The sequence below is a fragment of the Microbulbifer variabilis genome (assembly GCF_052467165.1).
The window spans coordinates 1,282,843-1,340,513 of record NZ_CP174301.1 but is presented as its reverse complement, the minus strand read 5'-3'; the positions used below and the strand labels follow the sequence as shown (position 1 = coordinate 1,340,513).

Annotated in this window: 53 protein-coding genes (2 of these 53 only partly in view); 14 read left to right on the top strand and 39 right to left on the bottom strand. The window is 48.7% G+C overall.

Going from position 1 to position 57,671, the window contains the following annotated elements:
• Positions 1-2,080, bottom strand: partial view of a neutral/alkaline ceramidase gene (locus ACJJIP_RS05875; protein WP_444946397.1) — the 5' portion only. It extends 5 nt beyond the left edge of the window; the window shows 2,080 of its 2,085 coding nt (coding positions 1-2,080); the start codon lies at positions 2,078-2,080; the stop codon falls past the left edge of the window.
• A gap of 695 nt (positions 2,081-2,775) precedes the next feature.
• Here ACJJIP_RS05875 and ACJJIP_RS05870 point away from each other — a divergent pair.
• Positions 2,776-5,853, top strand: coding sequence for a cellulose binding domain-containing protein (locus ACJJIP_RS05870; protein ID WP_444946396.1), 3,078 nt, complete (start codon positions 2,776-2,778; stop codon positions 5,851-5,853).
• Positions 5,854-5,963: 110 nt separating this feature from the next.
• On the opposite strand, the gene ACJJIP_RS05865 is transcribed toward ACJJIP_RS05870, so the two are convergent.
• Positions 5,964-6,356, bottom strand: a complete 393-nt coding sequence (locus ACJJIP_RS05865) for a nuclear transport factor 2 family protein (RefSeq protein ID WP_444946395.1) — start codon at positions 6,354-6,356, stop codon at positions 5,964-5,966.
• 49 nt (positions 6,357-6,405) lie between these two features.
• Positions 6,406-7,755 carry a 3-carboxy-cis,cis-muconate cycloisomerase gene (pcaB, locus tag ACJJIP_RS05860; RefSeq protein WP_444946394.1) on the bottom strand — a complete coding sequence of 450 codons (1,350 nt, stop codon included), beginning with the start codon at positions 7,753-7,755 and terminating at the stop codon, positions 6,406-6,408.
• 1,129 nt (positions 7,756-8,884) lie between these two features.
• On the opposite strand from pcaB, the gene ACJJIP_RS05855 reads away from it, so the two are divergent.
• From ACJJIP_RS05855 to ACJJIP_RS05845, 3 genes are read left to right on the top strand one after another with little or no spacing between them, the layout of a single operon-like run.
• Positions 8,885-9,706: an iron-containing redox enzyme family protein gene (locus ACJJIP_RS05855; RefSeq protein ID WP_444946393.1), complete on the top strand. Its 822-nt coding sequence runs from the start codon at positions 8,885-8,887 to the stop codon at positions 9,704-9,706.
• The gene (locus ACJJIP_RS05850; protein WP_444946392.1) at positions 9,684-10,454 is read left to right on the top strand and encodes a class I SAM-dependent methyltransferase; all 771 of its coding nucleotides are present in this window, start codon (positions 9,684-9,686) and stop codon (positions 10,452-10,454) included. Before ACJJIP_RS05855 ends, ACJJIP_RS05850 begins: the two co-directional genes overlap by 23 nt.
• Positions 10,447-11,382, top strand: coding sequence for a TauD/TfdA family dioxygenase (locus ACJJIP_RS05845; RefSeq protein WP_444946391.1), 936 nt, complete (start codon positions 10,447-10,449; stop codon positions 11,380-11,382). Before ACJJIP_RS05850 ends, ACJJIP_RS05845 begins: the two co-directional genes overlap by 8 nt.
• 98 nt (positions 11,383-11,480) lie before the next feature.
• Here the strand turns inward: ACJJIP_RS05845 and ACJJIP_RS05840 are convergent, their stop codons facing one another.
• From ACJJIP_RS05840 to cysM, 11 genes are all read right to left on the bottom strand, one after another.
• On the bottom strand, positions 11,481-11,783 hold the full coding sequence (locus ACJJIP_RS05840; protein WP_444946390.1) for a hypothetical protein: 303 nt from the start codon (positions 11,781-11,783) through the stop codon (positions 11,481-11,483).
• 512 nt (positions 11,784-12,295) lie between these two features.
• Positions 12,296-13,444, bottom strand: coding sequence for a tRNA-queuosine alpha-mannosyltransferase domain-containing protein (locus ACJJIP_RS05835; RefSeq protein ID WP_353376574.1), 1,149 nt, complete (start codon positions 13,442-13,444; stop codon positions 12,296-12,298).
• An 83-nt stretch (positions 13,445-13,527) separates the two neighbouring features.
• Positions 13,528-14,409, bottom strand: a complete 882-nt coding sequence (locus ACJJIP_RS05830; protein ID WP_282952894.1) for an NAD(P)-dependent oxidoreductase — start codon at positions 14,407-14,409, stop codon at positions 13,528-13,530.
• 5 nt (positions 14,410-14,414) lie between these two features.
• Positions 14,415-15,212: an undecaprenyl-diphosphate phosphatase gene (locus ACJJIP_RS05825; protein ID WP_020413446.1), complete on the bottom strand. Its 798-nt coding sequence runs from the start codon at positions 15,210-15,212 to the stop codon at positions 14,415-14,417.
• A 3-nt stretch (positions 15,213-15,215) separates the two neighbouring features.
• Complete coding sequence (tsaB, locus tag ACJJIP_RS05820; protein WP_353376573.1) at positions 15,216-15,920, bottom strand: tRNA (adenosine(37)-N6)-threonylcarbamoyltransferase complex dimerization subunit type 1 TsaB; 705 nt, start codon at positions 15,918-15,920, stop codon at positions 15,216-15,218.
• Between the two features lie 180 nt (positions 15,921-16,100).
• Entirely contained in the window at positions 16,101-16,898 is a 798-nt protein-coding gene (locus tag ACJJIP_RS05815) for a hypothetical protein (protein WP_020413448.1), read from the bottom strand.
• 266 nt (positions 16,899-17,164) lie between these two features.
• Positions 17,165-18,163, bottom strand: a complete 999-nt coding sequence (gene hemH, locus ACJJIP_RS05810; RefSeq protein WP_020413450.1) for a ferrochelatase — start codon at positions 18,161-18,163, stop codon at positions 17,165-17,167.
• 172 nt (positions 18,164-18,335) lie between these two features.
• The gene (adk, locus tag ACJJIP_RS05805) at positions 18,336-18,989 is read right to left on the bottom strand and encodes an adenylate kinase (protein ID WP_020413451.1); all 654 of its coding nucleotides are present in this window, start codon (positions 18,987-18,989) and stop codon (positions 18,336-18,338) included.
• Positions 18,990-19,135: 146 nt separating this feature from the next.
• Positions 19,136-19,963, bottom strand: coding sequence for a nucleoside triphosphate pyrophosphohydrolase (gene mazG / locus ACJJIP_RS05800; protein WP_020413452.1), 828 nt, complete (start codon positions 19,961-19,963; stop codon positions 19,136-19,138).
• A gap of 14 nt (positions 19,964-19,977) precedes the next feature.
• On the bottom strand, positions 19,978-22,224 hold the full coding sequence (gene relA / locus ACJJIP_RS05795; RefSeq protein WP_020413453.1) for a GTP diphosphokinase: 2,247 nt from the start codon (positions 22,222-22,224) through the stop codon (positions 19,978-19,980).
• A 646-nt stretch (positions 22,225-22,870) separates the two neighbouring features.
• Positions 22,871-23,761: a cysteine synthase CysM gene (cysM, locus tag ACJJIP_RS05790; RefSeq protein WP_282952889.1), complete on the bottom strand. Its 891-nt coding sequence runs from the start codon at positions 23,759-23,761 to the stop codon at positions 22,871-22,873.
• Positions 23,762-23,980: 219 nt separating this feature from the next.
• Between cysM and ACJJIP_RS05785 the strand changes: the two genes are divergently transcribed.
• Positions 23,981-26,812: a response regulator gene (locus tag ACJJIP_RS05785; protein WP_444946389.1), complete on the top strand. Its 2,832-nt coding sequence runs from the start codon at positions 23,981-23,983 to the stop codon at positions 26,810-26,812.
• Here ACJJIP_RS05785 and acpS read toward each other — a convergent pair.
• The 8 genes from acpS to ACJJIP_RS05745 form a co-directional block, all read right to left on the bottom strand.
• Positions 26,809-27,195, bottom strand: coding sequence for a holo-ACP synthase (gene acpS, locus ACJJIP_RS05780; RefSeq protein ID WP_020413457.1), 387 nt, complete (start codon positions 27,193-27,195; stop codon positions 26,809-26,811). The genes ACJJIP_RS05785 and acpS overlap by 4 nt on opposite strands.
• A complete protein-coding gene (gene recO / locus ACJJIP_RS05775) occupies positions 27,192-27,941 on the bottom strand; it encodes a DNA repair protein RecO (RefSeq protein WP_020413458.1) in 750 nt (249 codons plus the stop codon). Before recO ends, acpS begins: the two co-directional genes overlap by 4 nt.
• A gap of 26 nt (positions 27,942-27,967) precedes the next feature.
• Positions 27,968-28,867, bottom strand: coding sequence for a GTPase Era (era, locus tag ACJJIP_RS05770; RefSeq protein WP_026305091.1), 900 nt, complete (start codon positions 28,865-28,867; stop codon positions 27,968-27,970).
• 116 nt (positions 28,868-28,983) lie between these two features.
• A complete protein-coding gene (rnc, locus tag ACJJIP_RS05765; RefSeq protein WP_020413460.1) occupies positions 28,984-29,664 on the bottom strand; it encodes a ribonuclease III in 681 nt (226 codons plus the stop codon).
• The gene (locus ACJJIP_RS05760) at positions 29,657-30,097 is read right to left on the bottom strand and encodes a DUF4845 domain-containing protein (RefSeq protein WP_282952884.1); all 441 of its coding nucleotides are present in this window, start codon (positions 30,095-30,097) and stop codon (positions 29,657-29,659) included. Before ACJJIP_RS05760 ends, rnc begins: the two co-directional genes overlap by 8 nt.
• 48 nt (positions 30,098-30,145) lie before the next feature.
• Positions 30,146-30,913 (bottom strand): signal peptidase I, encoded by a 768-nt coding sequence (gene lepB, locus ACJJIP_RS05755; protein WP_020413462.1) that lies wholly within the window; start codon positions 30,911-30,913, stop codon positions 30,146-30,148.
• Between the two features lie 43 nt (positions 30,914-30,956).
• Positions 30,957-32,762 carry a translation elongation factor 4 gene (gene lepA / locus ACJJIP_RS05750; RefSeq protein WP_020413463.1) on the bottom strand — a complete coding sequence of 602 codons (1,806 nt, stop codon included), beginning with the start codon at positions 32,760-32,762 and terminating at the stop codon, positions 30,957-30,959.
• Positions 32,763-32,895: 133 nt separating this feature from the next.
• The gene (locus ACJJIP_RS05745; protein ID WP_020413464.1) at positions 32,896-34,293 is read right to left on the bottom strand and encodes a DegQ family serine endoprotease; all 1,398 of its coding nucleotides are present in this window, start codon (positions 34,291-34,293) and stop codon (positions 32,896-32,898) included.
• A 175-nt stretch (positions 34,294-34,468) separates the two neighbouring features.
• Here ACJJIP_RS05745 and mpaA point away from each other — a divergent pair, with 175 nt between their 5' ends.
• A complete protein-coding gene (gene mpaA / locus ACJJIP_RS05740) occupies positions 34,469-35,173 on the top strand; it encodes a murein tripeptide amidase MpaA (protein WP_020413465.1) in 705 nt (234 codons plus the stop codon).
• Here mpaA and ycjG read toward each other — a convergent pair.
• The 5 genes from ycjG to rpoE form a co-directional block, all read right to left on the bottom strand.
• Positions 35,161-36,108 carry an L-Ala-D/L-Glu epimerase gene (ycjG, locus tag ACJJIP_RS05735; protein ID WP_020413466.1) on the bottom strand — a complete coding sequence of 316 codons (948 nt, stop codon included), beginning with the start codon at positions 36,106-36,108 and terminating at the stop codon, positions 35,161-35,163. The genes mpaA and ycjG overlap by 13 nt on opposite strands.
• Positions 36,109-36,148: 40 nt before the next feature.
• Positions 36,149-36,577 (bottom strand): SoxR reducing system RseC family protein, encoded by a 429-nt coding sequence (locus ACJJIP_RS05730; protein ID WP_020413467.1) that lies wholly within the window; start codon positions 36,575-36,577, stop codon positions 36,149-36,151.
• Between the two features lie 29 nt (positions 36,578-36,606).
• The gene (locus ACJJIP_RS05725; protein WP_020413468.1) at positions 36,607-37,800 is read right to left on the bottom strand and encodes a MucB/RseB family sigma factor regulatory protein; all 1,194 of its coding nucleotides are present in this window, start codon (positions 37,798-37,800) and stop codon (positions 36,607-36,609) included.
• A gap of 1 nt (position 37,801) precedes the next feature.
• Entirely contained in the window at positions 37,802-38,488 is a 687-nt protein-coding gene (locus ACJJIP_RS05720) for a sigma-E factor negative regulatory protein (RefSeq protein ID WP_083922729.1), read from the bottom strand.
• A 117-nt stretch (positions 38,489-38,605) separates the two neighbouring features.
• Entirely contained in the window at positions 38,606-39,220 is a 615-nt protein-coding gene (rpoE, locus tag ACJJIP_RS05715; protein ID WP_020413470.1) for an RNA polymerase sigma factor RpoE, read from the bottom strand.
• A gap of 169 nt (positions 39,221-39,389) precedes the next feature.
• On the opposite strand from rpoE, the gene nadB reads away from it, so the two are divergent.
• Complete coding sequence (nadB, locus tag ACJJIP_RS05710; RefSeq protein WP_444946388.1) at positions 39,390-41,006, top strand: L-aspartate oxidase; 1,617 nt, start codon at positions 39,390-39,392, stop codon at positions 41,004-41,006.
• A 37-nt stretch (positions 41,007-41,043) separates the two neighbouring features.
• Here nadB and ACJJIP_RS05705 read toward each other — a convergent pair whose 3' ends face one another.
• Positions 41,044-41,496: a protein YgfX gene (locus ACJJIP_RS05705; RefSeq protein WP_444946387.1), complete on the bottom strand. Its 453-nt coding sequence runs from the start codon at positions 41,494-41,496 to the stop codon at positions 41,044-41,046.
• Entirely contained in the window at positions 41,471-41,716 is a 246-nt protein-coding gene (locus tag ACJJIP_RS05700) for an FAD assembly factor SdhE (protein WP_020413473.1), read from the bottom strand. The genes ACJJIP_RS05705 and ACJJIP_RS05700 overlap by 26 nt, the downstream gene beginning before the upstream one ends.
• A 114-nt stretch (positions 41,717-41,830) precedes the next feature.
• On the opposite strand from ACJJIP_RS05700, the gene ygfZ reads away from it, so the two are divergent.
• The 3 genes from ygfZ (at position 41,831) to ACJJIP_RS05685 (ending at position 44,289) form a co-directional block, all read left to right on the top strand.
• Positions 41,831-42,871, top strand: coding sequence for a CAF17-like 4Fe-4S cluster assembly/insertion protein YgfZ (gene ygfZ / locus ACJJIP_RS05695; protein ID WP_353376561.1), 1,041 nt, complete (start codon positions 41,831-41,833; stop codon positions 42,869-42,871).
• A 171-nt stretch (positions 42,872-43,042) separates the two neighbouring features.
• Positions 43,043-43,561 (top strand): I78 family peptidase inhibitor, encoded by a 519-nt coding sequence (locus ACJJIP_RS05690; RefSeq protein WP_444946386.1) that lies wholly within the window; start codon positions 43,043-43,045, stop codon positions 43,559-43,561.
• A gap of 128 nt (positions 43,562-43,689) precedes the next feature.
• On the top strand, positions 43,690-44,289 hold the full coding sequence (locus ACJJIP_RS05685) for a class I SAM-dependent DNA methyltransferase (RefSeq protein ID WP_444946385.1): 600 nt from the start codon (positions 43,690-43,692) through the stop codon (positions 44,287-44,289).
• 203 nt (positions 44,290-44,492) lie between these two features.
• On the opposite strand, the gene ACJJIP_RS05680 is transcribed toward ACJJIP_RS05685, so the two are convergent.
• The 8 genes from ACJJIP_RS05680 to ACJJIP_RS05645 form a co-directional block, all read right to left on the bottom strand.
• Entirely contained in the window at positions 44,493-45,302 is an 810-nt protein-coding gene (locus tag ACJJIP_RS05680) for a hypothetical protein (RefSeq protein WP_020413477.1), read from the bottom strand.
• A gap of 530 nt (positions 45,303-45,832) precedes the next feature.
• Entirely contained in the window at positions 45,833-46,555 is a 723-nt protein-coding gene (gene ung, locus ACJJIP_RS05675; protein ID WP_353376557.1) for a uracil-DNA glycosylase, read from the bottom strand.
• A 2-nt stretch (positions 46,556-46,557) separates the two neighbouring features.
• A complete protein-coding gene (locus tag ACJJIP_RS05670) occupies positions 46,558-47,148 on the bottom strand; it encodes a uracil-DNA glycosylase family protein (protein WP_040628784.1) in 591 nt (196 codons plus the stop codon).
• Positions 47,149-47,492: 344 nt separating this feature from the next.
• Positions 47,493-48,431 carry an esterase-like activity of phytase family protein gene (locus ACJJIP_RS05665; RefSeq protein WP_020413480.1) on the bottom strand — a complete coding sequence of 313 codons (939 nt, stop codon included), beginning with the start codon at positions 48,429-48,431 and terminating at the stop codon, positions 47,493-47,495.
• Between the two features lie 55 nt (positions 48,432-48,486).
• Positions 48,487-49,425 (bottom strand): hypothetical protein, encoded by a 939-nt coding sequence (locus ACJJIP_RS05660; RefSeq protein ID WP_353376556.1) that lies wholly within the window; start codon positions 49,423-49,425, stop codon positions 48,487-48,489.
• 383 nt (positions 49,426-49,808) lie between these two features.
• On the bottom strand, positions 49,809-50,738 hold the full coding sequence (locus ACJJIP_RS05655; protein ID WP_444946384.1) for an esterase-like activity of phytase family protein: 930 nt from the start codon (positions 50,736-50,738) through the stop codon (positions 49,809-49,811).
• Positions 50,739-50,755: 17 nt separating this feature from the next.
• Complete coding sequence (locus tag ACJJIP_RS05650) at positions 50,756-51,238, bottom strand: YajQ family cyclic di-GMP-binding protein (protein WP_020413483.1); 483 nt, start codon at positions 51,236-51,238, stop codon at positions 50,756-50,758.
• Between the two features lie 14 nt (positions 51,239-51,252).
• On the bottom strand, positions 51,253-51,789 hold the full coding sequence (locus ACJJIP_RS05645; RefSeq protein ID WP_353376554.1) for a YaeQ family protein: 537 nt from the start codon (positions 51,787-51,789) through the stop codon (positions 51,253-51,255).
• An 86-nt stretch (positions 51,790-51,875) separates the two neighbouring features.
• Here ACJJIP_RS05645 and ACJJIP_RS05640 point away from each other — a divergent pair, with 86 nt between their 5' ends.
• From ACJJIP_RS05640 to ACJJIP_RS05625, 4 genes are all read left to right on the top strand, one after another.
• Positions 51,876-52,490 carry a LemA family protein gene (locus ACJJIP_RS05640; RefSeq protein ID WP_444946383.1) on the top strand — a complete coding sequence of 205 codons (615 nt, stop codon included), beginning with the start codon at positions 51,876-51,878 and terminating at the stop codon, positions 52,488-52,490.
• A 15-nt stretch (positions 52,491-52,505) separates the two neighbouring features.
• The gene (locus ACJJIP_RS05635) at positions 52,506-53,255 is read left to right on the top strand and encodes a TPM domain-containing protein (RefSeq protein ID WP_353376552.1); all 750 of its coding nucleotides are present in this window, start codon (positions 52,506-52,508) and stop codon (positions 53,253-53,255) included.
• Entirely contained in the window at positions 53,255-53,866 is a 612-nt protein-coding gene (locus ACJJIP_RS05630) for a TPM domain-containing protein (protein ID WP_245556691.1), read from the top strand. Before ACJJIP_RS05635 ends, ACJJIP_RS05630 begins: the two co-directional genes overlap by 1 nt.
• A 290-nt stretch (positions 53,867-54,156) precedes the next feature.
• Positions 54,157-55,941, top strand: a complete 1,785-nt coding sequence (locus tag ACJJIP_RS05625; protein WP_444946382.1) for a hypothetical protein — start codon at positions 54,157-54,159, stop codon at positions 55,939-55,941.
• A gap of 105 nt (positions 55,942-56,046) precedes the next feature.
• Here the strand turns inward: ACJJIP_RS05625 and ACJJIP_RS05620 are convergent, their stop codons facing one another.
• Both ACJJIP_RS05620 and ACJJIP_RS05615 read right to left on the bottom strand, forming a co-directional pair.
• Positions 56,047-56,187, bottom strand: coding sequence for a class IIb bacteriocin, lactobin A/cerein 7B family (locus ACJJIP_RS05620; RefSeq protein ID WP_020413489.1), 141 nt, complete (start codon positions 56,185-56,187; stop codon positions 56,047-56,049).
• Between the two features lie 41 nt (positions 56,188-56,228).
• Positions 56,229-57,671, bottom strand: partial view of a peptidase domain-containing ABC transporter gene (locus ACJJIP_RS05615; protein ID WP_020413490.1) — the 3' portion only. The gene runs 702 nt beyond the window's last position; only the last 1,443 of its 2,145 coding nucleotides appear in the window; the start codon falls outside the window, past its right edge; the stop codon is at positions 56,229-56,231.

The window sequence follows — 57,671 nt, the reverse complement described above, 5'->3', positions numbered from 1 at the left end:
TAGCTACAGTAAAGTTGCTTGAGGTGCCACTATAGCTGGAAATTTTTCCTGTCCACCCACTCTTCCAGTTTCCGTAATGCTTAATACGATATGTGCCAGCTGGAGTATTTTCACCAATTGTCCACTGCCCTTCAGCAAAGGAACAAGCCAGACAATCTATAGCGGTATCCCTGGTCCAGATAAAACGGGTATCCAAATCATTATCCGTAAGATAGGTTTCCCAGCTACCATTCACTTTTCGCTGAATCTCAATAAACGTGCCGCCAGTCCTGAAATTATTGCGAGGATGTCCAGAGCGAAAAGAGGCGCTCACCATGTCTCCGGCAGAGTAGCTGTTACCGACATCATTCCAGACTTGCCCAAAAGATTCCCAAAGACGCTTATCATCATAAACCACCCCGATAACATGAATCACCTGGTCATTAGATAAATCTGCAGGTGTTGGGCCTGCATCGACTTCCAGATTATTGTTCATGGCATAGGCCATCTCCGTGTAGATTTGCTGGTAAGCTGCAAGGGTGTTGGGGCCAAAGATAGTATGGCCACCCTCATAGTGCTGCATATCAAATTCTTCGTGTGTAGTCACGTAACCGCTATAGGCATTCGCCAGACCGGCAATCACCACCGTAGAGATTCCATTACCCTGCATAGCTGAGAGCACCTGCTCTTCCAAACGGCGCCCCGCCATAGTAGTCATCTCACTGGGCGCAGCAACCAGGGCAAGGGAGCCGATTCGAAACATCTGAAATGGTAAATAGGGTGTGTACAGCTCTTGCCCCACCACTTTACGCTCTACAAAGGTTGGCTTTGGATATTGGCAGGGATCATCCTGAGTCTCGTTGAAAACAGCCACCACAGAAAAAGCGTTCATCAATCCAAATATCGGGAATCCATCAATTACAGATTCAAACAGGCTTTCGCTGCGATCCCATTCTGTACCCTCATTATCTACAGACATACCTTCGAAGATACCGTCAATTCCACTGGGGCCATCCCAGGTAGAACCCGCTGTAAAGGACCAGCCAACCGCGCCTTCACATATATCCTGCTGTCCTACTCCAGTGTACTGTCCCGCCACTGTGTAGCCTGGGAAGTAGATGATTTGATGACGATAGTCCAGTTCCCCTGTCAACTTGTTAGCTGCTGACTCATATAGTGACTGCGCTTTGGAAAACTGCTTTTCTGCAGCCAGCTCTAAACTCGCATATTCACTAGTACCGCAGCCATCTCTGGGGCCACACACATTAGGAGAGGCATCACCCAGGTTGCTGTTGGCAAAAGCCGCCACGAAACCATCTGAGGTATTGGGCTGGCCAGCAGCCCAGGTTTCAAATAGGTAACTGGCCGCACCTTTATGGTCGCTACTCAACTGGCGTTGTTCGGTTCCGAGGGAAACATTGTGCACAGCAAACCAATTGATAATCCCCATTGCCTCATTATCCGATCCCACCAATTTGAGCTGACTCATGGTTTTATTAGTATCGTATTGGTAATTACTAATATCGGAATTTTGTGCGTAAGGTTCTGGGTTGCGATTAACACTGGTATTGAGCAGGGTACCCTGATCGAGATAAATATCGCCTTCCTTCAGGCTGTTATTCGCTGAGACAATAGACTGGTAAATACCCTCCACAATCGCGCTATAATTATCTCCTGCGTAACCCAATGCACTCATATTCAACATTACATAGTGATCGTAACCACCAGGCCCCACATGAGTATGAGTTGCTGTGAGCATGACATTCTCATCAGTGAACCTATTATTGCCATACTTACTTTTAAGTTTGGCGATTACACCCTGTTTAACGCCCTGGGGAATGCCCTGCAGATCCGCAGAGACAAATACTAGGCGCCGACTATTCTGTGGATTCGCGATAATAAACGCGCGGGACCACAAACGGGTGTGAATTCCCTTTGTTGTTTGCCCTGTCTCACCATAGCCAACCATACCAACATCGGCGGCTGGGCCCGTAATATCGTATTTACCAGTACCCAGCAACCAGTCCGCACCGAATGCAAGAGGGGTAGCGCCTACTAGCCCCAAGAGCACCACACAAATCTTGATTATTATTTTATTCATTTTTTCTCCAAATAATTTGCTATAGCGATGCCTATACATAGCATGAGCCATGGAAAGAAGGCTGACCTTACTTGCAAAAATTATTCTGATAACGCAGTGAAAGAAACTGGCTCGATAGCCAGCTTTACGAAGTACAACTACATGACTGTACTTTTATTATTTCTATTATTTCTTCCTGATAGAGACAAACCTATACAGTGAATAGAGCTTAGACAGGTATGACAATATTCTTCCTTGATTCGCACCTTTTTATTAAGTTAATACTTTGGCACGCGGGTTCCATGATACTTCATTTACGCTATCCACAGGTTTGCAATAACTCCCAACAGACCAAAAGCCAGGGTAATTCGCAATGCCAGATCTGCAATTAGGATTTATTAAATATAGATATCATTCATAGACCGAGGTCGATGTAATTTCCACTTACTTTGAGAGGATCATCGGAGATGACCAGAACGTTTTTAGTTTAGCTTTGATGAATTTATGACTATTCCAACAAAAACGCGCACCAATTTGGAGCGCAATCAGGAACTACCCGAGATGCCTCTAGCTTCCGATAAATTTTGAAGCACTCACGAGCCGACAGAAGATGTGAATCAATAGTCATTTATTCAGCATAACTCCTTTAAACGAAACTTTATCGCCAGGAAGGAGCCTTAGCTGTTGGTACAAATTTAATAATTAGTGGTTTCTTGATGCATATCCGACTCATCAAAGCAAGCATGGTCCCTTTACTTTTATTAGGGCTTTCTGGTCAGGCGCTCGCAGCTACAAGCTGCGACGTGAACCTGGTTGTTCAGAGCCAGTGGAATACCGGTTACATGGCCGCTGTAGTCGTTCGAAATACTGGCAATGAACCCATCAATGGCTGGTCAGTCGACTGGCAGTGGCCCGCAGACCAAGTCATCGATCACTCCTGGAATGCCAAGATTAGTCAAAGCGGCAATATCGTTACCGCGGAGGGAACTGGCGATTTTGCCACCATACCAACAGGCGAGGCGCGGTCCTTTGGGTTTAATATCTCCTACTCTGGGGGCAAGCAGATCCCATCCAAGATAAATGCCAGCTGTAATAAGCAAGCATCTTCGCCCCCAACACCTACTGAACCGCCAACAAGCACTCCACTATCCCCAATTGAGCGCTACAACTACATTCTCGGTACCCAGACAATCAGTCCCAAGTACAGTTTTACCGGAGAAGGCTCCCTTGTGGAGTCTGCCAAGGCCATTCATGCAATGGGCTCGAATTTTCTTAAGATTGCCCTCTCCACGGGCCTGTATGATGAACTACGAGGCAAAGGGCTGGACTACCAATTCAAACGCATGCTTGAAGAAGTGCCCGCTTATCGTGAGGTCCTGGAAATGGATTTTTCCCACTATATGTTTTGGGTGGAAGATTCAGGCTCCTGGATGGACAACAAGGGCATGTCCAAAGATGAACTAACCTGGCAGTACGATAAAATTTATGCCCTGGCTGAATACCTGCTAACGCAATATAACGGATCTGGTAAAACCTTTATGATCGGCCACTGGGAAGGGGATTGGAACCTGGTGCAAAAGGCAGACGGAACCCGTGATGACAACCAGGAAAAAATCGACCCCATACGTATCCAGGGATTAATCGACTGGCTCAATATTCGTCAGAAGGCCATAGATGATGCTAAAGCCAATGTAGCCCACTCCGATGTCAACCTGTATCACTATGTTGAAGTCAATAGGGTTGAATCAGCAATGCAGGGGAAGGAGCGTATTACCAATGCCGTACTGCCCCACACTAATGTGGATCTGGTGTCTTACTCAGCTTATGACCTGACTACCAAGGAAAGACACTCAGACTTCGCCACCTTACATACCGAGTTAACCAAAGCTTTAGATTTCATTAATTCAAAGCTTCCCACCAAGGCAGGCTTGCCATTTGAAAAACGAGTATTTATTGGCGAGTACGGATACGGTGAATCCTGGTTCAAAGACTGGGGCACCCGCTCCGGAGAAGCACAGGATATGCTCTCGCGCAATGTGATTAAAACTTCATTGGAGTGGGGGACTCCTTTTATCTTGTATTGGCAGATGTATGGTAATGAGTATGACAGCTGGGCTAATGAGTTTGTCGGCTACTGGCTGATCGACAACGAGGGGAACAAAAAACAGATTTACCAAACACACCAAGAGTTCTATCGGGACGCCAAACAATACCTGATCGATTTTCAGGCAAAGCAGGGTATCCTACCTACAGAGCAAGAGTTCCGCGCCTACGCACTTAAGTGGTTTGAGTCCACTAAATCCCCAACAACACCGCCAACTCCAGCACCAGACACAACACCTGCACCAAGCCCGGAACCTGCCCCCCCACTGTCATCCTCTGGCCAGTGTACTGTGGAATACACTGTCCAAAATGACTGGGGCAATGGCTTTATGGCTAATGTGGTTATCCGCAACACTGGAAATACCCCCATTGAGAAATGGCAGGTACAGTGGCAATGGCCAGGTAACCAAAAAGTGGCCCATCACTGGAATGCTCTGATAAGCGAAAATAGCGGTACAGTGACTGCCAGCGGCCAGGACACTATTCCTCCAGGCGAGGCTCGGGCATTTGGTTTTAATGGTGAGTACACGGGTGAAAATATTCAGCCAAACCTGACCACTAGCTGCCAGTCCAATAGCGTAACAGAACCCTCTCCGCCAAGTACCCCTATACCTACAGAACCAGAGCCCCAGCCCACTGAGCCGTCCAATCCCAATAAAGGCAATGCCAACAGCATAAAACTCTGGCTTATTGGGGACTCGATCACCTATGGCATGACAACACTACCCTTCAACTCCAATGGCTTCCGCTCCCAAATTTGGCAACATCTCTTCGATGCCTCCAATGGCAAATCCAGTTTCCCGCTTACCGCAAGTGAGAGCAATGGCTCCCTCCAAATTCTCTACAGTGGCAAGCCCATACACACTATCGGAACTGTAAATGGTCCAACTGGCCCAGAGGACTTGGCACAACAAAGCAGGAATTACTGGCATTCGGGAATCCCAGGAGCCACCACAAGCGATATGCTCTGCTTCCTAAACCCTACAGGTCATCAAGTTCCATCTGGCTATAATTTTGCCAACTGCGCTCAATCCATTGCTAACTTCAATTCGGTAGCTACCGAAATGTGCCGGGAAGGCAGTAACAGTGCCGGATGGCTAGGTAACCAAGCCTGCCAGCTGAGTCAAAGCCTCTCCGACACAGATGCCGTTGTGATACCTATCCAACTGGGAACCAACGACATTACTTTCTTAAATATGAATGGCGCCACCAATTGTAGTGCCGCACCTGATATAGGAAGTATCACAGCCAGTCGACTGGAGCAGGTTGTTGCCGGCATATTGTCACCAGCAAATATTACGGATAACTCTACTCTGGTGGGTAAAATATATAGTCACCTTTCTTCATTAGGCATAGCCGATAAAAATATTGCCTTTGTAATCTCGATGATTCCTCGCCGAAGTAATATTGACGGGCAAGACCCCCAAAATTACTGCACCGATTACTACAATGCCCAGATTAAAAATGCGGTAGAAAATGCCAGAGCTTCTTTTAATATGTTCCTGGCAGATCAGGGCAAAATAATCCCTACTGGTGACTCGGTACATCCCACTACAGCAGGTCACAAGGTCATGGCCTGCAACCTGCTGTATGGTTATAGCTATGGGCATTCTGAGAGCTTCAACTGCCCAATACCAGACAGTACTCCAACTTCTGGCTTAGTGAAAGCACTAGAAAGCGTCATTCACTAGTTATACTACGATTAAATAAAGAGTTAGTTGTATAAAAAGACAGGATGGCGGCATGGCACATAAATTTGTGCCATGCCTCTAGACAGAAAAATCTAACCCATAAGAATTTCTCAATTAAAATCACTCTTAACTGGAGCAGTATCATAAATGATAGCTACGGAAGAGAATCCACTTAGGTCAGTAGCAAGGTCAAAAATATCAACCGTGTTAATAGTAGCTGGCTCCTTGCCTTTTATAGTACGCGTATAAGTCATATAAATAGCAACCTGATTTGGATTCATCACTCCCTGCATAATATTTTTTAACTCCAAGTGACGTTCTTCTGTTGCCTGAGTGACATAGGAGTAAAAATCATCAACCTGGCACTCCCCAAATATCGGAGAATAAACCCTCGCACCTTCTGTAAAAACAGCCTTCAAAGCCTCCAAATCACCTTGCTCCAAAGCCGATAAATACTTAAGACATAATCTCTGTATAGCTTCAGAGCGAATTAAATTTTTCATAACTCAAGAAACCCCAGCCTGAAGAGATTTACCATTCAAATAAACATCTTTACCGCTCCTTCCCGGCCAGGGTTTGATCAACCATCTCACCACACAATCCTAAGTAGTTCTTGGGATCCAATAATTCATCCACCTCACTGGAACTGAGATTTGCAGATATTTCCGGGTTTTGTTTCAATAACTCGGCAAATGACTGCCCGCTTTCCACCGCATTACAACAGATCTGATATACCAGGTCATGGGCTTTCTCGCGTCCAATCTTAGGACCCAACCCCATCATAACTGCCTCAGAGGAAACCTGGCCTCCAGTCAGTTTTAGGTTTCGCATCATATTTTCCGGGTGCACTTTAAGTCCACTTAAAGCAAAGCGCGCTTGTGCCAAGGCTGCAGCCGACAGGCAAAATATTTCAGGAAGTACCACCCACTCAATTTCCCAGGTACCCGTAGCTCGCTCATGATCCTCTTCCATAGCATTGAGCAGAGCTGCCACCTGCTGCCTGATAATCGGCACAATGCCACTGATATAGACTGAAGAGACAGGGTTATGTTTTTGTGGCATCGTACTGGAAGCTCCTCGCCCGGACGTAAATGGCTCTGAAACCTCACCCACTTCTGTCTGCGCCATTAATTTAATATCGAGAGCGATCTTCCCCAGCGTGCCAGTGATCAACCCCAGCAGACAGGCTACCTCAGTGATTCTATCTCGCATGGTATGCCAGGCAATACATGGCTTCCCTAGCTTAAGCTCCTCCATAATCCCCACCTGTACCGCCAATCCCTGGCTCCCTAACGAGGCCAGATTTCCCGCTGCGCCACCAAACTCCCCAACCAGTGCACGTTTTTTAATTTCTTCTAAGCGCTGCTGGTGTCGATGGAAACCAGCCAGCCATACAGCCGCTTTATAACCAAAAGTTATTGGTACAGCCTGTTGCAAATTACTTCTCGCCACCATCGGCGTATCCCGATACCCTTTCGCCAATTTAGCTAATGCAATTGAGATTGCTCCCACATCAGTTTCTATCAATTCCAATGCTGCACGAATCTGTAAAACGGTAGCTGTATCAGTAATATCCTGGGTTGTAGTTCCCCAGTGGCACCATTGCCCCAGCCCTTTATCGCATAGTGCTACCAGCTGTTGTACAACCCCAAAAACGGGATAACCAATCAACTCTGTCTGTGCCTTTAAGCGTACGAAATCAATCTCATCGGCGTTGCAGTGGCTGCAAATCTCTTTCGCCGCCTCCTCGGGGATGATCCCCAATCGCGCTTGAACTTTTGCCAGGGCCGCCTCGACATCCAGGTAGTACTGAACTCTCTGTTTATCTGAAAAAATATCTCGCATTGCCTGCGTGCTGAAAAGATCACAGAAAACTACTGAGTCAATAAGAGTTGCTGCCACGATTCACCTCTAAAAACCAAGGCAAAGCTTGCAGGTCCTTTGAATTCGCCCGGGCTGGTAGTGCAATGAGATTGCTAATAAGCGAGACTAGCGGTACAAACAGTCATTTCTCAAAGAAGAATAGACAATAGCATTCGGGGCTTAATGAGCTATTAGTTAGTAGCTATTTCCTTCTAGGTCAACTTAATTGATAGAGAATGCAGGTATCCTTTACTCGGCCCCTGGTCAGATGACTGAGCGTCCCATATAAAAAGTACCAATTACATCTACATCAGTGAACATTTGCGGTAGCTAAGTATGCCAATTTTTTTCTTACATACAATCTCTCGCCCCACCCTAGCCAGTAACTCAATCCTCAAAAGCCATTTAGTTAACAGAGAATTTTCTTTCCAATTACTGCCTCGTTAGCAGTCTCTACTCTGAAATCACACCACCTACTTATCGACATAAAATCATGATACTGCCAAGAAAATCCAAATGGTACCAACCATATAAATAGTAAAGAAAACCTTAAATCACAAAATCTCCACTAACCTTCTAAGCAAAAACATCCTTCCAGTACCACTCAAACTTATGCTTTTTTACTCATACTGGGACTCAATTTAAGCTCCAAGCTCCAATCACAAATAAATAACCCTTGAATTGATTTATATCAATTTATACTTCGATTCGGCTTTACAACAATAAGAGCACAAAAAAATTCAACACCAAATAAATCCTTCAACCCTACGCCACACACATAAACAAAATATAGAAGCTGACAAAAAGAAATTTAAATTTTCTTGAATTAAAAGCAATTACAAATAAATGGAAAAGAGAAACACAAGAGGCGAAAGCCCATAAATTTCAATATATCAGAAAATAAATACCTACAAGTAGGTATAGCCACACACCCCGCAGCCAAAAACTAATTAAATTTTCTCAAGAAAACAGAGGCAACAAACAACCAGCATCCGTGAATAATAATCATTATATTGCTAGAAAAAATTTTACTCCGTATACTCAAAATCCGTTTACTGGTCGAGCAACCATTAAACGCTATTCACACAGGATGTTCGTTAGCAAACTGAAATAATTACTTGTTACGGTTGCCAACTTTCGGCTCAACAGATGGAATTTAAGGCTTCAGATGAATAATCATAAAAGAGCCTGGCTAGAGCAACTCTCTGAAGAAGCGCTAAAGCACAGGGCTATCAACCACCCATATCTCAAACAATTCAGCAGTGCATCCCTTCCAAACTTTCGCTATGCGGTCGCGGATTTTGCTCAACAGTACGGGGTTTATTCATCCCGTTTTGTAAACTTGCTCACTGCTGTGATTTCCAGATTGACTACCCCGAAGCACCGGAACATTCTTCTGGAAAATCTCGCAGAAGAGTCTGGACACTATGAAGAAAAAGAGCTTATAGAGCTGGAGACTCACGGGATCAGTGCAAGCTGGGTCCGGAACATCCCACACGCACAGCTGTTTGAGAGCTTCAGAAAAAGGGCGTTACGCGGAACACCAGAAATAGGAATTTCCGATGATCCTGCTATATGGTATGACATGCTCTCCGGAGTATTGCTTTATGGCTCTACTGAAGAAGCTATCGGGGCTTTAGGATTAGGTACAGAGCATATCGTCAGCTCTATTTATCCTTTCATTGAAAAAGGCTTAAAAAGCCTACCCGAATTTCAGCCGGAGGATTATTGCTTCTTCTCTGTTCATACACTCATTGATGATGACCATGCAGAAAGCTTAAACCAAATCGCATTGGATTTTGCCAATACCGAGGAGGGCCGCAAGCGTCTTCGTCACGGAGTGCTTAAAGCCTTGAACTTAAGGGCCGCCTTCTGGGATGGCATGTTGGAACGTGCAATTAGGGGTCCGCAAAAGCCTCTCGAAAATCTAAATAATTATACTCAACAAGCATCTGGAGTGGCTCAGGATGAACCAGCCCTTATCAACTGAAACAATCTATAACGCCCAAGCAGGCAACTGGTTGCGATCTGAGAAGGTCCTTTTAAGTGACTTTACTGCAAGACCTCAAGTGCTTGAGGAGTTAGGAGATATTGCTGGGCAAGACATTCTGGACTTTGGATGTGGCGAAGGTTACGTCTCACGTATGATTCTGGAAAATGGTGCTCGTTCGATATTTGGCATCGATTCTTCTGCGGAGATGATCAGTCAAGCACAGGCAATGGCAGCAGAGCTCGAACTATCCACTGCCAGTTATACGGCTGCTAATGCTGTGACTTTTGACCAATTCCCACAAAAGAGCTTCGACAAGGCCATTGCTGTATTTCTTTTTAATTATCTCACGATTGAAGAGATGACTCAGGTCATGACAAAGGTTAGATCACTGTTAGCCTCCACCGGGACCTTTGTTTTTACCGTGCCCCACCCTTGCCTACCATTTATGCGTGAAGAAACACCACCGTTTTACTTTGAGCATGGAGATAAAAGCTATCTCGATGGCATCAATCAAACTTTCGAAGGAAAAATCTGGCGCAGAGATGGAATTCCAGTATCTGTGCGTTGTGTACACAAAACCTTTTCACATTACTTCGAAGCACTCAAAGCAGCCGGGTTTAATCTTTTGCCGCAGGTGAATGAGCTTGCGGTAACAGACGAACACCTGGCATTGGACCCTGAATTCTTTGGCCCTCTGAAAGGTTACCCTCTGCATGTTTTATTTAAGGTACAAGTAAATGATTGAACTGGCTCCCAGAGAAGAGGTGTGCGCTCAAGCGTGGAAGGCTGCAGAAATAGCCTCAAAATCCAACTGGAAGTTTGCTTGGCCTTCCGGCTGGCAAGAGGAAGTAAAAGCTCTTCAAGATTGGGCTTCCAATCAGGATCATCCTGTTGAATCCTTGAGAGCCGGCTCAGTACCAACCCCACAGTTTGATCAACTTGCCCAACAGATCAAGCAAGAAATTGCACACGGAAGCGGTATAACCTGGATTCAGGGGATTGATGGCTTCGATCAAGATACACTCAATCTTTTGTTCTTAAATATCAGCCTGGCAATGGGGCAAACTATTGATACCTATGGCAGGTTGTACGGTATCCTGGATACAGGTCGAAGCTATAAAGATGAAGCAATTCCGGTATCACAAACTAATGCAGCTACCGGGGTACATACAGACAGCTCGCAACGTACAATCCAGCCCAATATTCTCGGCTTGTGCTGTATCACCCCTGCGATAAAAGGTGGAAAATCCAAAGTGGTCTCCGCAGCACAGGTCCACGAAGCCCTAAGAGAAAGAGAACCTGGCAAGCTCGCTCTACTCTATGATAACTATATACGCGATCTTGTCACCCCAGGCAGCGACAAGAACCTACAGAATATCCTTAACAATCACTTCCCCATTTTCAGCTACGAAAAGGGTAAGTTATCAATTCGCTATATGCGCTACTGGATTGAAAAAGGTCACCAGCGGGTCGATCAACCGCTAACCAAGGAGGTATTGCAGGCTTTAGACATGCTCGACGGGGAGCTAAACAATGAAGAAAACGTTGTCAGCTTCTATATGAACTCAGGAGACATGATATTTATCGACAACACTCGGATTCTTCACGATCGGGATGAGTTTGTTGACACATCCGAGCAAAAACGCGTTTACACTAGAGTATGGATAAATTGAGCCTTTATTAAATCACACCAATTAAATCCTTAACTGAAAATAAAGCCGAAAGGATAATTAGCATAAACTCTCTTTTCGGCTTTTAAGAATAAAAACCATCAACGCCCTTGTGATTGCCCCGTTACGACTGTTTTTCTTAGCTTATTAACATTTCTGGCCGTTTCCACTGAATCACCTGCCCACTCCTCTGCTGTCATGCAGACCTTCTTTTTGAATCTCGATCCCGTCCCTTCGCGATACTTACACACTAGTTCACTCTTTGGTTCCTCCTGTTTATCGAGGTTAGAGGCCAATTCTTCAACTTGATCGTCTTGATCAGACCCCGGCCTATTTGATACGGATGTACAACCAATAGCTAGCACCGAAAATAGAACTGCCAGGGCCAAAAAATACTTACTCATGATATATCCTTATCAATTTCCATATGAAATCCGCAGCTAAAGAATATAACATTGATATAAAAACAAGGAAAAGCTTCGATGACTTGATCTACTTGCAAGACAGCAAGATATAACACTTCTCTCTGCGCGCCTTACAATGGACAAAGAATAAAAAGGCACCATGATTTCCGCATCAAGTCAAAGCGTAAATTATTCTGCTAATATGAGCATATTCGTGGCAGCATACCACGCACGCGGCCTTCTCAGAGTGAGGGGGGATACTGCTGACTTATGGAATAATACCAAAACCTCTATCTATTGCCATCTCTATTCTGTGGAGTATAAAAGTCAAGACTAGTGAGGGCCCATAAGCTATAGGGCTGCTAGCAGTATTTTTCAAGCCAGGGAGCGGCTGGCCGATCCCAGATCCAGGCCTACTGATATGAACTTTAGATACCTAAAAAAGCGTTATACAACCCCACTAAAGTCGCTTAGTCGGTGAAGTTTTTCAGTAGGTTTGGCTAATAATACTTTTATTTACAATAGCCGACTGTATCGGAGATACATCTGCTCAGAGCACAAAAATATTTATCTTTATAGCTTTCCCATGAAATATTATGAAAGTCCAATTTTACTAACGTTTCCGCACATTGAACTCTTTTGGCCATAGATTCAAGCTTTGTAACTGCATTCCTCACCCCCAAGTAACGCAATTGCTCAGGATAAAACTCCGGGTAACACTGCTCATCCGGCACTAATGGCGTGCAGCCCATCGCTGCGGCCTCCATTACCGCTAGCCCCTGAAACTCGTGGTAAGCGGTAGATAGAAATACATGGCTACCACGTAAGGTTTGCCGGTAGAGATGTTCGCTTTCCACATACCCCACCACCAAAAGATTTTGGCAGAATTCCTGCTTAATCTGCTTAAACTCTTCCGGGCTGTTACGAAACGACTGGCCCATCAAGTTGAGCAAGAACTTTACCTTTTTCTCTTTTAGGACCTGAAGAATCTGCAGTAGACGATCGGCGCCCTTGTCATACTCCCAGCGGGCAGCCCAACTGATGATCAATGTATCCTCGGTTACCTCTCCCTGATAACCCTGTCCCCACCGGTGATCCCAACAAAAATTTGTTTGTGCGCTTTTTTTGACAAAGAGCGCATCTTCCAAGGGTACAGGCAAGACCTTAGATTTGTTTTGTACTTCCTCGCAAATTCCTGTAGGTACACAATCGGGAAAACGCTTGAGTAATGTAACAGCTCCCTCAATTAAAGTGCGACGATTAAATTCTGAATTAAAAAGAACTAGGTCCCCAGCCAATGCGGTATAAATATTTAGTAATTGAGGCTCAATAGATTGGTACGCATCTGTACTCACCGGATAAGCAAATTGATTCTCATGAAAATAAACAACAGTGGGAATCCCAGCCAGCTCTGGCACTAAACCGCGTAAGGCACTGAGATCCGTCATTGAAGTTGTAATAACAAGATCCCAATCCTGCTTGAGGACTTGCGCAGCCTCCCCTCTGGCCCAGGTCAGGCTATTTCCACGAATGCGCCAACTGAAATATCGTGGGGGCAGGGTAAGGACTGTCCACTGCCATTCGGGAAAAGCGGCAACCAGCCCCTTACGCCAGCGCTTGTGGCTGTCCGCATCATAGGCCGAGAGCAATAGAACTTTCATCGAGAGTTAAACAATATAAATTAGGAATGCAGGGTTGGAAATAACTGCATCCAACCCCGAGAGCAGCTTTCAAGTAGAGAGTATCAATCGAAAGAACGCACATTCATCAGTCGCGCAAACAGGCTGGAAGTATCCCAGCGGGCACCACCGATTGCCTGCACTTCGCTGTAGAACTGATCCACCAATGCAGTGACTGGCAGCAATGCACCATTACGCTGAGCTTCCTGAAGGACAATAGCCAGATCCTTACGCATCCAATCTACTGCGAAGCCGTGGTCATACTCGCCAGCCAGCATTGTCTGGGAGCGGTTTTCCATTTGCCAGCTCTGCGCGGCACCTTTGGAAATTACATCCACTACTTGCTCCGCATCCAGCCCGGATGCCTTGGCAAAATGCAGGCCTTCAGCAAGTCCCTGGACTACTCCGGCGATGCAGATTTGATTGACCATTTTGCACAGTTGGCCGCTACCTACCGGGCCCAATAAGGTTACCGCTCTGGCGAAAGTTTCAATTAACGGATTAACTCGCTGAAAATCGGCTTTATCTCCGCCAACCATAACAGTCAACGCCCCATTTTCAGCGCCTGCCTGGCCACCAGAAACCGGGGCGTCAAGAAAGCCTATCCCCTTGTCACTGCCAATGGCTGCCAGCTCCCGAGCAACATCCGCCGAAGCAGTAGTGTGATCTACGAATAAGCTACCTTTCTCCATAGTGGAAAAAGCACCTTGCTCTCCAACCACTACCTGACGTAGGTCGTTATCATTACCCACGCAGGCGAAGACGACTTCCGCACCTTTAGCCGCTTCAGCCGGGGATGGGAAGCTTTCCCCTTTGTATTCCTCCAACCACTTTTTTGCTCGATTAGCGGTGCGGTTGTATACCCTTACATGATGACCAGCTTTTGATAAATACCCAGCCATCGGGTAGCCCATCACCCCCAAGCCAATAAACGCTACAGTTGCCATATTACCTACCCCCATATCATCCAAATCAGGACCGCACCCAGTATCAGGCGATAAATTGCAAAAGGTGCCATACCGATACGACTAATAAACTGCAGAAAAAAGTGAATACATAAGTAAGCACTAATAAACGACAACACAGCACCCAGCAGAATATCGCCCCAGGGCACAGTTTCCAGTGAAAGCAAGTCGTATGTCAGTAACAGCGCCGGCAGTGCAATTGCTGGTATCGACAAGAGAAAAGAAAAGCGTGCGGCAGCCTCTCGTTTCATTCCTAGCATTAACCCCGCTGTCATGGTTATACCTGAGCGGGAAGTACCAGGAATCAGTGCTAATACTTGAGCCAAGCCAATCAGCAATGCCTTTTTCCAATTGAGTTGAGCCAATGTTTGTGTGCGCACCCCACGCACATCCGCCCACCAGAGAAGAATGCCGAAGCCAATTGTGGTCGTGGCAATAACAGCTGCTGAGCGAAGATTGGCTTCGATAAAGTCTTTGAAAATCAGCCCAACCAAACCTACCGGAATAGTCGCCAATACAATCAACCAGGCAAGTCTGCCCTCATCGGTAAAGTCCCCGCTGGCTAACCCTCCAAGCCCATCCCGGATCAGCGCCCAAATATCTTTACGAAAATAAGAAACAACCGCTATCAACGAACCAAAATGCACAGCGACATCAAATGCAAGTCCCTGGTCCTGCCAGCCCAATACCTCGGCAGGTAAGATTAAGTGCGCTGAACTAGAGATAGGCAAGAATTCAGTAAGCCCTTGGATCAAGGCCAAGACAACAATTTGAAATATTTCCATGGGTTACTTCTTAGATCGGATTTTTTGTCGTTTCTGCCAGGTGACCTCATTGCGAAGATACACAGGCTCTAATTCTTGTGCGGTCACCACCTTACCAGACAGGTATAGTGGCACAGCCAGCTGGGCAACCTCCCTCGCATGTATCAGGGTATCCAAGTCAACCCCACCCATGTGCGCCATGCGCAGAGCCTTATAATGCCAACCAGGTCCAGCACCATAAATAGGGGGCGATATGTGGGACTCTTTTAATGACATCAGCACTTGCTCAGGGTGCTGTACCGCCTCAGGCACCTGGCTTTGATGTGGTTCGCTAGCAGTGTAAATACCCCAATATACCTGCTGCATCCTCGCATCCAACATGGGCACTATTGAAGCTTCACCCCACTCAGGATGCGCTCGCCTGGCCCCTAGGGCCAAAGCAGCTAAACTGGACACCGGAACCACCGGCTTATCCGCTGCAAAGGCCAGCCCTTGCACACTACTGATAGCAATGCGCAGGCCGGTAAATGAGCCTGGCCCTCGACTAACTGCAAAAGCATCCAGCCCCGCCAAAGTCAGCTCCATTTCAGCCAACACTTCATCCACCATCGGCAACAGCCTACGGGTATGGTCCCGCTCAGCCTGAACAAAACGCTCAGAAATCTGGCCATTGCTGTAGAGCGCTACAGAGCAAGAACCAGAAGTCGTATCCAGGGCAAGAATCTTCACAACAATCTCAGACCAGGTAACTCAAAGAGAGGGATTGTGGCATGGTCGCAAGGGGGAGTCATGTAAATTAACAAAGAGCCAAAAACTACAGGGTACCTTCAATAGAAAACCCCGGACGGAGCCGGGGTCTGAGATAGCTGTTTAGGCCCAGCTATAAAGTAGGGTTTAAGTGAACTCGGGCTATGCCGCTTTCTTTGGCGGACGGCCGCGACGGGCAGCACCCGCTTTAGGCGGACGGCCCCGGCGGGCAGGTGCTTTCTTAGCTGTTGCAGCTGTAGCCTTTTTGGGACGCCCTACTCTCTTGGCCGGCTTGGCCGCGGTAGTAGCTTTCTTTGGGCGCCCTACACGCTTGGCCGTCTTGGCTGCAGTGGCTTTCTTAGGCCGACCTGCTTTTTTCGCAGAAGTCGCTTTCTTGGCGACCGCCTTTTTGGCTTTTTGTGCTTCCGCCTTCAGCTTGGCAGCGGCTTTCTTCTCAAACTCTTTGGCTTTGGCTGCGGCTTTCTTCGCCGCAGCCTTTACCTTAGCCTCTGCCTTCTTCTCCGCAGCCTTGATCTTCTTGGCGTGGGCCTTATCGCGAGTCTTTTTCCAACGCGCTTCAAACGCCTTTAACGCGGCAGCCAGATCTTTATCCGCCTTGGCAGACAGGCTATCAGCCAGAGTGGAAACCTTTTCTTTGGCCGCAGCCTCTGCTAGACGCACAGCATCCATAGCCTTGGCTTTGGCGAGATTCATCTTAGCCATTGCCAGCTTGGCGCGTAATTCCTTTGCCTTGCTATTGGCAGTAGCCAATGATGTTTTTGCTGCTGCAGAATTACTTTTTTGGGCCCGTGCTTTTGCTTTCGCAACACGATCTAATTGCCCATCAAGTGATTTACTCGCCGCATCAACCGCCTTTTGCGCTTTCGCGACTACTGGCGACGCTGCAGTCGAACCAGTTGCCTTCTTTGCACGCGTACTCTTTTTTACTACTCTTGCCATCCCTTGTCTCCTCACTGAAAAGAAGAAGTACATCCAAAAGTGTGCCGGCAGCATTGCCTGTTTGCTATCGAATAAAAACTGCAACGGGCTGTTTTTATCACTTATGCAGAGCGCCGCACCGCCAATTTCGATACAACTTTATCAAAGTTAATAAAAATATCCGGCATTGCAAGTAAAAAAGCGAAAAATGAGAAATTTTTCAGCAAAAAAGTATGTTTTTCTTATCAAATTTCTCCTAAACGGCTTTTTCAGGCCGCTGATAGAAATTATTTTGGCCCAAACAACTTTTCTTCAATGATCGCGGCAAGCGCTTCGATATGATCTTCACGCAAATTTAGAGCAGGAATATAACGATATTCACTGCCTCCAGCATTGATAAAATTAGCGCGATTCTCTACCGAAATTTCTTCCAGAGTCTCCAAGCAGTCTGCTGAAAATGCCGGACAAATAACATCAACACTCTTTACTCCGCCCTTACCCCACTCAATCAGCGTTTTATCGGTATAGGGTTGCAACCATTCAGCCTTACCAAACCTTGACTGGAAAGTGACTTGCCACTGCTCTTGTTCAATTTGTAATTCTTCTGCCAGAAGTCGGGCAGTTTCAGTGCAATGTCGATAATAGGGATCCCCTTTATCAACATTTGCTTTTGGAATTCCGTGAAATGACAGCAGTAACTTTTCTGCCTGCCCTTGAGCCTGCCAATGCTCGCTGACTGAGTTCGCAAGGGATTTAATATAGAGGGGGTGGTGGTAATAATCCCGAATCAATGAAATATCCGGAATATCACGACTTTTGCGAAAAATTTGCGCCACTTGATCGTAAATTGCGGCAGTGGTCGTAGCTGAATACTGTGGATATAGCGGTAAAACAGTGAAAGTTTCACACCCTTTTTTGCGCAAATCACCAATCACATTGTCTAACTGCGGCTCTCCATAAGTCATCGCATACTCGACCACCAGATCATGGCCATTATCACGCAGATACCCCTGCAACAGCTCGGCCTGACGACGCGTATAGTAAAGAAGTGGCGAACCTTCAACTGCAGCACCATCAGCACTGCAATTCCAAATCTCTTTATAGGCGGGCGCAATGCGCTTGGGGCGAAATGGCAAAATGAAGCCATTCAGTATCGCAAGCCACAGTGGACGAGGAATTTCCACTACCCGGGGATCGGAAAGGAATTCCTTCAAGAAACTTCTCACCGCTGGCGCAGTTGGCTGTGCAGGAGTGCCCAAATTCATCAAAATTATCGCACTGGACATAGAGGGGCCTGTCTGAAAAACAAATTTGCCAAGAAAAACTGCCGGCAATGTTAATGACTGAAGAAATAACTACAAGAGAAAAGGCTTTCCTAAATACCAGCAAAGGAGCTGTCGGGAAGAAATGAAAAAGCCCCCAGGTGGGGGCCTTTTAGAGTAACTGTCACTGAAGCAATCAGCTCAGAGCTTCAAAAACCTTCTCACGTATATCATCCATACTGCCCACTCCCATTACTTTTGAATACTTGGGAGCAGCCTCGGGAGAGCGGCTTTCCAGCTCGCGGTAGAAACCAACCAGAGGAGCAGTCTGCTCATGGTAAACAGCCAGACGCTTGCGCACAGTTTCTTCAGTGTCATCACTGCGCTGTATGAGTGTCTCACCAGTCACATCATCCAGTCCTTCACTCTTGGGCGGGTTATAGACAATGTGATATACACGGCCAGATCCTTCATGCACACGGCGACCAGATAGGCGCTTAACGATTTCCTCATCGTCAACAGCGATTTCCAGTACATGATCGATATGGATATCTGCATCCAACAGGGCCTGCGCCTGAGGAATAGTGCGAGGGAAACCGTCAAACAGGAATCCATTTGTGCAGTCTGACTGGGCGATACGCTCCTTTACCAGGGCAATAATCAGGTCATCAGAGACCAGCTTGCCGGCTTCCATAATATCTTTCGCCTGCAAGCCGAGAGGTGTGCCTGCCTTCACCGCTGCACGAAGCATATCGCCGGTGGAGATCTGCGGAATGCCGAACTTCTCTGTTATGAATTGTGCCTGAGTGCCTTTGCCGGCTCCCGGCGCCCCCAAGAGAATAATTCGCATGTTCAGTTAGCCTCCAAAACTGTCGACGCACCAATAGAGCCGCCGTGCCAAAAGAGCGCTACCTTACACGCAGACCCCAAATTGGGCAAGATTGCTGCTAATGCGAGGCTAATCCCGCAAGATATCGCCCCCCTTTCGAGAGAGAATCATTGAGCAGAGCCCGGTTTCTCCTCCGCCTTGGCTCTATCCCAAAGCTGATCCAGCTCCTCAAGGTTAGCGTCAGCTGGTCTACGCCCCTGAGCCTTCAGGACTGCCTCTACACTTCCAAAGCGTCGCTCAAACTTTCGATTGCAGTGACGTAGTGATGCTTCCGGGTCTTCTTTCAAGTGACGAGCAGCATTTACACAGGAAAACAGTAAATCGCCAAGCTCCTCCCTGGCATGCTCACGATCTCCAGTTTCAACAGCCTCGCGTAGCTCTGCAACTTCTTCCTCGATCTTGTCCAGCACGCCACTAATATTCGGCCAATCAAAACCCACTTGGGACGCACGCTTCTGTAATTTGGCCGCACGCGTCAATGCTGGTAGCCCTACCGTAACACCGGCTAGAACTCCAGACTCGCCTTTGGCATTACGCTCTTCAGTTTTTATCGCTTCCCAGTTCTGCTTTACCTGGGCTTCATCCACAGAACCAGAGTCATTGTCCCCATAGAGTTCTCCACTGGGAAAAACATGCGGATGACGGCGTACCAGCTTGCGCACCAGAGTATCGACTATACGTGAAAAATCGAAATAGCCCTGCTCACAACCAAGCTGTGAGTAGAAAATCACCTGAAATAACAGATCACCGAGCTCTTCATGGAGGTGTTCGTAGTCCTCAATTTCAATGGCCTCAGCTACTTCGTAGGCCTCTTCGACCGTAGAAGGAACTATGCTGGCAAAAGTCTGCTTCAAATCCCAAGGGCAGCCACCGTCCGGGTTACGCAGCTGGGCCATCAGGTGAAGCAGGTCCTCCACCTTGTATTTATCTTGCACCTACCCCCCCTTATTCAGCGCAACATGCGTCTCTTCGCCAACGCTACATTAGGCAGGCGATTAATGCGATGCAGCACGTAACTCAATTCTTCAAAGTTGTGAATTTCAGCAGTCAGCACCATTTCAACGGTGTGCTTATGCTTATTGGAATGAGTCTGCATAGCCGTGACATTAATTTTCTGACTATCCAGCATGGCGGTGACATCTCGTAGCAGACCAAGGCGGTCATAAGCCTCAATAATGATTTCTACCGCGTAGAGTTCACGCGGCTTTTCCGCCCAGTTTACTTGCAGAACGCGCTCTGACTCCTCCGCCTGCATCCGTAACATATTGGCGCAGTCCTTGCGGTGAATGGAAACCCCGCGCCCGAGGGTGATATACCCCATAATTTCGTCACCGGGCACCGGGTTACAGCAACCGGCAATATGAGTGAGTAAATTACCTACTCCATCAATATAAACATCTGTCTTACCCTCACCACGCGCGACCGATGCGGTAAGAGATGGCACGCGCTCAGCATAATCAACTTTGACCATACGTTGGGCGGTATTTAATACCTGCCCTACACCGATATCACCCGCGCCTACCGCTGCATAGAGGTCATCCAGCGAGTGCATGTTCAGTTTCGCTGCTAGCTTCTCAAAGTCAAAGTCACTCAGGGCCAGTTGTTTAAACTCGCCATCAAGTATGCTGCGGCCATCGGCAATATTCTGGTCACGTGCCTGCTGTTTAAACCAGTGAATAATCTTGGCACGGGCACGCGAGGTAGTGATATAGCCCATCCCCGAGGACAGCCAATCACGACTCGGTGCCTCACGTTTACTGGTCAGGATTTCTACCTGGTTGGCAGTCTGCAATTCGTGGTTTAGAGGGACAATCCGCCCGTCCACTTTTGCTCCACGGCAGCGATGACCAATTTCAGTATGGATTTTATAAGCAAAATCCAGCGGCGTAGCCCCACGGGGCAAATCCACCACATGGCCATCCGGGGTGAACACATAAATACGTGAGTCCCCTTCGCCGGTCTGCAGATCGTCCTGCAGAGGGTTGCCTCCCACCTCTTCGTGCCAGTCGAGCACTTGGCGCAGCCAGGAAATCTTCTGCTCATAGCTATCCTTGCTCTCACTTTTCAGGTCAGTACCCTTATAGCGCCAATGGGCGCAGACACCATATTCGGCTTCCTCATGCATAGCAAAAGTACGAATCTGGACTTCCAGCACCTTGCGCTCTGGGCCAATAACCGCTGTATGCAGAGAGCGATAGCCGTTCTCCTTGGGAGAGGCAATATAATCATCAAATTCATTGGGGATATTGCGCCATAGGTTATGCACTATACCCAATACCGCATAGCAATCTCGCACTGTAGGTACAAGGATACGTACAGCGCGGATATCATAAACTTGGGAAAAGCCAATATTCTTGCGGCGCATCTTACGCCAGATACTGTAGATATGCTTTGCACGGCCGTAGACATCTCCCTCAATGTCTGCCTTAGCCAACTCTTTGCGCAGAAGCTCCAACACCTCATCAATATACTTCTGGCGCGCCAGCCGCTTTTCATCCAGCAAGCGGGCAATCTGCTTGTAATCGTTTGGCTCCAGGTAGCGAAAAGAGAGGTCTTCCAATTCCCATTTGATATGACCAATACCCAACCGATGGGCAAGCGGCGCATAGATATCAGCCACCTCCCGCGCCACTCGAGTACGCTTTGCCTGTTCTACATTCTTCGCTGCACGAATTGCACAGGTTCGCTCCGCGAGCTTGATCAGAGCGACTCGAACATCATCCACCAGAGCTACCAACATGCGGCGGATATTTTCAGAGTGCTCTTCTACAGCACCACTTTTACGTTCATCTCCTGTATCTGCGCTGCGACTGCGAATTGCCGCCATTCGCAACACCCCTCGGATCAGCTTGGCTACTGTCGAACCAAACTCTTCCTCGACACTTTTAATTGGCATGCGCTTTTCACGCACAGCCCGATAAAGAACAGCTGCGACCAGAGCTTCTGAATCAATTTGCAGATCCGCCAGAATCTCTGCCATTTCCAGGCCAGTAGCAAAACTACTTGCGCCTTCCGCCCATATGTTTTCCGCTTCAATAGCCCGCTGTTCCGCTTCCGCGCTCACTTCAGCGGCGCGGCGCAGTTTTACTATCGCAGCGCCATCCAGACCCGCCAATTTCTGTACATGACGAAGCCAAGACTCCAGGTCGAGTTCGCTCTCACCTCCGAAGGAATGATGTTTTCTGACTTGAACCATGTCTTACCGGACCGAAACAGGTATTTGGAAACTTACTGGCACTCCCCACCCAACTACGAAACTGCAGTGCCAGGTAAATAAAGTGTGTATAGCCCTTAAAGGAGCGCTTCTATCATAGGTTTGAACACACTAAAGTCCACGATTTTCTTTATATTTTTCAACAAGCTGCGCGAAATTCAGCATTCTTTCGCAGCAGCTTGTCAAACTTGACAAGAGAATAGCTGCGAATACAACCAGCCCTCTGGCTGGACAGTCACATAAAATACTTGTAAAGAAATGCCCACGTGTAAAAGTAAAAGCCGACCCACAGTACAAACCATTTGCAATAAAATTTTGTTTTGTAGATTTTCAAAAACCAGCATTAACTAAGAAATGGCCCTTCGAAAAGTTTCTGCCAAAAGATTAAACACTCAACAAATGCCCCCAGACAGCCTAAAATGGCTTCATCTAAAAAAGTCCAGCAAGTGAGGAATTACTCAGTTAAAAAAATTGGGAATGCAACCAAGGAGGTAAAACCGAATTTACTAAAAAGGAGTAAATTTTATTTTGTGAGAAAAATTAATTGGGAAAAAAGGAAAAATATACGCGTAATGTTTGCTGAGGAACAGCTAGGCTGGCAATAAGGTCTCACCAGCCTGAAAAAAATTTACTGGTTAAACAGTCCTGAGGATAAATAGCGATCTCCTCGATCACAAATAATGGCAACGATAATAGCGTTTTCCACCTGGGTGGAAAGTCGCAGCGCACCAGCTACAGCGCCACCCGAGGAGACACCACAGAAAATACCCTCCTCTCGCGCCAACCTCCGTGTCATATCTTCAGCTTCACTCTGATCCATATCGATGACCAGATCCACTTCTTCAGGGACAAAAATCTTTGGCAGATAAGCTTGAGGCCAACGGCGAATACCGGGAATACTGGACCCATCGGTTGGTTGCAACCCAACAATCTGGATCTCCGGATTTTGCTCTTTCAAAAAACGACCACACCCCATAATGGTGCCGGTTGTTCCCATAGACGAAACAAAATGTGTTATTTCTCCTCCTGTCTGCTGCCAAATTTCTGGGCCTGTGCCCTCGTAATGGGCTAGAGGGTTATCAGTATTGGCAAACTGATTTAGTACCAGCCCCATACCGTCACTCTGCATTTTTAGCGCCAAATCACGTGCGCCCTCCATGCCCTGTTCCGCGCTGACCAGGATCAATTCCGCTCCGTAGGCAGTCATGGATGCCTTGCGCTCGGCTGTAGCACTGTCAGGCATAATCAGGATCATACGGTAGCCTTTTATAGCTGCCGCCATCGCCAGGGCAATGCCGGTATTGCCGCTGGTTGCTTCGATCAGGGTATCACCAGGCTTGATCTGTCCCTTGGCTTCAGCCCGGTTAATCATGGAAAGTGCCGGACGGTCTTTGACAGAACCAGCAGGATTATTCCCTTCCAGCTTAAGCAAAATCGTATTGCTGGTATCACCAGGCAGGCGCTGTAATTTAACCAGTGGAGTATTGCCTACACAGTCAGCAATTGTGGGGTAATCCATAGTGCATTCAGTTCCAGACAGATATTGCGGCCGGACAGTTTACCTGAACGCCTACACATCGCTAAATACCAACTCTGTATGTGGACTATATAGTCGGGTTATTACGAAATGACACTCTCGAGGAGAAACAATTTCTTCAACTCTTTACATGAGAGTGCACCACCTGATCCATATAGGTAAAATGGGGAAAAAATAATCGCACAAGGCCCTTCTTTCACCATGGCCCCCAAAAACTCAATTCCATCCCTGCCAGCCCCCGGGGAATTGCGTTCACTGCGCTCCACTATGTTCCGTTTTACGGTTGCCCCGGCACTGATCCTGGCAATGACTTTGGCACTGGTCTTTACTCTGCAACAGATGCATGACCGGCGCCAGCTGCTACTCAGCCACGGGCGGGCCAGTGCAGAACAACTTGCAGAACTCATCGAGATGAGCGGAGGGCACCCGACCGAACTGCGCATGGAATGGCTGCGCAAAAGCTTATTGGCCTTAATGCTAGAGAAGGACATGGTGCGTTCGGTGCATATCTATTCCACCGAAGCGAGCAAGAAACTCCCATTGGACCTGGCGACGGGACTGGGTCTACTGGCTAGCGTCGGCCCGCGCCCACGAACCCCAATAACAAGTGATCAGCTGCAAAGGCGCGAGCCATTTATTTTTGAGGATGACGAAAGCTTGCAGGTATTGCAGCCCCTAAAGGGTGATATTACCACCTGCTGGATTAGTATTGAGTTGCACCGCCCCTATTTCCTGGTGGGCACTTACCAAGTGATTCTTGTAGGGCTGGTCGGCTTGATTATCTGCACCCTGGCAGCGCTGGCCTGGTCGGTAATCCTCTCTGAGCGATTTGCCCACAGCCTCGTCCGGATGGGGCAAGTATTACAGGCCATTGGGCGCGGAGAGTTCGACCGCCGCACTCACGAAATCGAGAACCGGGAACTCGCCCAATTGGCGAAGCAGATTAATGAAATGGCCGAGGGCCTTTCCAGCTATCAACTCGAGTACAAGTCTAATTTAATGCAGGCTATGGACGATATGCGACAGTCCCTTGATAGTATGGAGGAGCAAAATATTGAGCTGGATCTGGCTCGAAAGAGAGCTCAAGAGGCCAGTCGAATCAAGTCTACCTTCCTGGCAAACACCAGTCACGAGATCCGCACCCCCTTAAATGGCATCATCGGCTTCACCAATTTACTGCTGAAAACCGAGATCGACGAATTACAGCAGGACTACCTGCAAACCATCCTGCGCTCGTCGGAAAACCTGCTCACCACTATCAATGATATCCTGGATTTCTCCCGCATCGAATCTGGCAACCTGGTGCTCGATCATATTCCCATGGATCTGGGGCAACTATTGGAAGAAACTCTACAGATCCTCGCTCCTTATGCCTACGAGCATCACTTGGAACTAGTGCCACTGATTGACCCCCAGTTACCCTCTACACTGGTTGGCGACCCTTTACGCACCAAGCAAATACTGACAAACCTGTTGGGCAATGCTGTACGAAGCTCTGAAAATGGCAATATACCTGTACGCCTTACGGTACAAAGCAACAATGATTCTGAACTGGTGCTGCGTATCAGTGTTACCGATCTCGGCAACCGCATAGATGATGCTGGACGTCGCGAGCTACAGCAGATTCTCAATACCAAGACACCGCAACATGCACAACAGATCAGCGCCAACGGCCTCGGCATGTCTATTGCCCGCAGCCTGGTTGAGCGCATGCGTGGCAGCACCGGCCTGGAGAAAGCGGCTAACGACGGCAGTACCTGCTGGGTACAGCTGACTTTGGTCCCGGAACGCAACCGCGGCATACCACCTAGGGTAATGTTCCCCAATTGTCGCATCCTGATTGCCGACCCCAACGAACTCACCCGCACCCAGGTAGCACAACTGCTCAAGCAGTGGCAGGTTGAACCCGTGGAGCTCACCGATACCGACACGCTTCAACCAGCCATTGAACAAATGTGGCGACACGACGCACTGCCTGATGCAGTGATTATCGATACTGCCATCGCCAAAGGGGATTTCGACAGCTTCAGTGTCAAGGTGCAATCCCTAGTGGATGCTTACCAATGTCGAGTTATTGTTCTTGGAGCCCCGGCTGAGCTTCGGCGTTGCTACGAGCAGCTTCGCACCCGAACACTTACCTTCCTGGGCAAGCCGGTAACTAGGGAAAATCTGTTGCGCGCATTGAAAAGGTCAGTGCCGCAACAAAGCCAGCAGCGCTCCAGTAGCGGAGCCATACCCGCCCTCCCCTGGCCCGCCCCGCCACGGGTCCTCGCAGTCGATGATCACGCAGCCAACCGGCGCCTAGTTGGTGAACTACTACGTGCCCAGGGTGTCGAGGTGGTTATTGCCGCTAGCGGTCAGGAGGCCCTGCAACACTGGCAACAGAGTACTTTCGATCTTGTCTTTATGGACATCCAGATGCCCGGTATGGATGGTATTGAAGTTACTCGCTGTATCCGCGAACGGGAAGCCGGCAAACGGACACCAATTATCGCCCTCACTGCCCACGCAGGTGCCGAGGAAAAAGCTCGATTGTTATCCGCAGGACTGGATGACTATCTTAGTAAGCCCGTGAGCGAGGCCCAGCTATCCCACATGATCAAACGCTGGCTGAAACTTATCACACCGCAAGTGGTGGAAAAGCTGAATTTCAACAATATGCGGCTTGTAGATATTGGCGAGAGCCTGACTCTAGCCAATGGCGATGCCAAGCTGGCCAGGGATATGTTGCAGATGCTTGTGGATGGGCTGGCTTCCGATGAGCGTGAACTTGAACGCCTACAAGTCATCGGTGACTTCAAAAGCATGTTTGAACTAACCCACCGAATGCACGGGGGGTGCTGTTATTGCGGCGTTTCCAGGTTGCGCGAAGCCACCTGTGTTCTGCAGGAAGAGTTGCGCACACAAAAAGATGATGAGCCGGCAGGGATTGATCGTCGTAAGCTGGATGCTGTACTGAGGGAGATTCGCGCTCTGCGTGAGTGGGCCTCGGAGCAAGACCTGGATACGCTTTTTGGACTCGAGGTGGCCTAATGCCTCTCGAAAATCACAAAAGCTAAAGCTGCATCCTTCTCATCGGAAAGAGACAGGTGAATCACGTCAACCCCCATAGCGCGAGCGCGTTGCTGCGCTGCGCCACTCAGCAAAACCTGAGGGGCTGCCCCTTTACGCCGGCGTATCTCAATATCCTGCCAGGAGACGCCTTCACCAATACCTGTACCTAATGCTTTGCCCAAAGCCTCTTTAGCGGCAAAGCGTTTGCACAAGTAGGCCGCACGATTAACCTCAGCCAGGTCAGCAAAATCACAGCGTTCACCATCGCTCAAGATACGCTCAACAAAGCGCCCACCATGGCGCTTCCAGACCGCGTCAATACGCTGGTAATTACAGATATCTGTACCGATACTAACAATCACTTCCCATAGACCTGTTTAAACAATTCGCGGCTCTGAAGTGGTTTATCACAAAGTAAGCTACGTAGTAATAAGCGAGTCAAACGCTTCGCGGGGGCCAACAACCCTATCGGCCAGTGCCCATCATCTTGCGCCCTTGCAATACCCAGCAACTCGGCTCCACGAAATTCACTATCGCACAGCACTCCGCCCTGAGGCCGAAATATTGAAACAAAACCCCGCTCAAGTTCGAACCGATAACAACTATCCGCAACCACCCCCCCCTGACCACCAGCACATTGATCCAGCGGCGGACAACTACCAAGCTCAGTGAGCAACCGTAGCTCAAAGCTACGTAGCGGGCCTTCCATCTCTGTGCTGTCACTGCCACCCAAGTTAGACAGTATCTGCAGCAGCCCCTGATAAGCGGCAAACAATGCATAGTGAGCCTCCCCTTCCGGTAACAGCCTTACCAGCAACTCATTGGAATAAAGGCCTCCGTATACGGCCCGCCCTTTCAGCCAAAGTGGACCACCGGCATTTTCTACCGGGCCCAGGGTCTTCAGTGGCCCATTACCTAGCAGGGAGACCAGCAGAGGTGAAAATGGTTGTAGGGCTTGCCGGCGTCGCTGCTTGTCCCTACGCGCACCACGAGCAACACAACTGATTCGCCCAAAATCTGGTGTGAGTAATTCCAAAATCAGACTGGAGTCTCGATAGGGGCGGGAGTGCAGGATATACGCCGGCTGTGCCGGCGGAGGTGTATTCATACTGTCAGCAGCCAGGCAAAGACCTGTTACTCATCGCGATAGCCGAGACTGCGCAGGGCTCTCTCATCATCAGACCAACCGGACTTCACCTTTACCCACAAATTCAGCATAACTTTACTGTCAAACAACCGCTCCATATCCTCACGTGCCTGGCTGCCGATTTGCTTGATACGCTCACCTTTGTTCCCAATAATGATTCGCTTTTGCCCAGAGCGCTCTACCAGGATCGCGGCACTGATATGCAGAATTTTGCCTTCCTGTTTAAACTCCTCAACCTCAACAGTCACCTGGTAAGGAACTTCCGCTCCCAGCTGACGCATAATTTTTTCACGCACAATCTCCGCAGCAAGAAAGCGGGAACTGCGATCGGTCACCTGATCTTCCGGGAAAAAGTGCTGTCCCTCTGGCAGGTGCTTGAGAATCACCTCCTCCAGAGCCTCTAGATTGACATTGCGCAACGCCGAAATAGGTACGATTTCTGCCTTGGGATGCTGCTCTGCCAAAGTCTGCAGTTGTGGCAAAAGTTCTCCCTTATCCTCCAACTGATCTACCTTGTTAACTGCAATAATCAGAGGGCATTTCAAACCCCGTAGCTTATCGGCCACCAACTGATCGCCCTCACTCCATCGAGTGCGCTCCACGACAAAAACCACCACATCCACATCCCGCGCAGCACTGGATGCAGCCCGGTTCATATAGCGGTTAATCGCTTTCTCTTGATCCGAATGCAGGCCTGGCGTATCCACAAAAATAATCTGGTTGGGGCCCTCGGTTTTAATACCAAGCATATTGTGGCGGGTGGTCTGTGGCTTACGTGAAGTAATCGCCAGCTTTTGTCCCAGCAAATGGTTCAAAAGTGTGGATTTGCCCACATTGGGACGACCTACAATCGCGACATAGCCGCAGCGAGAGGGTTGTTCGCTCAAAAAAGTTCTCCGAAAAAGTTTGGAGGCGCCCGGGAAGTCCGGAACCAGCTCACCCCCAGTGCAGGGGGCTGTCATTTCGAGACAGGCGGGGTTACGCCTTCTCAACTAGTGTAAGGTTAATCCTGGCCGGTAAGCTGCCTGTAAGCTTCTACAGCAGCGATCTTTTCTGCGGCGCGACGACTGCTAGCCTCTCCTCGAGCTGGTTGTGCCAGACCGCTGACCCGACATTCAACGATAAAGTGCTGGGCGTGTTCAGCGCCGGAGACATCCACCACAGAATACTCCGGCAGTGGCTTCTTACGCCCCTGCAACCACTCCTGCAGACGAGTCTTCGGATCCTTTACAGTTTCCAGGGACAGGCCTTGCAGCCGCGGGGCAAACCACTCCAATACCCTGGTGCGCGCAGCCTCTAGACCAGCATCCAGGTAAATAGCACCGATCAGGGCTTCCACCGCATCAGCCAGAATTGAGGCGCGCCGAAAACCGCCGCTTTTCATCTCACCTTCGCCAAGGCGCAGGCAGTCTCCAATATCCAGCTCACGAGCTAGCTTTGCCAGGGTTTCTCCGCTGACCAACTGCGCACGCAAACGGCTTAACTGCCCTTCCCTGCCCTCGGGAAACTGTTCGTAAAGCGCAGCCCCAATGGTAAAACCGAGAATAGAATCGCCAAGGAATTCCAGACGCTCGTTATTGCGGCTGCCGTGGGAGCGGTGTGTCAGCGCAAGCTCTAACAGATCACCTTGTTCAAACTTGTAGCCGAGACGCGTACACAGGCGCTCCAGTAAAAGATCAGTCACGTTTACGGAATTGCTCCAGATCTACCAGTGGATCACAGCAAAGCTCCGGCTTGGCCGTGTCGAGCTGCTTGTTAAACTTCATCACGACATCGATGTTGTAAATCAACGGCTGCCGCAATTCATAATTTATACTGACCACAGTACTCTTAGCGCCGCGAACGACTTGCAGAGCCTTGGTGGGCTCTCCTCGCACATTGTTGATCAGAAAGTAGCGACCCATCTCTTTTTTGATCTGGCCCGCTGTCATATTTTCCAATTCCGGGTTTTCACCCAGGGTTTTTAACGCTTCGTTAACATAGCGCGCATCCACATAAGCCGGTGCCATTTTGGATACACAGGTTAGAGCAAAGCCAAGCACCGCAATAACCAATAACCAACCCCAATAGCTCATACCGCGCTGGCGCTCCATTGAAATCCGGATAGCACTACCCATAATTATGCCCTCAATCCTTAGCGCCGACGCACTGTCGGCCAGTTCTCATTATTGGATAGAGCCTACACGTTTAAAACTGGGCAAACTGAGCAGTTTGTCCCAATGCATCCAGATAGCAAAAGCCTTGCCTACCACATCGCGCTCAGGCACAAACCCCCAGGCGCGACTGTCGAGACTGTTATCGCGGTTGTCGCCCATCATAAAGTAGTGGCCTTCAGGCACTGTGCCGCTAAAGTTTCCATACTCTCCGGGGCTAACATTTTTCGCCATTAGGTGACGCTGGCCGTAAAGGTTCTCCCACATAATCTCAACCTTAGGATTAACCGGTGGGAGCGCCTGAATTAACTCCTGTGGTGCCAGCTCTCCATTTACATAGAGCACGTTATTTTTCAATTCGATCTTATCACCGGGCAAGCCAATCACTCGCTTGATGAAATAGGTATCGTTCATGTGTGGTGGGAAAAACACCATCACATCTCCGCGCTGAGGCTCACCGATATCCACCACTTTCGTCCGGGATACAGGCAAGCGCAGACCGTACTCATACTTATTCACCAGAATAAAGTCGCCAATCTGCAAGGTGGGGACCATAGAAGCAGACGGAATCTGGAAAGGCTCGACAATAAAGGAGCGCAATACAAATACGATAGCCAGAATCGGGAAAAATGATTTAGCGTATTCAACAACAACAGGGTCTTCCTGCTGAGCGCCAGCCTCTTTCTTGCGACGACGAGCGAAAAACAGACTGTCCACCAGCCAGATCCCGCCACTGATTAAAACCAACCAGAGCAGAATCAGAGGTAAATTAATATCCATTGCGAGTCTCTATTATCCTTGATCTCAATAGCAGGCACGCCCACTACTGGTCCACCTTCAATACAGCCAGGAAGGCTTCTTGCGGCACTTCCACACGGCCTAACTGTTTCATACGGCGCTTACCCGCTTTCTGCTTCTCCAGCAGTTTTTTCTTACGGGTAACATCACCACCATAACATTTTGCGGTCACATTCTTACGCAGGGCTTTCACCGTAGTCCGTGCAACTACCTGTCCACCAATCGCCGCCTGGATCGCCACATCAAACATCTGACGAGGAATCAGCTCTTTCATCTTCTCCGCCATAGCGCGGCCCTTCTGCTGCGCATTTTCGCGGTGAACAATCAGGGCCAGGGCATCAACCCGGTCACCGTTAATCAGGATATCCAGACGCACCAGTTTTGCTGCCTCGAAGCGTACAAAACTGTAATCAAGAGAGGCAAAACCACGGCTCACAGACTTGAGGCGGTCGAAGAAGTCCATCACCACTTCGCTCATTGGCAGCTCGTAACGCAGGGATACCTGTGAACCAACGTACTGCATATCTTTCTGGATTCCGCGCTTCTCCACACAGAGAGTAATTACGTTGCCCAAATACTCCTGCGGTACCAGGATATTCACCTCGGCAATAGGCTCTCGCATCTCCTCGATATTGCCCACATCAGGTAGGCGCGAGGGGTTGTCCACCATCACCACTTCGCCATCGGTTTGTTCAACCTCATAGACTACCGTCGGGGCAGTGGTGATCAGGTCCAGGTCGTATTCGCGCTCCAATCGTTCCTGGATAATCTCCATATGCAACATGCCAAGGAAGCCACAACGGAAACCAAATCCGAGGGCATCAGATGTCTCGGGCTCATAGAACAAAGAAGCATCGTTTAGGGATAGCTTCTCCAGCGCATCCCGAAAGGCTTCATAGTCGTCTGAACTTACGGGGAACAAGCCGGCATAGACCTGTGGCTTAACTTTCTGGAAGCCCGGCAGCATTTCAATTTCATCGGCACCCTTGGCATGAGTCAGGGTGTCACCCACCGGCGCACCATGAATATCCTTAATACCGGCCACCACAAAACCTACCTCACCAGCGCGCAAAACACCGGTTTCGTGGCGCTTAGGGGTAAAGATGCCGATACTGTCCACCACATGAGCGCGGCCAATAGATTTGGTAACAATCTTGTCTTTGGTTTTCAGGGTTCCCTGCACTACACGAACCAGGGATACAACTCCCAGGTAGCTATCGAACCAGGAATCAATAATCAAGGCTTGAAGAGGCGCATCTACATCACCCTCAGGTGGTGGTACCAGTCGCACCAAGTCTTCCAGGACATCTTCCACACCCAGGCCTGACTTGGCACTGCACCGGGTGGCATCGGCGGCATCAATGCCGATGATATCCTCAATCTCCTCAGCAACCTTTTCCGGGTCTGCCTGGGGCAAATCCATCTTATTGAGAACTGGAATAACCTCCAGCCCCTGCTCAATAGCGGTGTAGCAGTTGGCAACTGACTGAGCTTCCACCCCCTGGGCCGCATCCACAACCAGGAGCGCACCCTCACAGGCTGCCAGAGAGCGAGAAACCTCATAGGAGAAGTCCACATGTCCTGGCGTATCAATAAAATTCAGCTGGTAGGTCTTGCCATCCCGCGCCTTGTAATCAAGCGTTACGCTTTGCGCTTTAATGGTAATTCCGCGCTCGCGCTCCAGTTCCATACTATCCAGAACCTGTTCGGCCATCTCCCGGTCGGAGAGTCCCCCACAGTCCTGAATAAAGCGGTCAGCCAGGGTAGATTTCCCGTGGTCGATATGGGCAATAATGGAGAAATTGCGGATATGAGAGAGATCTGTGGCCACTGCGGAATAAAAACCCTTGAAAAATCAATTGATTAGCTGGCAACCATGCCAACTGTGTGGCGCAAGTCTAACAGAACTCATGGATGTAGGTGAGAGGCAGGTGACCCATTGGGCCACCATTCGCCTCTCACCCTTAGCTTTCTATCTTGATAGTGCGGAAAGTTGACTGGCCGGCACGGAAGAATCGGATAGGCAGTAGCTCGTCCTCGGGAAGCTCCTTAACCACAGTTTTGTAGTCTTTTATATCCCCTACTTCCTCAAATCCGAGCTGGGCAATGATATCGCCACTACGCAGTCCTGCCTTAGCTCCAGGCTTGCCAGGAATAACCTGTTTAACGAGAACACCGGTCTCAACATTCCAGCGCTGCTTCATTCCATCTGGGATTTCTTCAACTACTACCCCAAGACGGCCACCAATACTGGTAGCTGGGTGGCTAGCAGCCTGGGTTCGTTCACCGTCAGAACCGGGCAAAGCACCAACAACCACTCTCAGTCTCTCAGACTTGCCTTTACGCATCAGCTCTACAGGAACCTCTGTACCCGGGCGAATTTGACCGACTACATGGGGCAGATCGCCATGTACGCCGATTTTGCGGCCATCAAAGCTGGTAATTACATCACCGGCTTTAATACCCGCTTCCGCTGCCGGCGTGCCAGGACTCACCTGCTCCACTAGCGCCCCAGACGGCTTGCCAAGCCCCAGAGCCTCGGCCATATCACGATCTACATTGCGTATACCTACACCCAACCATCCGCGATCGACACGCCCTTTCTCTTTTAGCTGCGCCACCACATCTTGGGCCAAGCTTGCTGGAATCGCGAAGGAAAGGCCAATAGAACCGCCGCTACGGGTATAAATCTGCGAGTTAATACCCACAACCTCGCCATTGAGGTTAAACAGTGGACCGCCTGAGTTGCCGGGGTTAATGGCCACATCCGTCTGGATAAATGGCACGTAATTCTCACGGCTTTCATTAGGGATACTGCGTCCCATAGCGCTCACGATACCGGCACTAGCGGAATAATCGAGGCCAAACGGCGAGCCGATAGCGACCACCCATTCACCCACCTTCAGCTCTTCGGAGTCACCCCAACGCACAGCAGACAGGTCATCCGCCTCAATCTTGAGTAAAGCGAGATCGGAGCGAACATCAGTACCAATCACCTCTGCCTCATATTCACGGCGATCAGTCAGAGTGACCGTCACCTTATCGGCACCGTCAACCACATGGTTATTCGTCACGATATAACCGTCGTCCGAAATAATAAAACCAGACCCCATACTGGCAACCGGGCGCTGCTGACGCCTTCGCGGCTCAAGTAAGTGGCGGAAAATGTCTGGAATTTCCTGCTGGTATTGGGGGGAGCTATTCCCTCGCGCCACACGGTTGCGGTCCACGGTATTGATTTTCACCACCGCGGGAGAGTTATCCTCAATAAGCTCAGTAAGTTCAGGTAGCCCTCGGGCACTGGCAGCGCCTGAAATGAGGAGACAGAGCACCAAGAAATATTGTGTACAGCGTTTAACCATAGGTTTGTTACCCCTAGTGATCCCTTCTAATATGAAACCATTGGATTTTGAGTCCCTTCCAGGGCATGCCTTCTATACCGGCTCCGGCCCCTTGGGGGACATTTTGTAACGATTTAGTGGCGATGCAGCTACGAAAGTTCTGCCGCCGTGTGTAAATCTGTGTAAAGGGCCAGCGATGTCTAAACTGCGCCCGCGCCCTGAGCGCGGCCAATTTCACCTCCCCAGGGAGGTGTATGGATACAGCGCACTGGGCGCTCCACTTTTTTATTTTCCCGCGCAATCCGGTCACAACCACGGACTGGTTATGGCCGGCACTCACGGCGATGAAGTCGCCGCTGTGGTCGCCCTCTCCTGCGCTCTGCGCGCATTGGCATCGGGCCAGCTGAAACATCATGTCATACTGGCGGTCAACCCCGATGGCTGCCAATTAGGTACCCGTTGCAACGCCTGCGGGGTAGACCTCAACCGTAACTTTGCCACAAAGAACTGGGATGCGAGCGGCAACGTATACCGCTGGAACAGTTCCGCCGAGGCCCGCGATGTAAGGCTCAGCACTGGCGATGGCCCCGCCTCAGAGTGCGAAACCGCTTCATTGTGTCAATTGATCGCCAAGCTTAACCCCGCCTGGGCAGTTTCTATCCACGAGCCTCTTGGCTGCGTCGAAGATCCTAAGGAAACAGAACTCGGTGCCTGGCTGGCCAAAGGATTGCGGTTACAACTAATTAAGGAAATCGGCTATCAGACTCCAGGCTCCTTTGGCACCTGGTGCGCCGAACGGGAGCTGCCCTGCATCACTGTGGAATTTCCACCGATTTCAGCTGACGCTGCCAGCGAAGACTATCTGGCGATACTCATTGAACTACTCACTTACGACCAGTAAACCCGACCTGCACCAAAGCGTAAAGGGGGTTCCGCATCCTTTGCAAGCCAAGTGGGGCCGTCCAAGTCCAGATAGCGCGCCCTTGGTCCCAGGGGCCAAGCCGCACGGATAGCCCGAGAAGTGCAGAGCATACAGCCGAGCATCAACCCAAACCCCTCAGCAACAGCCTGATCGGCCAGTGCCCGCGCCTCAGTGATTCCGCCAGCTTTATCGAGTTTGATATTGACCATCTCGTAGCGGCCTTTCAGGCGTGGTAAGTCAGCACGGGTATGACAACTTTCATCCGCGCAGATCGGCAGTGGATGAGGGAAGGCCTCCAGGAATTCATCATCACTCGCGGGCAGTGGCTGCTCCAGCATGGCCACCCCCATTTCAGCAAGCTTTTCGCAGCGCTCAATCAGGCCATCGCTACGCCAGGCCTCGTTGGCATCGATGACCAACTCAGTGGCAGGAGCGGCGGCACGCACCGCGGCCACCCTTTCGCTCACGAGCTGGTCATCCAATTTCAACTTTAACACCTCTACTCCCTGGGAAACAGCGACACTGGCAGCATCAGCCATCGCCTCTGGGCTCTCGATAACCAGGGTTTGTACGGTAGGCAATGAATCGGGACCAGCGAAGCCATCCCCTTTGTACTTTCTCTCCCAGTCCACTAATGCACAATCCAGAGCGTTACGCGCAGCGCCTGCCTGCAGGCGTGACTGTAATTGCGCCTTGTCCAGGCCCGCAGCTAACTCAGATAACAGCGGTTCAAGTTGGTGCATCACTGAGTCTGGGCTCTCTCCATAGCGAGCGTAGGGGGTGCACTCACCAATTCCGACAATGCCGCCCCACTTCACCTCCACCACGACCACTTCAGCCTCAGTGCGGGCACCCCGGGATATGACGAAAGCTGTGCGCAGGGGCCAGCGCTCAGCGTAGCAGCGGGCCAGCATGGAGAGTCTCCAATCGGGTTTATGGAGCTATCAGTTTAGGTTAGGAGCGGTCGCTGCCGGGCTCGATACGCAGCAATACAGGAGTGTAAGCAGGATTTGAAGACTGGTGGCGGCTGTACCAGCGTACCCCCAAAGCTCCCACCATCAAGCCGAGAACTGCGCCAATCACGGCGCCAGTTTCAGCGAAAAGGTAATCTCCCAATAGCGCTACCAGCACCAGGGAAAGCAGTGGCAACAAGTATACCAGTAGTGTACTACTGGTCAGAGCACTCTCGGTGATTCCAATAACCGCTGTATCATTCAGAGAGATTTTGTCGGCAGGGAAACCATTTAAAGCCGCCCGCACACGTGTGGAAGAGGAGAAAAAGTCTCCGAGCAAACCAGTTCCGCAGCCAGATTTAGCCTCACAGCCATTACAGGCACTGCGCTGGATGGTTTCCACCCAGACGGCATCAGATTCTATGGCCACGACTCGGCCCCGCTCTTCTAGCAAGCAATTCAGCCTTTTTCGATAATGGAGCTGGCCACTCTACGTGCTGTGGCATCGGGAATCTCTCCAACAACTGTGACGGTATAGGCCACTCCCTTCACCTCCATCCGGTCCATATAGGCGACAGTGGCACCGCGGATCGCCCGCCCCTTAAAGTTCTCCAGCTCAGGGCCAAGACGCTGTACAAACACAGTAAACACGCCGAGCCCATCGCTAAAGACCATCATATCGCCATCTGATAGCGGCTTTACCGAAACCACTTTGAACCCATCGGGCAACCAGCGCACCTGCCAGCGGCTCTGTGAAGTCTCACAAGTGCTGCGATTGTCGATACGTCGTGCTGCGTTTGAAACCGTCTGCAGGGCCGAGTCCTCTACTGGAGACAAATCCAGCTGTACAAATTGATAGCGCTCCAAGACGCGCCCCTGGGTACTCACCAGCATTGTTTTCAAGGGCAAGCCTGTCTCACGGTCAAGACTTACCACCAGCCCCAGTCGATAGCGGTCGCGGGGCCTGGCCTCAATCACTACCGCATCCCGGTCGGCAATACGCTCTTCACCACGCAAGATAAACTGATAAGCGCGCTGAACTTGTTGCTGCCCCACCGCATTCCATAAAGTAGTCCTCGCGCTGGGGGACGCACCGAATTCGCAGTTACCACCACTACCGTGACTGATCAATTCACGCGGTTCGCCACTCAAATAGCGAACCCGCTCAACTTGCTCACCATCACGCACCGCATGCACTACCTGTAGGGTCTCCAACATGCCGGCATGCTCGAAAGTCACCAGCCCGCTATACTCCAGCTCGCTGACAGCCTTGGCGAGCTTGTTCAACCACTGCTCTACCTCATTTCCGGCAGCCTGGGCACTAGCCATATTGGAACCAACAAGTGCCCCAGGGGCAGCTGCCGAAGGCTCAATAACAGCCGTTTCCGCCATCACTGGTGCAGAAGGGTCAATTACAGCAGCTGTAGTTGCTGAACTGGCTTCCCCTCCTGCAGCGACCAAACCAGATTCCGCTACAGGAGAACCCTGAGAGCTGGCCATATCGAGGTTTACTGCACTGGGGGTATTGGGGTCACCACCGGCAGCCTCCTGTGCGAATGACAGCGGGGCCAGCAGGAAGGAGGCCAACAGCAGGCTGCTGGCACTAAGGGTTGCGCTATTGATAAGACCCCCCCGGTAAACGACTTTCGTCACACTACATTCCAACCTGTTCGCCGTAGGTCGCTCGGGCAAAGGGCACCATACCCTGACTACCAACATGCGCGGCCTGTTCGGAGTGTTGAATCATCACACGGTTTAAATGGCGCATCAGCTCCGGCGTAGGTGCCTGCTGAATCACTGCCTGCCCGCGCTGCTCAGGTACAAAGCGCGGTGTGGCCGTACTTACTGAACGAGTCGAGGGGGCTGGAACATAAAAACCAGAAGGTTGTGGCGCCGACTGGGCTACCGGCTGCGCCGGGCGCTCGATTTCGGCGACCTGATCTATACCCTGCACTAGGTTCTGCTGGGTATCGGTAATCTGTTGCACCCCAAGGATTGCGGCGAAGGCCACAGTGGCTGCCACTGCACCGCGCGAAAGCGGACGCCACCAACGACTGTTAACCAGTTCGTTGGCGGCTACAGAAGCACTTCCAGTCTGAGACAGAGGCTCTTCGAGATCGATCGCTGCAGAGATGCTCGCAGCCAAGCCACTATCTACAGGGGCGACATGCTCGCGACGCATTACGCTCGCGGCCAGTTGGTAGCGTGACCAGCGCTCACCCAACTCTTCAGAGACAGCAGAGGCTTTAAGCAGCCGCTGCAACTCCAATTCGCTGCCTTCGCCATCCATAAGCGCCGAGAGCGATTCGTTGAGACGTTCCTGATGATTCCCGTGGGACATAGGGGTTAACCCTCTTGTGCAATCATTTATTCGGTGCCCACACGCACCATAATTGGTATCAGTTATGACCGGGCTCTCGGCGGTTGGTTTCCCCGGCAGGGAAAATTTTCCGCAAAATTAGCCTCTGTCACCCAGTGTTTCCGGCTCACCGGCCATCACGGCCTGGACTGTCCGGTCAATCGCTTCCCGTGCGCGAAATATCCTAGAGCGCACTGTGCCTACCGGGCATCCCATTACCTCGGCGATCTCCTCATAGCTCAATCCCTCAAGCTCCCTCAACGTAACTGCTGAGCGCAGATCTTCTGGCAGTGCGCGAATAGCGCGATGAACAGCCCCCTCCAATTGGTCGCGAAACATCTGATTCTCGGGAGTCTCGTTATCCCGCAAAAGATCGGCACCCGAGTAGAACTCGGCATCCTCAAGATCCACATCTGAGGACGGCGGCCGGCGACTGCGGGAAACCAAGTGGTTCTTAGCGGTATTAATCGCGATTCGATACATCCATGTGTAAAAAGCACTGTCGCCACGGAAATTGGCAAGTGCCCTATAGGCCTTTATAAAAGCCTCCTGAGTTACATCCTGTACCTCACTGTGGTCCTTGATAAACCTACTGACTACGGCAACAATTTTGTGTTGGTATTTGAGTACTAAAAGATCAAAAGCGCGTTTGTCTCCCTTTTGAACCCGCTCTACCAGCTCACGGTCACTCGTTGACGCCTGATGCGCTGTCATCCCCAACTCCCATATCCAGCCACACTGCGGGCGCCACTTGTCATTATTAAGGGGCTGCCGGCGCAGGCGTTTCTTTTACTTTGTTGATGACACTGACAATAGGACATAAGTTCCACGTCAAATCGACGAATAATCAGGAGGCGCTATACTACGCGACCCTAAAAGATAAATGAAATCTATGAATGCCCAGGCAAACTACGACATTCTCGTAATCGGCAGCGGTGCCGCCGGCCTTACCCTGGCCTTGCACCTCTCAACCAAGTATCGCGTAGCTCTGCTCTCCAAGCAGCGCCTGCAGGACGGCTCCACCTGGTTCGCCCAAGGAGGCATCGCTGCAGTGCTAGATGAGATGGATTCGGTGGAGTCGCACATTGCAGACACATTAGACGCGGGTGCAGGACTCTGCCACCCATCGTCTGTACGCTTCACGGTGGAGGAGAGTACCGCTGCTATTCGCTGGCTGATCAACCAGGGCGTAGACTTTACCCGCGAGGGGGAGGATTACCACCTTACGAAAGAGGGGGGACACAGCCATCGCCGCATCATTCACAGCGCTGACGCCACTGGTAAAGCCGTACACGGCACTCTGCTGGTAAAGGTGCTTAACAGCTCCAATATCGACTGTTTTGAACACCGCGTCGCCATAGACCTGATCCGCCAGCCTGATCCCGAGAAGGGGCGTTTTCGCTGTGCTGGCGCTTATGTTCTGAATAAAAATACTGAAGAGGTCGAGCTTATTCAGGCCAAGGCTGTGGTGCTCGCCACAGGAGGTGCCAGCAAAGCTTACCTCTATACCAGCAACCCCGACGGAGCCAGTGGCGATGGTATTGCCATGGCTTGGCGCGCCGGTTGCCGGGTTGCCAATATGGAATTTAATCAGTTCCACCCCACCTGCCTGTACCATCCAAAAGCCAAAGCCTTCCTTATAACTGAAGCTCTACGCGGCGAAGGTGCACAATTGCAGCTGCCTGACGGCAGTCGTTTTATGGAGAGCTTCGACAGGCGTGGCGAACTGGCCCCTCGGGATATCGTCGCTCGGGCAATTGACCATGAGATGAAGCGCCTGGGTGCAGATTGCTTGTACCTGGATATCTCCCACAAAGACCCCGACTTTGTGCGGGAACACTTCCCTACGGTATACACCAACTGTCTGAAGTACGGCATCGATATTACCCGGGAACCAATCCCAGTGGTTCCTGCCGCCCATTACACATGCGGCGGCATTATGGTGGACCATCACGGCCGCACAGACCTGGACCAGCTGTACGCCATTGGCGAAACCACATTTACTGGCCTGCATGGCGCCAACCGCCTAGCCAGTAACTCGCTTTTGGAGTGCTTGGTATATGCGCGCTCTGCCGCACTGCATATTGAGGAGCACCTCGATTCAGTACAGGTACCACGCCGCGCACCAGGCTGGGATGCTTCACGGGTAACAGATTCAGATGAAGATGTTGTGATCTCGCACAACTGGGATGAACTGCGTCGCTTTATGTGGGATTACGTAGGAATCGTGCGCACACGCAAGCGCCTGCTACGAGCCCAGCATAGGGTAAAACTCTTGCAGCGAGAGATTCGCGAGTTTTACGCCAACTACCGCATCACAAACGACTTAGTGGAACTGCGTAACCTGGCACTGGTTTCAGAACTAATTATTCGCTCAGCCCTGGACCGCCGCGAAAGCCGTGGCCTGCACTATTCCCTAGACTACCCAGACCTAAGGGAGCTGGCTATGGATACCGTTCTGGTACCTGAGAACTTCGCCAATCAGCGACAATTTATCTAGCAATTTAGAATAGAGGCGGCCCAGACTACCGATCCCCCTAACGGGAGAACCGCAGAGCCGCCTGCAGCCTGCGCCAGTCGTTAGGGCTTATTGCATCCCGTGCCAACACCAAACGCAACGACCTGCCCTGGAAGTCTCTCCCATTAATAACCACTAACCAGCCCCATAAGACCAGCTCACCACGGAAATAGAACTGGCGCTCATCGTCACCAACCACCCGCCAAAACCAGCGACGCTCTCGAGTAGATAATATACCCACCATCTGCGCCAAACTGCGTACCTCCCAATAGGCAAATACCAAGATAACAGTCAGCAGGATCCAGAATAACCAGGAGGGCAGCCCGCAGAGCCACAATAGAATTGCAGCTTGAAGCACAGCCATTGAAAGAAGAAAAAATAAGATAGAGGATGGCGCAACGACACAACTCAGGCGGGCGCTGCGCTCAAAATAGAGAGGGGAACCTTTACTCGCGCAAACCGGTGTTGTCACGGATAATTTGTACTATTCGCTGGAGATCTGGGTCGGCCGGGTCTTCACGGCGGAGGAACCAGGCAAACAGGTCCTGATCCTGCTCGTCCAACAACCGAATATAACGCTGCTGATCTTCAGGTTCCAGGGTCTCATATACATTTTCCAAAAATGGCAGCAGCACCAGATCCAGCTCCAACATTCCGCGGCGACTGGCCCAAAACAGGCGGTTGCGATCCATACTTCTTTTCCAACCAAGTTAAAGGGTGCAGTATACCTGCAGCCTGGCCAAACTTGAAAATGGGCGCTCCAACCCCCAGATATTGCCACCAAGACAACCGGAGGTGGCAGCACTATGGACCAGCAACAGTGGCAGGATTTTCTCAGCAGCGAAGGCGCCATTTGGGAAGGCGGCAAAGCTCACTTCCCTCTAACCAGCACGGATGACCCGCAGGCACTGCACCTTATCGATCTTGGCCCCCAAGGCGCTGTTTCGATCAAAGGCCCGGACAGCCAGAAATTCTTACAGGGCCAGCTCACCTGCGATCTGGTAAATCTACCAGACAAGCACAGCACCCTAGGCGCCCACTGCAATCCTAAAGGCCGTATGATCAGCGCTTTCAGTGCCCTCAAGCTGTCCCAGAGCGAATTTATTCTGCGTCTTCCTCGCAACCTCGCTCCGATTGCCCAACAGGCCCTAAGTAAGTACGCAGTGTTTTTTAAAGCAGAATTGACAGATATCAGCGATGACAGCCATTGGCTCGGCTTGCAAGGTCAAAACGTCGCACAGCAAACAGCACAGCTACTTGGCTTCGCCCCTCCCTCCCCCGGTGAAGTAGTCACTTTTGATTTCGATGGCGAGCGCTGCATCGCCCAGGCGGTTAATGAAGCCCAGCTTGCGCTACTGGTGCCAGTCACCAAAGCACAGCAGCTCTGGCAAAACCTCTCCCCAGAGTGTGAAGCGACTGGCTATGACCTTTGGCAAAAGGGGCAGATAGAGGCCGGCATTCCCCAAGTTGATGCCGCCACCTCAGAAATGTTCATCCCTCAGATGACTAATTTACACTTACTGGGCGGCGTCAGCTTTAAGAAAGGCTGTTACACCGGCCAGGAAGTGGTTGCACGTATGCAATTTCGCGGCGCCGCAAAACGCCGCTTGTATCGCGCAAAAAGTACAGGAGGCGATCTCCCCATCAGCGGCCTGGAAGTTTTCGGGGATGGCAAGCAAAGCATTGGCAACCTGGTAGAGGCGTGTCACAGTAAAGACGGCATAGAGCTACTCGCTGTCCTTACTATTGCCAAAGTCGCATCCGGTGAAAAGCTTCATTTGGAAGACGGCCGCATCCTGGAAATTCAGGAGCTCCCCTATGATGCAGATGCCGATCCTCTAGCCTAGCTAAAGCCGAAGTAAATACTCCGAGGGCGGTTTATGGCCGCCCTTTTCAATGAATCTAATCAGCCCCTCTCCTCCCACCAAGAAATTTCACACAAGATCAACCAATCCTTCTACGACCCTTTAAATTCATGTCTATAACGAAACCCTACAAACATCACAAGGTGATAAAATATGAAACCCTTTTCTGTTGCAATTTTAATTGCAGTCCTATTTACATCTTCTACAGCACTTTCCGAATCAGCTGAAGAAGTGCTATTGGGGATAACTGTACGCCCCGAAACACTTGATTTACACGTCGCATCTGGAGGGTGCACCAAGAAAGAAGATTTCAATATTGACGTTAATAAAGGGACCACAGGGCTGCCGCCCTATCAAGTCACAGTCACACGCATTAAACCTGACCACTGTGAAGCGCTATCCCTGGAAGGTGTCAACTTATCTTTTGACAGAAAAAAACTGGGACTTGATGGCTCATCGACATTTAGACTAACTAATGAAATCGGTAATTTCTCACCTTACCAAGCGAAAATAAAAAACCATGAAATAAAGAAACTCCCTATATCTAGCATCATCGGAAAATATTCACGTATCTATAAAACTGGTGAAGCTCTGACTGAAGATTTTCGCCCTGAACGTGTAAATATAGAGCTGGATAACAATGGAAATATTGTTAATATTTGGAAGGGTTGAAAAAGGGGAATACAACTCGCCCTTAAAACGTTCAGAATAACTCAGCACATAAAAACAATAATTTCAACCAAGTCAAACCAAAGAATATTCAAACAAGCTTCAGACTACCCACCTGAGAATTTAAAAATATGAATCCTCAAGAAACCGGAAAAGCCTACGATGAAATAACCCATTTATGGGAGCGTAAAGTGTTTAATGCGGCAAACGGAATTGAACAACATAAACGAGCCTTGGCTTTTGTAAAGAACAGAGGTATGGCACTTGATGTTGGTTGCGGCTGTACTGGGAGGTTTATAGAGCTACTTCAAACTGAAGGCTTTGCGCCAGAAGGAATTGATATTTCTGCTAAAATGATCACTTTAGCAAAAAAGCGCCACCCGGATATCACCTTCCATCATCAGGATATATGTCTATGGGAAAGTCAGGAGCAATACGATTTTATTACTGCCTGGGATAGTATCTGGCATATTCCTCTTGAAAACCAAAAGGATGTCTTAACAAGGCTAGTCAAAAGACTCAACAGGGGTGGAGTGTTAATTTTCTCCTTCGGCGGCACAGATGAACCCAGCGAGCACAGAAACAATACCATGGGCCCAGAAATGTATTACTCAACGCTGGGCATAGTTGGGTTTCTTAAATTAACCCTCAGCTTAGACTGTACGTGCAGACACCTCGAATACGATCAACATCCAGAACTACACGCTTATTTAATTATTCAAAAAAACTGAAAATAAATTTTGCACAAAACTCGTAACTACACAATAATCTTTTCACGCCCTGAATATCACCCACTCTGCACCCAAGAACCAGCCATTAAAAATAAAATACCCAAAGACAACCTACCCTTCAACTTGATCCGACAGACCACTCCAACACATAATTAGCAGGTTCTATTTATTTTTTTAATAAAAACATATCCACAACAGCAAATCTAATTAGGGTTTGATGAAATCGCACTCTCTATCTTCCTTACCTTTTCTACAGATGGAAAGCCCGTTACCATCCCCCTTACAGTGGACTTTGTAATAGCAAAAAGTGACTTATTTATCTTTAACTTATTTGCAAGCTCAGGTAGATGGGTACCCTTACCACACAATGCCTGGATCGCAGAGTAAGTTCCATGAGACCATATCCCAAAAACTAAACACACACAGCTATCCCGCTGGTAGGGGTTCTCCGTTATGAAAATAAAACCATAATCCTCAGTGATAGAACCATCTAAAGTGTTTGACATATATACCCGCCCATCAGTTTCATCATTCGCAAAGCGTCCCAAAAAATCCACTTTAAATTTTGAGTCAATCTTCCTGGTCAGCAACAAATCACGGCTTACAACATTGATAGCTGGACCACCTATACATATAAATGTTTTTTGATCATGGACAAAATTATGTGAATCGTGAAAAACCACCTTCCTTTTAGGATATACTTTCTTAATCCTATCTTTCAAAAGCTGTATTGCGAGAGATTCGTCATAAGGCATAAATAATACATTATCCGGGATAAGACTTTGCGTCTTCGTAATATCTGAATATAGAGTTTTTTGCTTGATTAACGGAAGAACAACATGGATATCAGCCTTAGAGTCGCCCAAAAATCTATCCCAAAGGGCCCGGTAAGACTTCGCATCAAACTTCTTTTTACAAAACGCTGCCGTACCAATAAACAATGTGGTAAAGGCCGCCTCAACAAATGGAGCAGACAACCAATCTAGAACAGTATCCAAGAACAGATATTCCACTGCACCCACCACTCAAAGTAATTTGGCCACAAGAATTTATGATATTAAGACTAAAAATCCAGTATAAAGCCAAGAACACTTTTTTTCTTCTCAATGGATAAGAATGCTATAGACAAATACCCCCTACCAAACAGTCACCACGATCAATCAGACGGCAACCCAACCCCAAAAAGGCGCAAACAGAATTGACACATATTATTGAACAATACAGACAAAAAATATCAATCTAATTAAATGCGCGACGGACCCCAAAACACAAAACAATATAAATTCAGTAAGAATTCATAAACCACTCTCTCCACATAGCTTTAAGGCTTAACTGCTAAGACGCAAAAATAATCTTTATAGGATAAAGAGCGGTAAATAAACCTTAAATTGAGAGTTTAAGCACCAAAAGAAAGGAGCAGCCCTTATATTCAAGCGACCACCCCAAAGTGCTTATTTTATGAAAAATTAAGGCTAACCAACTATAAACCAATAACCCTAAACAAGATCCCCAACTAACATAATCAATATAAATTAGCAGACACTTAAATCTCTACAGCAACCCTCTGCAACCGATTAGCCTCTGGCAATGCCCATTCAATCGGCTTTTCACCACGCTGTTGCAACCAATGATTGACTTGAGAAAAAGGTCGGGTGCCAAAGAAGCCGCGATGAGCCGATAGGGGAGATGGATGTGGAGCGCGCAACACCAAATGCTTGTTGCGATCAATAAAGCCTCCCTTCTTCTGCGCGTAACTACCCCACAGCACAAATACCAAACCTTCTCGCTGTTCCGCCAATTTATGAATGGCGGCATCAGTAAACTGCTCCCAACCACGGCCCTGGTGAGCACCGGCCTTACTATCTTCTACGGTAAGGGTAGCGTTGAGCAGCAGTACACCCTGCTCCGCCCAGGGCTGGAGGCAACCGTGATGGGCAGGAGCAATACCCAGATCCGAATGCAACTCTTTATAGATATTCTGTAGAGAGGGCGGGATACGGACACCCGGCATTACAGAAAAACACAAGCCATGAGCCTGGCCAGGTCCGTGATAGGGATCCTGACCAAGAATCACTACTTTCACCTGATTAAAGGGGGTGGAGTTAAAAGCATTGAAAATCTGCCCACCAGGAGGGTAAATCCGCTTACCGGCCTCTTTCTCTCCCCTCAGGAATTGACGTAAATGGGCCATATAAGGCTGCTTGAACTCCTCGCCCAACACACTGTACCAGGAAGGATGAATTTTGATATTGTCCGGAACCGGCATTATTAAACCTTGAATATTTTCTTAACTTGTCTTCGCAGCTCCGGCACCACTTCTTCCTCAAACCAAGGTCTGCGACGCAACCATAAGGTATTGCGTGGACTGGGGTGCGGTAAAGGGAAATAGCGGGCCGGCAAGGCATCGCGATAATGGCGCACATTCTCAGTAATACTGCCATACCAATGCGGCAAGTAGTGGCGCTGGGCGTATTGTCCCACCAATAGAGTAAGTTGCAAGTTTGGCAGCTGCTCCAGCAGGCGCTGATGCCAGGTAGTGGCGCATTCAGGACGCGGAGGTAAATCTCCTCCCTTGCCACGACCAGGGTAGCAAAAACCCATAGGAATGATGGCAATCTCGGATTCGTCGTAGAACACCTGCCTATCTATCGATAACCAATCTCGAAGGCGGTCGCCGGATGGGTCATTCCAAGGGATACTGGAAGCATGGACTTTGGTACCCGGCGCCTGGCCAACTATCAGCAAACGTGCCGACTCTGCTGCACGCAGAACAGGATTGGGCCCCAGTGGCAGATGCTCCTCACACAAGCGACAAGCTCGTATTTCTTCCAGCAATGTAGATAATTTCTTCTTTGCCACTAATTCTCAACCTTCAGGAAAACCAGACACAACATCAGTCCCAAACGAACTCTGGAAGCTCTAGCCCAACTGATATTAAGGCTGTTAAACATCACAAATATACTTTAGTTTTAGACAGCGACCTTATGGCTATCGTCGCTGGAATAGATCTCCAAGCAACTCACCAAGCATGGCAAATCAGCCATAACCTCGCTTGCTGGGTAAGCAGGGATCTCTGGAAAAGAGGGTAAGGATTACACTCTAAGATATTCAAGGCCTTACCACATAAATCTTGACTGGTTAAACCTTCAGGGTATCTACAAAAAACCAACCACAAGTAGCAGATACACTCCCCAAATCTGGCTTTACTGGACACGCTCAGGAAAGGCCAAATGTAACAAGAGCGCGCGGCGATCCTGAGGATTTGCACTGCGGCTGATGTTATCGTTATCAAACACTATAAATATACCTTCTTTCCCTACAGCCAACCCATCTCCCTTGCCTCCAGTGCGATGCCCCTCATATTGTAACTCAGAAGATTTTTCAATTTCTCGGTAGTCCAAGCACCATTCAGCTTTGAGGCTTGGCAGAACTCTTCGGCATACGGCATAAGCATTTCGCTCCAGAGTAAATAACCCGCCATCATAATAATCAAGCGCTCCCAGATCTTCAGGCTCTCCACGAAAGTTCAATCCGGCAACCGGTGGTGGAGTAAAAAGCTGAACATCGCCATTGGGGCTAAGCTTTACCAAACCGCGAGGCTCACTCTCCATAGCTACCCAAAAGTCATCACCAATTTTCACTAAGCCCTCGCTAGCAAGGTTGAAGCCCTGCATGTAACCTCGAGCTCTGGCCTCGGTGGTCCACATAGCATCCAACCAGTGAGCGTTCCCCTGCCGGTCCACTTCAAGAATACGATTGTAACGCTCACTTACTATATAGATATATTTATCGGAGCATGTAATTCCCTCAAAATCCATTGCACCCACTGGCCTGGATAGGTCCAAGATAAAATGCCAAAAATTTCTAGGCTTATCTTTTTGGGGAACAGTTAGTCCTGAAAGCTGCAAATAAGAAGCTAATTTTGCGTGTCTGCCTTCTCGTTTTAGGGTGAAAATTTCCCTTGAATTTTTATCAGAAATCGTGAGCAGCTCCCCATAACAAAAACTCAGACCAGATATACCTTCTCCCACACTACCATCCAACCAATAGTGGTTTATCTTTTTTGCGGGAATAACTTCAGCTCCTACTCCCGTAACTGAGAGTAATACGCCGGTAATTACATAAAGAAAGCTCTTAATCATAACGGGCCCAAATTACTGCTTAGCTTTATAGCCAATTCATATGTCTCCGTTCAATCTAATCAATAACTTCCGGGAAACCCAGCTGTAAAAAGAGGGCACGTCGGTCTTGTGGATCAGCACTACGACTAATATTATCATTATCGAACACGATAAAAATGCCCCCTTCTCCGATAGCTAGGCCATCTCCCTTACCCCCCGTGCGAGAAGCCTCATACTTAAGCTCAGAGGATTCCTCTATTTCTCGATAGTCCAAACACCATTCTGCTTTTAGACTTGGCAGAGCCCTTCGACACACCGCATAAGCATTTGGCTCAAGAGTAAACAAAGCTCCATCGTAGTAATCTAAACCGGCCAAATTTTCAGACTCCCCACGGAAATCCAAATCTTTTACTGGTGGCGGTGTAAATATCTGGACACTCCCATCAGGACCAAGTTTTACCAAACCACGAGGATCACGCTCCATAGCCACCCAAAAATAATCCTTTACCTTTGCCAATCCAACACCAGAAAGGTTGTACCCTTGCATATAACCCTGAGCTTTTGCCATTGAGGACCACATATTTTCCAGCCAGTGCCCCTTGCCCCGCATATTTACCTCAGCAATACGATTGTAACGTTCGCTCAGTAAATAAATGGATTTATTAGTGCAACTAATTGCCTCAAAGTCCATCGCGGAAGCCGGACGGGTCAGCTCAAGAAAAAAATGCCAAAAATTTTTTGGTTTATCTTTCTTTGGAACTTTCAACCCTGAAATCTCTAAGAAAGTTTCCAATTTTGCACTTCCACCCTCAATCTTAATTCGATAAATTTCTCTTGAGTATTTATCTGAAACTGTAACCAAGCTATCACCACAGAAACTCAAGCCAGAAAGACTCAACCCAGCACTACCATCAACCCAGTAGTGCGTGATTTTTTTTGCGGGAATAATTTCAGTTGCCTGCCCTGTCAGTGAGAGCAATATCCCAACAGCACCAGATAAAAAACGATTTTTCACGGTAAATTCCATTTACTATGGAAACAATAAAGCTCTAGAACTACATCATTATCGATAAAGTTTTTAACGCTAAGCTGTCCTCTCATTAATCAGAAAAATTCTCCTACAGTAGAATCAGGATCTAAGCGTTACCAGGAAACTGGCGACATACTCACATCGGCTTCTAAGATACGATATGCAAAGTCGGCTGTTGCTCATCATAGTAGCCCCAACACTTATCAGCAATTTGTCGATAATTTGCTCTTTTGTAGAAGGCCATTGTTTGGAGATTGCCAACCTCGGGATTAAAAAATCAGATATAACGCAAATTATGCGCCATATTGGCTAGGCAGCTCCTAATAACCTCAGAGATGAACTGAACTCATTCCATATAAATTGAATAACTATTGATTATCTCTGGGGAAAGCTAAGTGAAGTAGTAGTGCACGTTTATCATCGGGAGCCAGAGCGCGGCCTACATTATTGTTATCAAGCACTACAAAAATACCTTGCTGATTGACAGCCAATCCCTCCCCCTTGCCATAGCGAGTCTCTTCGTAGACACGTTCTGGGGACACTTCAAGGGCATGGTAATCCAGGCACCATTCCGCCTTCAGGCTTGGCAGAGCCCTGCGACATACCGCATGCGCATTACGTTCCAGGGTAAACAAAGCCCCGTCGTAATAATCCAAGCCGGTCAGGTCTTCCGAGCGCCCTCTAAAGTCGAGGCCAGCTACCGATGGTAAAGAAAACACACTGGCACCACCGCTCGAGTTCAACTTAAGCAAGCCCCGCGGTTCGCGCTCCATAGCTACCCAGAAGACGTCACCGGCCTTTACCAGCCCCTCACTGGAAGCATTGGCTTTTTGCAAGTAGCCTTGAGATTTCGCGGCGGGTGACCATAGGTACTCTTGCCAGCTTGCTTTTCCCTGGTCGCTCACCACAGCAATACGGTTATAGTGCTCACTGACAAGATAAATGGTGCTTCCATCACAGCTAACTCCTTCGAAGTCCAGCTCATCAGCTGGGCGAAAGAGTTCCTTAAATGCCTCCCAGAAACTCACAGGCTCATCATGCTCAGGCACACCTAAGCCATCTAGTTGAAGATGGGATACCAGATCGGCATCCCCGTCGCGCAACTTTAGTGTATAAATTTCTCCAGAATTTTTATCAGAAACTGCAAGTAGCCTGCCGGTACAAAAACTTAAGCCGGAAATATCCAGGCCCGCGCTATTATTCACCCAATAGCTGGCCTTTAACCTGGCAGAGCTCACTTCTGCCACTACCACCAGTGGTGAAAGCAACATAAATATAAAACTGAAGAAAAAACGCATAAAAACTACAAACCCAGTTAATCGCGGAAGTTATTGAACTGTAGCGGTTGTTCCAACTCCTTACTACGCAGCAAGGCAATTACCTGCTGCAGATCATCGCGCTTCTTACCAGTAACTCGTACTTGCTCACCCTGAATAGCCGCCTGCACCTTAAGCTTTTCATCTTTGATCAGTTTAACGATTTTTTTTGACAGATCTTTGTCAAGCCCGTTCTTCAAGGTCACACCTACTTTAACCTGCTTCCCAGACTGTTCTTTTTCTCCTACATCCATCGCCAAGGGGTCAATATCACATTTGATCAACGCACCACGTAACATATCCACCATCTGGTCAACCTGCATATCCACCTCAGCACGAACCACCAGAGAGAATTCACTCATCTCCACTTCAGCATCCACGCCTTTAAAATCAAAACGGTTGGTGACTGTGCGATTCACCTGATCCACCGCGTTTGTCAGCTGATGCTTATCCACTTCAGATACAATATCAAATGAAGGCATTAATTTTTCTGCTCCTATTTCCAGATTTCCGGAGTAATCTCCGCGTTGTTAGTACCATCGGCTAGCCATATATGACCATCCTGAATGGAAATGCTGAACTCCATATTTCGCTCGGCCATCGCCGTCAGCTGTTCAGTAGCGTCTGCAGCCAAATGATAAACCCTGAGGTTATCAAAACGTGTAAGCTGGCTCTCCAGCTTTTGCCACCACACTGGCGCAGTACGCCGCCCGTAACTGTAAACTAAAACTTGCTCAGCCCGATTGCTGGCTTTACGCACACGCTCCTCAGTAGGAAGACCTACTTCCACCCATAGATCTATCTCACCATTGAGGCTTTTCTGCCACAGGTCCGCCTCCTCATCTGAAGAGAGACCTCTAGTGAACTCAAGGGAATCCGCAGCGTTGTGGGCAAATGCCAGCAAGCGCACCATCATACGCTCATCGGTTTCCGATGGGTGACGGGCCAAAATTAACTGATGCTCCGCATAATAATCCCGATCCATATCGGCGATTTGTACTTTGGCCTTAAAAATTGTTGCTTTTAGTGCCATTTCGGCTCCATCTCTGTGCCGTCCCCAGCACAGAGACTAAGGCGGACTATTCTTGGTTGGTTTACAGGAGAATAAGGATACCCCGCATGAGCTCTGCCGCTGGCAACAGTCTACCCTCTTGGCACTGCATCCTACTCTGCCTGCTGGTGGCCTTGCTCAGTGGCTGCGGCATCAACAACATCCCTACCTATGATGAGCAGGTAAAAGCCGCCTGGGCCCAAGTAGAGAACCAATACCAGCGCCGGGCAGACTTGGTACCCAATTTGGTAAAAACAGTACAGGCCTATGCGGGCCATGAGCGTGAGACACTGCAAGCGGTTACCGAGGCTCGCGCCAAGGTAAATTCTATGCAGCTAGATGGCAACCTACTCAATGATCCAGTCAAGCTGCAACAATTCGAAGCTGCCCAATCCCAACTCTCCAGCGCCCTGGCCCGCCTAATGCTCGTGGTAGAAAGCTACCCCAACCTTAAGGCCAACCAGAACTTCCTCAATCTTCAATCCCAGCTGGAAGGAATTGAAAACAGAATCAGCGTGGCGCGGCGGGATTATATCCAGGCTGTGCAGCACTACAACCGGGAAATCCGCACTTTTCCCGGTAAGATTTGGCACGTAATTCTTTACCGCAATATGCCTCTGCGTGAGACTTACCAAGCTACCACTGAGGGGGCGGAGAAGGCTCCAGAGGTGAATTTCCAATAGGCAGGTGTCAAATTTATGATTCGCCCCGCACTGCTTGCCTTAGCCTTAATCACCTCATGGATGACTATGTCGCTGTGGGCAGATGTACAGTTTCCCATACTGACGGGGCGCGTAATAGACAAGGAAGAGCTTTTATCATCAGAAGAACGATACCGACTGACTGAGCAGATCCAGCAATACGAATCTGAAAGCAGCAATCAACTCGTAGTCGCAATTTTGCCAGATCTACAAGGGCTCACTATAGAGGAGTACGCCAACCAGCTGGCACGAGAATGGAAGCTGGGTCATAAGGATAAAAACAATGGCATTTTGTTTTTAATCGCACCTAACAAGCGCAAGGTTCGCATTGAAGTCGGCTACGGTCTGGAGGGCGCACTGACAGACGCATTGGCTGCCAATATTATCCATACCAAAGTACTGCCGAAATTTCGCCGTGGAGCTTTTTCGGAAGGTATAGAAACTGGCGTGCAGTCTATCATCGCAGCCACAAAAAATGAGTATGTAGCCGAACCCATAGAAAATAAAAAAGACCGACGCATCGCCTTTTTGGCAGGAATATTCCTGATTTTAGTAATGCTGCACCTGTTTGGCACCTCAATGCTCAGTTCACCCGTACACAGGCGTAGCTATAAGCGAGGCCGCTTCGGCGGCTACTATGGAACGGGTGGTTTTGGAGGCGGTTACTCCAGCGGCGGCAGACCGGGGGGCGGGTTTAGCGGAGGTGGTGGCGGCTTTGGCGGAGGAGGCGCGTCGGGAGGATGGTAATGCTCAGCAACAGTTATCAACGCCAAGTAGCCGAAGCGATCAAAGAGGTGGAAACCCATACTGATGCCGAAGTAATGGCTGTTGTAGCAAAAGAAGCGGACAACTACTTATACATTTCCACGTTGTGGGCTGCATTTCTCGCACTTTTACTTTCCCCCCTGTTCCAATACCTGCCTTGGTGGATTAGCTTCCAACAGGCTTTTATACTGCAATGGATACTATTTATTGCCCTAGCAATTTTTTTCCGCTGGCGCCCCATCACAATGCGACTGGTCCCCAAAAAGATAAAATTTTGGCGAGCATCCAACCTCGCCCGTCGCCAGTTTCTCGAACAGGAATTACACAGTACCAAAGGTCGGCTTGGACTTTTGATTTTTGTATGCGAGGCAGAGCACTATGTAGAGATTTTGGCAGACCGCGGCCTCGCCCAGCATATTACCAATGACAATTGGCAGGTGATTATCGAAAGCTTTATACAGGAGATCAAGCGGGGCAAGGCTGGGGAAGCCTTACTTTCATGTATAGCGCAATGTGGCGAGTTATTGAGAGAGGCCGCACCTAGAAGTGCAGTAAAAGACGAGCTGCCCAATCATTTAGTGCTAATTAACTAACCTGAACATCATATCTGCCAACATATTCATCGACAGCTTCAGCGTATAACTGGGGAAGGAAGTATCCGTCAAAAAAACAGTGTGAATCAACTCGATAAGTAAAATTACGAATACATGCACTGATTAAGGACAAGTCAGAGGAATGTTCAATCTATACTGATAGGAACGGCACTCGAAAATTTAATTACTACGTCTATGTCAAGACTAACGGAGCCTTGAACAACAAATAAGGCCTCTCAACTGGCCAGTTCTAATTAATATGAAGCCAACCCACTAGTTTCTTACTAAAAATGATTCAAATCAGAACAATAGAAGCAGGACTTATCAAAAAAATAGGAACTCTAGTCAGAATTTTTTTGGTCATTTTGACACCATCTATCACCTATGCCAACTTCATAGGTTACGCCGGTGCCGAGACTGCTCCAAATATCGCTGAAATTGAAGTTACTGGAGATAAACTGCAAATCAGATTTGAAATATCAGCGGAAGATGCCGAAAAGTTCTGGCCTGAAATCCTTCCCACAGAAAGTATCTATGAACTGGCTATAGCCGTCAAAAAGCACAAAAAATTTGCTGTTAAAATTTTTACCGAAAAAAGGGAAATCAAACCGACAAATTCCGAAATTCGCATCGCCGAAAGAAAACCAAGAAACTCCCCCTTCGCTGGCAAGCTTGATCCACGCACTGGTCTTAGAGCGCCCAAGCTCCCAGATGATGAAATTATTTTACTGGCAAATATAGAATATCCTATCAAGGGGGTAAGTCATCTGGATATCCAACCCCCGCTAGGAAATGATGGAGAGGCAACAGTTACAATCGGATTTACCAGTCAACACGGTAAAACTCCAGTCAGTAATTTTCAATACTTATCTCGGACAGAATCTCTCAACATTGACTGGAAAGACCCCTGGAATACCAAATTTTCCAACCACAGCCTCAACCGCCAAAACCGCTATCCATTGCAATCTTTCCTCTATGTAGAGCCACGCCAAATTCGACACGAAATACTATTGCGCCCCAAAGATTTACTACGGTGGACTGATCAAAATTTCAATGCCTGGCAGCCATTAACCACCAAAAAACGTGAACTTCTTCGCCGCACAACCTTGAAATACCTACGGGGCAAAAACCCAACTACTATCGACCGTGAGATATCCGAACCAATCAGCACTGAAATAATATTCCTCAAAGCCAATGAGGCAGGCTATACGAAAATAACTGAAGATGAATTAATAGAAATCGGCTCCCTACTTATCGGCTACAGGGAAAGATTCAAAATTAAAGAGCTGCCTCAGAGTGTCAGTATCGACTGGACTATTTTTACCGATGCTATAAACTCGGTACCAACACTGATTCAAGACCCTGCAGGCCCCTTTCCCACCCATGTTGCGCCTGATTTTCCAGATATACAATGGCGCAACTACTTATACGACTACCGTGCTCCCAATAGCGGTCCAGTACTCATTAAAAACCCCAGCGCCGTAATCCCAATGGCAGTGCTCTTCGGGTTTTGCATTTTTATTTTCTTCATCCTGACTCTTCGCACTAGAAGAGTAGAGGCGAAAAACAAGCACCCTATCCTATTTTACAGTATTGTACTTATTTGTGCAGGAGCTATTTACTATACCCTCCCAGGAGAGCTACGCATCCCCTTGCCTGGGACGGTCAACAAAAAAGAACTTGAACAAATGGTAGAAATACTTCTTAAGAGGCTGGCCGCTGCATATGAAGAACCCCAAACTGAAGCATTAAACACCCGCTTATCTAATCTTATTAGCGACGAAAATTTCAAAAACACCACTACCAACCTTTCACATATTTTTCAACCAGTGACTTCTAGCGGAAATTCGGGTTCGTTGCGCTCAATCAATAATCTTGAAGTAGAATATGCTAAACATATAGTTATCAATGGGAATAAGGCGTTCAGAATCACCAGCAAGTGGCAAGCAACTGCAGAGGGTTACAATTGGGGGCAGATAGAAAAAAAAACGCGGGAAATAAGGGCAAATATTGAAGTTATTCAGTCAGACAAGCACTGGAAGATTTTCGCATTTACCTCTCTTTCTATACGTTAACCAAAACAGTCACTTTTTATTGAGCACAACACTTACCACCTAAGCCAGCTAAAGATCTACGCCCATATGGGCGCAGATTTAACTATATAATCACCTGTTCCTGTTTCAGCCTGATTCAGAGGTATAGGAAGCTGTTTCAGCATCGCCATCCCCATTGTCATTTATTATTTTATCAATAATCTTAATAATAGTTTTTATAAGGCCACCATTAACTTCCTGCATTTCATTGACCGTGAGCTCTTTCATAAGTAAAGTCCTATATTTAAATTAAGGGTATTTCCGTTTATCTAAGCAACTCCAGAAAATGCACTGGATAATACAATCCGCCTCCCTGCAGACCTGACCGTCTCCGGCCTATGAGCAACCAGTACTCTGGTTATGGCAAGTCCTTTGATATGGTCATTAACCAAAGATTCTGTAGCCGTATCCAAGTGACTAGTTGCTTCATCCATGAACAAAATGCGTGGTACACGATAGAGTGCGCGTGCCAGCACAATTCTCTGCTTTTGCCCACCACTAAGGCTGGTACCCATATCACCAACCAAGGTATTGTATTGCATGGGCATATACATTATCTCATCGTGAATACATGCCTTTTTCGCACTACGAACTACTTCCTGCATATCTATCTTGGGTTCAAAGCAGGCGATATTGTCGCTAATGCTACCTGCAAGCAGTTGATCATCCTGCAAAACTCCAGCTATCTGACTTCGATAGTGAGGTATTTGCTTTAAAGGCTGACCATCGATCAGGATCTCCCCCGCTGTCGGCTGCAGCAAACCCATCATGCACTTTAAAAGAGTACTTTTACCGCACCCGCTTGGGCCTACAATGGCAACAGTTTCACCGGGTTCTATTGTAAAGCTCAAATTTTGAAAGGCTGGTGTTTCCGCTTCACCATATTGAAAAGTAAGATTACGCACCTCAATTTTACCTTGCAGAGGTCCACTCCGATCAATTTCCACTCTACGATTACATACTTCTCCCATTGACTCAGTCTTAGTAAAGACAATGTCAGACAATCGATCCAAATGTAAACCAAGCATTTTCAACTCTATCCACTTTGCGATTAATGCATCCATGGATTGTACAAAGCGGTTCTTGTAGCTCATATAGGCATAAAGCATACCAATAGTGAAAATATTACCCATCACTGCTATTGCAGCAAAATAAATCACCAAAAGATTTTCTATACCAAACAACAAACGGTTCGCCGTTTTATAGCCAATATTCCAGCGAGTGATGCGAATATCCTTATTAATGGCATCGACCAAATAGTTTTGCCACTGACTTTGACGATCATTTTCACGCTGAAATAATTTAATTGTCTGTATGGCCCGCACCGACTCCATAAAGTGTGAATCATGCTTTGCCTGCACAACAATTTCCTCTTCAGTAAGGAGATGCAATGGGCGATACAGCAATACTCGTAAGATAATATAAAGCGCAACCGCCAATAGCACAATTAACGTTAGCTTCATATCATAAAATATCATAGCGACGAGTGTAATGAGAGCCATTATTCCGTCCACAACTGCAGCAACCAATCCTGTGGTAAGCAACTCACGTACTTTGTTCAGGGAACCAAAGCGAGAGACTATATCGCCCATATGTCGGGTAAAAAAATAATTCATCGGCAAACGAATCAGGTGGCGAAAAAGATTTGCTGCCATTTGTACATTAAGCCGACTAGAAACATGCAGAATGACCCATTCCCTTAACGCATTCGT

Bases quoted from the DNA above. Each gene is read 5' to 3' on its own strand.
- ACJJIP_RS05870 (WP_444946396.1), top strand. From the start codon at position 2,776: ATGCATATCCGACTCATCAAAGCAAGCATGGTCCCTTTACTTTTATTA.
- ACJJIP_RS05865 (WP_444946395.1), bottom strand. From the start codon at position 6,356: ATGAAAAATTTAATTCGCTCTGAAGCTATACAGAGATTATGTCTTAAG.
- ACJJIP_RS05855 (WP_444946393.1), top strand. From the start codon at position 8,885: ATGAATAATCATAAAAGAGCCTGGCTAGAGCAACTCTCTGAAGAAGCG.
- ACJJIP_RS05850 (WP_444946392.1), top strand. From the start codon at position 9,684: ATGAACCAGCCCTTATCAACTGAAACAATCTATAACGCCCAAGCAGGC.
- ACJJIP_RS05845 (WP_444946391.1), top strand. From the start codon at position 10,447: ATGATTGAACTGGCTCCCAGAGAAGAGGTGTGCGCTCAAGCGTGGAAG.
- ACJJIP_RS05840 (WP_444946390.1), bottom strand. From the start codon at position 11,783: ATGAGTAAGTATTTTTTGGCCCTGGCAGTTCTATTTTCGGTGCTAGCT.
- ACJJIP_RS05835 (WP_353376574.1), bottom strand. From the start codon at position 13,444: ATGAAAGTTCTATTGCTCTCGGCCTATGATGCGGACAGCCACAAGCGC.
- ACJJIP_RS05830 (WP_282952894.1), bottom strand. From the start codon at position 14,409: ATGGCAACTGTAGCGTTTATTGGCTTGGGGGTGATGGGCTACCCGATG.
- ACJJIP_RS05825 (WP_020413446.1), bottom strand. From the start codon at position 15,212: ATGGAAATATTTCAAATTGTTGTCTTGGCCTTGATCCAAGGGCTTACT.
- ACJJIP_RS05815 (WP_020413448.1), bottom strand. From the start codon at position 16,898: ATGGCAAGAGTAGTAAAAAAGAGTACGCGTGCAAAGAAGGCAACTGGT.
- hemH (WP_020413450.1), bottom strand. From the start codon at position 18,163: ATGTCCAGTGCGATAATTTTGATGAATTTGGGCACTCCTGCACAGCCA.
- adk (WP_020413451.1), bottom strand. From the start codon at position 18,989: ATGCGAATTATTCTCTTGGGGGCGCCGGGAGCCGGCAAAGGCACTCAG.
- relA (WP_020413453.1), bottom strand. From the start codon at position 22,224: ATGGTTCAAGTCAGAAAACATCATTCCTTCGGAGGTGAGAGCGAACTC.
- cysM (WP_282952889.1), bottom strand. From the start codon at position 23,761: ATGGATTACCCCACAATTGCTGACTGTGTAGGCAATACTCCACTGGTT.
- ACJJIP_RS05785 (WP_444946389.1), top strand. From the start codon at position 23,981: ATGGCCCCCAAAAACTCAATTCCATCCCTGCCAGCCCCCGGGGAATTG.
- recO (WP_020413458.1), bottom strand. From the start codon at position 27,941: ATGAATACACCTCCGCCGGCACAGCCGGCGTATATCCTGCACTCCCGC.
- ACJJIP_RS05760 (WP_282952884.1), bottom strand. From the start codon at position 30,097: ATGGGTAGTGCTATCCGGATTTCAATGGAGCGCCAGCGCGGTATGAGC.
- lepB (WP_020413462.1), bottom strand. From the start codon at position 30,913: ATGGATATTAATTTACCTCTGATTCTGCTCTGGTTGGTTTTAATCAGT.
- ACJJIP_RS05745 (WP_020413464.1), bottom strand. From the start codon at position 34,293: ATGGTTAAACGCTGTACACAATATTTCTTGGTGCTCTGTCTCCTCATT.
- mpaA (WP_020413465.1), top strand. From the start codon at position 34,469: ATGTCTAAACTGCGCCCGCGCCCTGAGCGCGGCCAATTTCACCTCCCC.
- ycjG (WP_020413466.1), bottom strand. From the start codon at position 36,108: ATGCTGGCCCGCTGCTACGCTGAGCGCTGGCCCCTGCGCACAGCTTTC.
- ACJJIP_RS05720 (WP_083922729.1), bottom strand. From the start codon at position 38,488: ATGTCCCACGGGAATCATCAGGAACGTCTCAACGAATCGCTCTCGGCG.
- rpoE (WP_020413470.1), bottom strand. From the start codon at position 39,220: ATGACAGCGCATCAGGCGTCAACGAGTGACCGTGAGCTGGTAGAGCGG.
- nadB (WP_444946388.1), top strand. From the start codon at position 39,390: ATGAAATCTATGAATGCCCAGGCAAACTACGACATTCTCGTAATCGGC.
- ACJJIP_RS05700 (WP_020413473.1), bottom strand. From the start codon at position 41,716: ATGGATCGCAACCGCCTGTTTTGGGCCAGTCGCCGCGGAATGTTGGAG.
- ygfZ (WP_353376561.1), top strand. From the start codon at position 41,831: ATGGACCAGCAACAGTGGCAGGATTTTCTCAGCAGCGAAGGCGCCATT.
- ACJJIP_RS05690 (WP_444946386.1), top strand. From the start codon at position 43,043: ATGAAACCCTTTTCTGTTGCAATTTTAATTGCAGTCCTATTTACATCT.
- ACJJIP_RS05685 (WP_444946385.1), top strand. From the start codon at position 43,690: ATGAATCCTCAAGAAACCGGAAAAGCCTACGATGAAATAACCCATTTA.
- ung (WP_353376557.1), bottom strand. From the start codon at position 46,555: ATGCCGGTTCCGGACAATATCAAAATTCATCCTTCCTGGTACAGTGTG.
- ACJJIP_RS05665 (WP_020413480.1), bottom strand. From the start codon at position 48,431: ATGATTAAGAGCTTTCTTTATGTAATTACCGGCGTATTACTCTCAGTT.
- ACJJIP_RS05655 (WP_444946384.1), bottom strand. From the start codon at position 50,738: ATGCGTTTTTTCTTCAGTTTTATATTTATGTTGCTTTCACCACTGGTG.
- ACJJIP_RS05650 (WP_020413483.1), bottom strand. From the start codon at position 51,238: ATGCCTTCATTTGATATTGTATCTGAAGTGGATAAGCATCAGCTGACA.
- ACJJIP_RS05645 (WP_353376554.1), bottom strand. From the start codon at position 51,789: ATGGCACTAAAAGCAACAATTTTTAAGGCCAAAGTACAAATCGCCGAT.
- ACJJIP_RS05640 (WP_444946383.1), top strand. From the start codon at position 51,876: ATGAGCTCTGCCGCTGGCAACAGTCTACCCTCTTGGCACTGCATCCTA.
- ACJJIP_RS05635 (WP_353376552.1), top strand. From the start codon at position 52,506: ATGATTCGCCCCGCACTGCTTGCCTTAGCCTTAATCACCTCATGGATG.
- ACJJIP_RS05630 (WP_245556691.1), top strand. From the start codon at position 53,255: ATGCTCAGCAACAGTTATCAACGCCAAGTAGCCGAAGCGATCAAAGAG.
- ACJJIP_RS05625 (WP_444946382.1), top strand. From the start codon at position 54,157: ATGATTCAAATCAGAACAATAGAAGCAGGACTTATCAAAAAAATAGGA.
- ACJJIP_RS05620 (WP_020413489.1), bottom strand. From the start codon at position 56,187: ATGAAAGAGCTCACGGTCAATGAAATGCAGGAAGTTAATGGTGGCCTT.